This is a genomic window from Rhizobium sp. LjRoot30, from assembly GCF_964253915.1.
Taxonomy (GTDB): domain Bacteria; phylum Pseudomonadota; class Alphaproteobacteria; order Rhizobiales; family Rhizobiaceae; genus Metarhizobium.
Map to the genome: position 1 here is coordinate 169,400 of NZ_CAXUSG020000007.1, position 55,900 is coordinate 225,299.

General features: G+C 62.2%; 53 protein-coding genes and 1 tRNA gene (2 of these 54 cut by a window edge). 20 read left to right on the forward strand and 34 right to left on the reverse strand.

The genetic code is table 11. The annotated features are described in order from the left end of the window. From ACSQ3I_RS15955 to ACSQ3I_RS15975, 5 genes are all read right to left on the reverse strand, one after another. Positions 1-796, reverse strand: the 5' portion of a protein-coding gene (locus tag ACSQ3I_RS15955; RefSeq protein WP_436000493.1) for an FAD-containing oxidoreductase. It extends 566 nt beyond the left edge of the window; the window shows 796 of its 1,362 coding nt (coding positions 1-796); it begins with the start codon at positions 794-796; the stop codon falls past the left edge of the window. Beyond that, on the reverse strand, positions 793-1,254 hold the full coding sequence (locus tag ACSQ3I_RS15960; protein WP_436000494.1) for a DUF4126 family protein: 462 nt from the start codon (positions 1,252-1,254) through the stop codon (positions 793-795). Before ACSQ3I_RS15960 ends, ACSQ3I_RS15955 begins: the two co-directional genes overlap by 4 nt. Before the next feature lie 104 nt (positions 1,255-1,358). Beyond that, positions 1,359-2,189: an alpha/beta fold hydrolase gene (locus ACSQ3I_RS15965; RefSeq protein ID WP_436000712.1), complete on the reverse strand. Its 831-nt coding sequence runs from the start codon at positions 2,187-2,189 to the stop codon at positions 1,359-1,361. A 286-nt stretch (positions 2,190-2,475) separates the two neighbouring features. Further along, the gene (locus tag ACSQ3I_RS15970) at positions 2,476-3,402 is read right to left on the reverse strand and encodes an MBL fold metallo-hydrolase (RefSeq protein WP_436000714.1); all 927 of its coding nucleotides are present in this window, start codon (positions 3,400-3,402) and stop codon (positions 2,476-2,478) included. A 111-nt stretch (positions 3,403-3,513) separates the two neighbouring features. Continuing rightward, positions 3,514-6,273 carry an ATP-binding protein gene (locus ACSQ3I_RS15975; protein ID WP_436000495.1) on the reverse strand — a complete coding sequence of 920 codons (2,760 nt, stop codon included), beginning with the start codon at positions 6,271-6,273 and terminating at the stop codon, positions 3,514-3,516. A gap of 384 nt (positions 6,274-6,657) precedes the next feature. Here ACSQ3I_RS15975 and ACSQ3I_RS15980 point away from each other — a divergent pair, with 384 nt between their 5' ends. The 4 genes from ACSQ3I_RS15980 (at position 6,658) to ACSQ3I_RS15995 (ending at position 12,964) form a co-directional block, all read left to right on the forward strand. Next, complete coding sequence (locus ACSQ3I_RS15980) at positions 6,658-7,617, forward strand: sugar phosphate isomerase/epimerase family protein (RefSeq protein WP_436000497.1); 960 nt, start codon at positions 6,658-6,660, stop codon at positions 7,615-7,617. Between the two features lie 117 nt (positions 7,618-7,734). Further along, the gene (locus tag ACSQ3I_RS15985; RefSeq protein WP_436000499.1) at positions 7,735-10,506 is read left to right on the forward strand and encodes a winged helix-turn-helix domain-containing protein; all 2,772 of its coding nucleotides are present in this window, start codon (positions 7,735-7,737) and stop codon (positions 10,504-10,506) included. Between the two features lie 84 nt (positions 10,507-10,590). Next, the gene (locus tag ACSQ3I_RS15990; protein WP_436000500.1) at positions 10,591-11,043 is read left to right on the forward strand and encodes a hypothetical protein; all 453 of its coding nucleotides are present in this window, start codon (positions 10,591-10,593) and stop codon (positions 11,041-11,043) included. A 205-nt stretch (positions 11,044-11,248) separates the two neighbouring features. Beyond that, positions 11,249-12,964, forward strand: coding sequence for a sensor domain-containing diguanylate cyclase (locus tag ACSQ3I_RS15995; protein ID WP_436000502.1), 1,716 nt, complete (start codon positions 11,249-11,251; stop codon positions 12,962-12,964). Positions 12,965-13,135: 171 nt separating this feature from the next. On the opposite strand, the gene ACSQ3I_RS16000 is transcribed toward ACSQ3I_RS15995, so the two are convergent. The 4 genes from ACSQ3I_RS16000 to ACSQ3I_RS16015 all read right to left on the reverse strand — a co-directional run bounded on the left by ACSQ3I_RS16000 (position 13,136) and on the right by ACSQ3I_RS16015 (position 16,176). After that, a tRNA-Lys gene (locus ACSQ3I_RS16000) sits at positions 13,136-13,211 on the reverse strand. 128 nt (positions 13,212-13,339) lie between these two features. After that, positions 13,340-14,257 carry a PhzF family phenazine biosynthesis protein gene (locus ACSQ3I_RS16005; protein ID WP_436000716.1) on the reverse strand — a complete coding sequence of 306 codons (918 nt, stop codon included), beginning with the start codon at positions 14,255-14,257 and terminating at the stop codon, positions 13,340-13,342. A 51-nt stretch (positions 14,258-14,308) separates the two neighbouring features. Continuing rightward, entirely contained in the window at positions 14,309-15,070 is a 762-nt protein-coding gene (locus ACSQ3I_RS16010; protein WP_436000503.1) for an NUDIX hydrolase, read from the reverse strand. After that, entirely contained in the window at positions 15,070-16,176 is a 1,107-nt protein-coding gene (locus ACSQ3I_RS16015) for an endonuclease/exonuclease/phosphatase family protein (protein ID WP_436000504.1), read from the reverse strand. Before ACSQ3I_RS16015 ends, ACSQ3I_RS16010 begins: the two co-directional genes overlap by 1 nt. Positions 16,177-16,416: 240 nt before the next feature. Here ACSQ3I_RS16015 and ACSQ3I_RS16020 point away from each other — a divergent pair, with 240 nt between their 5' ends. Beyond that, positions 16,417-16,791: a DUF4189 domain-containing protein gene (locus ACSQ3I_RS16020; RefSeq protein ID WP_436000505.1), complete on the forward strand. Its 375-nt coding sequence runs from the start codon at positions 16,417-16,419 to the stop codon at positions 16,789-16,791. A gap of 66 nt (positions 16,792-16,857) precedes the next feature. Here ACSQ3I_RS16020 and ACSQ3I_RS16025 read toward each other — a convergent pair whose 3' ends face one another. Genes ACSQ3I_RS16025 through ACSQ3I_RS16035 form a run of 3 tightly spaced genes read right to left on the reverse strand, consistent with a single transcriptional unit; the run spans position 16,858 to position 20,553 of the window. Further along, positions 16,858-17,886 (reverse strand): ABC transporter ATP-binding protein, encoded by a 1,029-nt coding sequence (locus ACSQ3I_RS16025; protein ID WP_436000506.1) that lies wholly within the window; start codon positions 17,884-17,886, stop codon positions 16,858-16,860. Beyond that, entirely contained in the window at positions 17,874-19,565 is a 1,692-nt protein-coding gene (locus ACSQ3I_RS16030) for an ABC transporter permease (RefSeq protein ID WP_436000507.1), read from the reverse strand. Before ACSQ3I_RS16030 ends, ACSQ3I_RS16025 begins: the two co-directional genes overlap by 13 nt. A 7-nt stretch (positions 19,566-19,572) precedes the next feature. After that, positions 19,573-20,553 carry an ABC transporter substrate-binding protein gene (locus ACSQ3I_RS16035; RefSeq protein WP_436000509.1) on the reverse strand — a complete coding sequence of 327 codons (981 nt, stop codon included), beginning with the start codon at positions 20,551-20,553 and terminating at the stop codon, positions 19,573-19,575. Between ACSQ3I_RS16035 and ACSQ3I_RS16040 the strand changes: the two genes are divergently transcribed. Both ACSQ3I_RS16040 and ACSQ3I_RS16045 read left to right on the forward strand, forming a co-directional pair. Beyond that, a complete protein-coding gene (locus ACSQ3I_RS16040) occupies positions 20,552-20,716 on the forward strand; it encodes a hypothetical protein (RefSeq protein ID WP_436000510.1) in 165 nt (54 codons plus the stop codon). The genes ACSQ3I_RS16035 and ACSQ3I_RS16040 overlap by 2 nt on opposite strands. A gap of 65 nt (positions 20,717-20,781) precedes the next feature. After that, the gene (locus ACSQ3I_RS16045; RefSeq protein WP_436000511.1) at positions 20,782-22,683 is read left to right on the forward strand and encodes a CASTOR/POLLUX-related putative ion channel; all 1,902 of its coding nucleotides are present in this window, start codon (positions 20,782-20,784) and stop codon (positions 22,681-22,683) included. Between the two features lie 66 nt (positions 22,684-22,749). Here the strand turns inward: ACSQ3I_RS16045 and ACSQ3I_RS16050 are convergent, their stop codons facing one another. The 3 genes from ACSQ3I_RS16050 to ACSQ3I_RS16060 form a co-directional block, all read right to left on the reverse strand. Next, the gene (locus ACSQ3I_RS16050) at positions 22,750-23,973 is read right to left on the reverse strand and encodes a PLP-dependent aminotransferase family protein (protein WP_436000513.1); all 1,224 of its coding nucleotides are present in this window, start codon (positions 23,971-23,973) and stop codon (positions 22,750-22,752) included. A 235-nt stretch (positions 23,974-24,208) separates the two neighbouring features. Further along, positions 24,209-25,228, reverse strand: a complete 1,020-nt coding sequence (gene ilvC, locus ACSQ3I_RS16055) for a ketol-acid reductoisomerase (RefSeq protein WP_436000514.1) — start codon at positions 25,226-25,228, stop codon at positions 24,209-24,211. A 52-nt stretch (positions 25,229-25,280) separates the two neighbouring features. Continuing rightward, positions 25,281-25,934, reverse strand: coding sequence for a TetR/AcrR family transcriptional regulator C-terminal domain-containing protein (locus tag ACSQ3I_RS16060; protein ID WP_436000516.1), 654 nt, complete (start codon positions 25,932-25,934; stop codon positions 25,281-25,283). A gap of 485 nt (positions 25,935-26,419) precedes the next feature. On the opposite strand from ACSQ3I_RS16060, the gene ACSQ3I_RS16065 reads away from it, so the two are divergent. From ACSQ3I_RS16065 to ACSQ3I_RS16085, 5 genes are all read left to right on the forward strand, one after another. After that, positions 26,420-28,690 (forward strand): methyl-accepting chemotaxis protein, encoded by a 2,271-nt coding sequence (locus tag ACSQ3I_RS16065; protein WP_436000518.1) that lies wholly within the window; start codon positions 26,420-26,422, stop codon positions 28,688-28,690. A gap of 396 nt (positions 28,691-29,086) precedes the next feature. Then, a complete protein-coding gene (locus tag ACSQ3I_RS16070; RefSeq protein WP_436000519.1) occupies positions 29,087-29,530 on the forward strand; it encodes a hypothetical protein in 444 nt (147 codons plus the stop codon). 12 nt (positions 29,531-29,542) lie between these two features. After that, positions 29,543-29,857, forward strand: coding sequence for a hypothetical protein (locus ACSQ3I_RS16075; RefSeq protein ID WP_436000520.1), 315 nt, complete (start codon positions 29,543-29,545; stop codon positions 29,855-29,857). Positions 29,858-29,868: 11 nt separating this feature from the next. Beyond that, the gene (locus ACSQ3I_RS16080; RefSeq protein ID WP_436000718.1) at positions 29,869-30,231 is read left to right on the forward strand and encodes a DUF4087 domain-containing protein; all 363 of its coding nucleotides are present in this window, start codon (positions 29,869-29,871) and stop codon (positions 30,229-30,231) included. Positions 30,232-30,415: 184 nt separating this feature from the next. Then, complete coding sequence (locus ACSQ3I_RS16085; RefSeq protein ID WP_436000522.1) at positions 30,416-31,456, forward strand: NAD(P)-dependent alcohol dehydrogenase; 1,041 nt, start codon at positions 30,416-30,418, stop codon at positions 31,454-31,456. Between the two features lie 57 nt (positions 31,457-31,513). On the opposite strand, the gene ACSQ3I_RS16090 is transcribed toward ACSQ3I_RS16085, so the two are convergent. Beyond that, complete coding sequence (locus ACSQ3I_RS16090; RefSeq protein ID WP_436000523.1) at positions 31,514-32,380, reverse strand: LysR family transcriptional regulator; 867 nt, start codon at positions 32,378-32,380, stop codon at positions 31,514-31,516. A gap of 106 nt (positions 32,381-32,486) precedes the next feature. On the opposite strand from ACSQ3I_RS16090, the gene ACSQ3I_RS16095 reads away from it, so the two are divergent. Both ACSQ3I_RS16095 and ACSQ3I_RS16100 read left to right on the forward strand, forming a co-directional pair. Further along, positions 32,487-32,708, forward strand: a complete 222-nt coding sequence (locus ACSQ3I_RS16095; RefSeq protein ID WP_436000524.1) for a hypothetical protein — start codon at positions 32,487-32,489, stop codon at positions 32,706-32,708. Between the two features lie 66 nt (positions 32,709-32,774). Further along, a complete protein-coding gene (locus ACSQ3I_RS16100) occupies positions 32,775-33,689 on the forward strand; it encodes a bifunctional helix-turn-helix transcriptional regulator/GNAT family N-acetyltransferase (RefSeq protein WP_436000525.1) in 915 nt (304 codons plus the stop codon). Here the strand turns inward: ACSQ3I_RS16100 and ACSQ3I_RS16105 are convergent. Further along, entirely contained in the window at positions 33,686-34,921 is a 1,236-nt protein-coding gene (locus tag ACSQ3I_RS16105; RefSeq protein ID WP_436000527.1) for an FAD-dependent oxidoreductase, read from the reverse strand. The two genes, ACSQ3I_RS16100 and ACSQ3I_RS16105, sit on opposite strands and share 4 nt — an antisense overlap. 15 nt (positions 34,922-34,936) lie before the next feature. Further along, positions 34,937-35,356 carry a winged helix-turn-helix transcriptional regulator gene (locus ACSQ3I_RS16110; protein WP_436000528.1) on the reverse strand — a complete coding sequence of 140 codons (420 nt, stop codon included), beginning with the start codon at positions 35,354-35,356 and terminating at the stop codon, positions 34,937-34,939. 141 nt (positions 35,357-35,497) lie between these two features. Between ACSQ3I_RS16110 and ACSQ3I_RS16115 the strand changes: the two genes are divergently transcribed. After that, positions 35,498-36,385, forward strand: a complete 888-nt coding sequence (locus ACSQ3I_RS16115) for an SDR family oxidoreductase (RefSeq protein WP_436000529.1) — start codon at positions 35,498-35,500, stop codon at positions 36,383-36,385. Between the two features lie 3 nt (positions 36,386-36,388). Here ACSQ3I_RS16115 and ACSQ3I_RS16120 read toward each other — a convergent pair whose 3' ends face one another. Next, a complete protein-coding gene (locus tag ACSQ3I_RS16120) occupies positions 36,389-37,141 on the reverse strand; it encodes a pyridoxine 5'-phosphate synthase (protein ID WP_436000530.1) in 753 nt (250 codons plus the stop codon). A gap of 257 nt (positions 37,142-37,398) precedes the next feature. Here ACSQ3I_RS16120 and ACSQ3I_RS16125 point away from each other — a divergent pair, with 257 nt between their 5' ends. Next, positions 37,399-38,574: a hypothetical protein gene (locus ACSQ3I_RS16125; RefSeq protein ID WP_436000531.1), complete on the forward strand. Its 1,176-nt coding sequence runs from the start codon at positions 37,399-37,401 to the stop codon at positions 38,572-38,574. Positions 38,575-38,978: 404 nt separating this feature from the next. Then, entirely contained in the window at positions 38,979-39,671 is a 693-nt protein-coding gene (locus tag ACSQ3I_RS16130) for a MerR family transcriptional regulator (protein ID WP_436000533.1), read from the forward strand. A 12-nt stretch (positions 39,672-39,683) separates the two neighbouring features. Here the strand turns inward: ACSQ3I_RS16130 and ACSQ3I_RS16135 are convergent, their stop codons facing one another. The 3 genes from ACSQ3I_RS16135 to ACSQ3I_RS16145 form a co-directional block, all read right to left on the reverse strand. Continuing rightward, on the reverse strand, positions 39,684-40,811 hold the full coding sequence (locus ACSQ3I_RS16135; protein ID WP_436000534.1) for an ATP-dependent DNA helicase: 1,128 nt from the start codon (positions 40,809-40,811) through the stop codon (positions 39,684-39,686). 85 nt (positions 40,812-40,896) lie between these two features. Then, a complete protein-coding gene (locus ACSQ3I_RS16140; protein ID WP_436000535.1) occupies positions 40,897-42,186 on the reverse strand; it encodes an NAD(P)/FAD-dependent oxidoreductase in 1,290 nt (429 codons plus the stop codon). Between the two features lie 34 nt (positions 42,187-42,220). Further along, a complete protein-coding gene (locus tag ACSQ3I_RS16145; protein WP_436000537.1) occupies positions 42,221-43,570 on the reverse strand; it encodes a glutamine synthetase family protein in 1,350 nt (449 codons plus the stop codon). Positions 43,571-43,734: 164 nt separating this feature from the next. Here ACSQ3I_RS16145 and ACSQ3I_RS16150 point away from each other — a divergent pair, with 164 nt between their 5' ends. From ACSQ3I_RS16150 to ACSQ3I_RS16160, 3 genes are all read left to right on the forward strand, one after another. Further along, positions 43,735-44,163 (forward strand): hypothetical protein, encoded by a 429-nt coding sequence (locus tag ACSQ3I_RS16150; protein WP_436000538.1) that lies wholly within the window; start codon positions 43,735-43,737, stop codon positions 44,161-44,163. 78 nt (positions 44,164-44,241) lie between these two features. Next, a complete protein-coding gene (locus ACSQ3I_RS16155; RefSeq protein WP_436000540.1) occupies positions 44,242-45,129 on the forward strand; it encodes a polysaccharide deacetylase family protein in 888 nt (295 codons plus the stop codon). Positions 45,130-45,157: 28 nt separating this feature from the next. After that, positions 45,158-46,210 carry a C45 family autoproteolytic acyltransferase/hydolase gene (locus tag ACSQ3I_RS16160; protein WP_436000542.1) on the forward strand — a complete coding sequence of 351 codons (1,053 nt, stop codon included), beginning with the start codon at positions 45,158-45,160 and terminating at the stop codon, positions 46,208-46,210. 30 nt (positions 46,211-46,240) lie between these two features. Here ACSQ3I_RS16160 and ACSQ3I_RS16165 read toward each other — a convergent pair whose 3' ends face one another. From ACSQ3I_RS16165 to nthA, 12 genes are all read right to left on the reverse strand, one after another. Beyond that, positions 46,241-47,149: a helix-turn-helix transcriptional regulator gene (locus ACSQ3I_RS16165; protein ID WP_436000544.1), complete on the reverse strand. Its 909-nt coding sequence runs from the start codon at positions 47,147-47,149 to the stop codon at positions 46,241-46,243. After that, entirely contained in the window at positions 47,146-47,925 is a 780-nt protein-coding gene (locus tag ACSQ3I_RS16170) for an ABC transporter permease (RefSeq protein ID WP_436000545.1), read from the reverse strand. Before ACSQ3I_RS16170 ends, ACSQ3I_RS16165 begins: the two co-directional genes overlap by 4 nt. Beyond that, entirely contained in the window at positions 47,922-48,779 is an 858-nt protein-coding gene (locus tag ACSQ3I_RS16175; protein WP_436000547.1) for an ABC transporter permease, read from the reverse strand. The genes ACSQ3I_RS16170 and ACSQ3I_RS16175 overlap by 4 nt, the downstream gene beginning before the upstream one ends. Further along, on the reverse strand, positions 48,776-49,870 hold the full coding sequence (locus tag ACSQ3I_RS16180; RefSeq protein ID WP_436000549.1) for an ABC transporter ATP-binding protein: 1,095 nt from the start codon (positions 49,868-49,870) through the stop codon (positions 48,776-48,778). The genes ACSQ3I_RS16175 and ACSQ3I_RS16180 overlap by 4 nt, the downstream gene beginning before the upstream one ends. A 10-nt stretch (positions 49,871-49,880) precedes the next feature. Then, positions 49,881-51,011: an ABC transporter substrate-binding protein gene (locus ACSQ3I_RS16185; protein WP_436000551.1), complete on the reverse strand. Its 1,131-nt coding sequence runs from the start codon at positions 51,009-51,011 to the stop codon at positions 49,881-49,883. Positions 51,012-51,054: 43 nt separating this feature from the next. Then, on the reverse strand, positions 51,055-51,843 hold the full coding sequence (locus ACSQ3I_RS16190) for a glucose 1-dehydrogenase (protein ID WP_436000553.1): 789 nt from the start codon (positions 51,841-51,843) through the stop codon (positions 51,055-51,057). 95 nt (positions 51,844-51,938) lie between these two features. Continuing rightward, positions 51,939-52,931, reverse strand: coding sequence for a PDR/VanB family oxidoreductase (locus ACSQ3I_RS16195; protein ID WP_436000555.1), 993 nt, complete (start codon positions 52,929-52,931; stop codon positions 51,939-51,941). Next, a complete protein-coding gene (locus ACSQ3I_RS16200; protein WP_436000556.1) occupies positions 52,931-53,968 on the reverse strand; it encodes a Rieske 2Fe-2S domain-containing protein in 1,038 nt (345 codons plus the stop codon). Before ACSQ3I_RS16200 ends, ACSQ3I_RS16195 begins: the two co-directional genes overlap by 1 nt. Positions 53,969-54,108: 140 nt before the next feature. After that, positions 54,109-54,585, reverse strand: a complete 477-nt coding sequence (locus ACSQ3I_RS16205) for an Lrp/AsnC family transcriptional regulator (protein ID WP_436000558.1) — start codon at positions 54,583-54,585, stop codon at positions 54,109-54,111. A gap of 136 nt (positions 54,586-54,721) precedes the next feature. Beyond that, complete coding sequence (locus ACSQ3I_RS16210; RefSeq protein ID WP_436000560.1) at positions 54,722-55,105, reverse strand: nitrile hydratase accessory protein; 384 nt, start codon at positions 55,103-55,105, stop codon at positions 54,722-54,724. After that, entirely contained in the window at positions 55,092-55,751 is a 660-nt protein-coding gene (gene nthB / locus ACSQ3I_RS16215) for a nitrile hydratase subunit beta (protein WP_436000561.1), read from the reverse strand. Before nthB ends, ACSQ3I_RS16210 begins: the two co-directional genes overlap by 14 nt. After that, on the reverse strand, positions 55,748-55,900 hold the 3' portion of the coding sequence (gene nthA / locus ACSQ3I_RS16220; RefSeq protein ID WP_436000563.1) for a nitrile hydratase subunit alpha. The gene runs 492 nt beyond the window's last position; only the last 153 of its 645 coding nucleotides appear in the window; the start codon falls outside the window, past its right edge; its stop codon occupies positions 55,748-55,750. Before nthA ends, nthB begins: the two co-directional genes overlap by 4 nt.

Genomic DNA, 55,900 nt, shown 5'->3' on the forward strand with positions numbered 1-55,900 from the left:
TTGGCTGACGTCCGACGGCGACGAGGACGTGGCTGCCGTGAACGCGCTCCCGATCCGTCTCTACAACGATGTCCGCGCCATCCCTGCCGACGGTTGCCAGCGTCTGGCCACGCAGAACCGTGATGCCGTCCCGGGTCAGGATATCGGCGATCGCCTCGGAAATGTCGGTGTCTTCGCGGGAGGCCAGGTGCTGTCCGCGCTCGATGACGGTGACCTCGGCACCGAAGCGTCGATACATCTGGGCGAACTCCAGCCCGATGTAGCTGCCGCCAAGCACGATCAGGTGTTTCGGCAGTTCTTCCAGGGCAATGATCGAAGTGCTCGTCAAATAAGGCACGTCGACGAGGCCGGGCACATCGGGAATATGTGGCCGTGCGCCGACATTGATGAAAATCTGCGGCGCCGTGTATTGCTCACCATCGACCGTCACGGTCTTGGCGGCCACGAACCTGGCCTGGCCATGAATCACATCCATCGTCTCGAGGCTGTCGAACCAGGATGCGAGACCGTTTCTCGCATCGAGGGTCACCTTTCTCGCCCGGGCCGCCACGACGGCCATGTCGACGGTCGGCGGTTCGCCGAGCTTCACCCCATATTCCGCCGCGCGCCGCGTTACCTCGGCGGTCTTGGCGCACGCCACAAGGGCCTTCGTCGGCATGCACCCGGCATTGACACAGGTGCCGCCCAGAAACTTGCGTTCGATCAGGGCCACCTTGCGCCCCATCGCGGCCATGCGAGCGGCGAGAAACGGCCCGGCCTGCCCGGCTCCGATGAAAATCGCGTCATAGTCCCTCATGACACGGCCGCCACGATGACCAGTGCGAGCGCGATGGCGACCACGTCTTCGATGAGGGCCGCAGGCAAGTCACGGCCGAAGCGGCCGGCGAGATAGGCACGGCCGGCAGCACCACCGAAGGTGCCGATCACCGCACCGATGATACCCGCGATCAATCCGACAACAAGGGTCCCGCCCGCGGACGCGATCGTCGCGCCGCTGAGCGCGCCCATGATGATCCGCGCGCCGAACTGGACCGGCACCTTGCGCGAAGGCGTGCTGGGAAGCTGGTCGGTGACAAGCTCGACCACGGCAAGGATCGTGAAGATCACCACTGCCCAGATCGATCCCATGAAGGAGAGGCTGCTCTGGGAGATGTCGAACCATCCGAGATAAGCGCCCCAGGCAACGGCGGCGGGGGCCGTCATGGCACGCAAACCCGCGACGATGCCGATGAGAATAGCAAGAAGGATAAGCATTGGAGTTCCCCTGAAAATTGATGATATGAAGAAATATGCCGCGGATGCCTGATCGGCAAAAGGAGCGCGGGATACCCGCGGCATGCCTGGAACGCCCGGAGGCGTCAACTCTGGAAGAAGGCCAGCAGGTCGGCGTTGATCACGTCCGGATTGATCGTGCACATGCCGTGACCCAGACCCGGATAGGTCTTGAGCGTGCCGTTTTTCAAAAGTTTGGCGGAAAGCGGCGCGGAATCGGCATAAGGCACGATCTGGTCGTCGTCGCCATGCATCACGAGAACCGGAAGGTCGATCGCCTTGAGGTCTTCGGTGAAGTCGGTTTCCGAGAAGGCCTTGATGCAGTCATAGTGCGCCTTGGCGCCGCCCATCATGCCCTGCCGCCACCAATTCTGGATGATGCCTTCGGAGACCTGAGCGCCGGGACGGTTGAAGCCGTAGAACGGGCCGGAGGGGACGTCACGGTAGAACTGGGCGCGGTTGGCGATAAGCGCGGCACGGAAACCGTCGAACACCTCGAGCGGCAGGCCGCCGGGGTTCTTCTCGGACTTCACCATGATCGGCGGCACCGCCCCGATGATGACGGCTTTCGACACGCGTCCCTTCTTCGAGCGGGCGACGTAGTGAACGACCTCGCCGCCGCCGGTCGAGTGACCGACATGGATGGCGTTCTTCAGGTCGAGTTTTTCGGCCAACTCGGCCACATCGGCCGCGTAGGTGTCCATTTCGTTGCCGGTGTCGGTCTGGGTCGAGCGGCCGTGGCCCCGGCGGTCGTGAGCGATGACACGAAACCCTCTCTCGAGGAAGAACATCATCTGGTTGTCCCAGTCATCGGCCGAGAGCGGCCAGCCGTGATGGAAGACGATGGCTTGCGCATCTTTCGGACCCCAGTCCTTGTAGAAGATTTCGGTGCCGTCGGTGGTGGTTACAAAGCCCATGGTGATATTCCCCTGTTCGGTTTCAACTGGTTGCGTGGCGGCGGAAGCCCACTTCGGAAGGGACGCGACGGCGACTGTCGCACCTCCTGCGAGGAGGAAATCACGCCGGGTGGCGCTTAGATGCATTGCGGTGGCGATGGCGTTCATGTCCGTCTCCGTGGAAGCGAGGATGCCTCTGTTTCGACGAGACGGACGGTGCTCCGGTCTTGCGTGTGAATCGAGTAAAGCGTCGTAAATTGATGATAAGCAAAAAATTCGCGTGTCCCGGCGGCGGCCTGCCCGCAGCCTATCCGGCGACAAAACGATAGGCGTCGCCTGTCCGTTCGGCGTAACCGACACCGGGATAGGTCCAGTGATAGCCCAGCAACTTCAGCTTCTCGGTCGCAGCCCGATCGAGCAGTATTCTGCGATGCTTGAGGGCCAGTTCCCCATCGGTGTCGAAGCCGAAATGCCATTGCGGGTGTGCAAAGAAGATCACATCGTTCGTGCAAGCGTCGCCGGTGATCAACAGGTTATCCCGCCCGGCGAGTTCGACGGAGATATGCCCGGGCGTGTGTCCGGGCGTGTCGACGACCGACATGCCGGGCACGATCTCGTCGCCCGCCCTCACCTGCGTGAGCTGGCCCTCGACGGCGAAGAGATCCCGTTGCGCGCCCTTGGCGAAGCCATGAAGGGCCGCGGGCCTGCGGGTTTCGAAATCCTTGTCGGTCCAGAAATCCCATTCGGCCTGGCTGACATAATATTGCGCATTCGGATAAAGAAGCTTGCCCTCCGCTGTGACGGTTGCGCCGGAGTGGTCGGGATGAACATGGGTAAAGACGATCTTGGTGATCGATTCCGGCGTCACGCCCGCCGCCTTCAGGTTCCCGGCCAGCCTGCCTGCGCTGTCCTGAAAGTTCGCGCCGGCACCATTGTCGATCAGGATCAAATCTTTGCCGTAACGGATGAGCGGGACATTGGCCTGGACAGGCGCCCCGCTCATATCCCCTCCAAGGGCTGCCAGGATCGGCTTGCGCTCCTCCACCGAGGCATCAGGAAGCAGGACGTCGGCGGGAAGGGTGAGGAAGCCGTCGCTTAAAACAGTGACGTCGAAATTGCCGTGCTCGAACCGATGGAGGTTGGCGGCCCAGCCTGGCCGAGCCATCACAGCGGCAGCGGCTGCCGTCGTCACCAAGAAGTCGCGTCTCGTGATGCATGCTGATTTCGAAAACATGTGTCGTCCTCCGACGGTTGTTGTCAGCAGGAATCTCGCTCGCGACAGATTGAGTGGCGAGTAAATGCTTGTGAATCGGTGCGAACGGCTCTGTTCGCACACAGACAAAACCTACTGCAGGCCGGTGCTGTGATGGACGTTTGCCCCTTCTGCAGCTTCGATGACAGTTTCCGGGGTCACGTCCTCCTCATCATCATACCCCGCAAGCTCGCGGGAAAGATCGGCCGAAATTCTGCGTTCCCACGCGACCGCTTTGTCGCCACGGGCAAGTTCCAATCCCGCTTCGAAGAAGTGATTGGCCGCGGAAAGCGCGTTGCCCCCTCCCTCCTGCAGGATCAGCCGGGCTTTGACCCGAAGGAGATCGGCACGGCACCACCGTTCGCCGGAACTCTGGCCGTCCAGCAATGCCGCGTCGATGACCTGGTGCGCCTCGGTAAAGCGGTTCAGGCTGCCGAGCGCCTGGGCTTCCAGCGACTGAAACGCGGACTTGAAGAGCGTAAACCCGGCCTTCTCCAGAACCGTCATGCTCGCACAAAGTTCGCTCAGGCACGCGTCCGCTCGCCCCTCGCGGAACGCCAGGTCGGCGCCAAAGCAGCGCGCGTAGGCGCTCCAGACATCCAGCGAAAGCGATTTTGTGTGCTCTCCGAGCAGGACGATGTATTTTTCGGCCAGATCGACCCTGCCCTCCAGAAGCGCGATCGGGCACGCGGCCTCGGCCAGCACATTGGTCAGCGACAGCTCATGGCCAATCGACATCGTGTATTCGACGGTCTCCTCGACCAGCCGCAGGGCGCGCTCGGCATCCCCGAGAACCCAATGGCATCTTGCGAGGATGATCCTGGCCGTGGCCTTCTGGTCGAACTGAAACCGCGTGGTGGGCGGCAGCGCCTCGTATTCCTCGATCATCTGCTCGAGAAGGTCGCACGCCTCGGCATGCCGGCCAAGCCAGTGCAGGGTCGCACCCATGATCCGCTTGCCGACCACCGCGTCGACGGCCTCACGCGATGCCGCGGCGCGCGCCTGGAACATTTGCGCCAGTTCAAGCCCCAGCAGCGGCTGAGCACGATTTATGGCATCGACCCAGAGGGCCCAGACGGCGCGAAGCTGATAATCGATATCACCGAGTTGTTCCGCGATACGCAGAGCCGTGGTCCAGGCATCGATGCCTTTCTGCGGCCCTTCAGTCGACCTCATCTGCGGCCAGCCGAGAGCGGCGTAAAGTTTCATCCGGCTTCGTTCGTCGAGGTCGGGATGGTTGTCGAGATAGGCGATCGCCCTGGTGACGAAGACGAAACATTCGTCGAGCAGCGAGAACCGGAAGAACAAGGGCAATGCGGCAACCGTCAATCGCACGCCCGCCAGGGCATTGCCGCCGGGATCGAAAGCCCAACCGAGCGCAAGGCGCAGGCTTGGCACGTGCTGCGAAAAATCCTCCGGCCACTCCTCCAGGGCCGTCGAGTATAATGTCTGTTCGTTCTCTTCCAGCAAGCGGGTCAGGAACCTGGCCAGGCGTTCAACGACGGTCGCGGTCCCGCCGCTTTCCGTCAGTTTCTCGAACGCGTAGAAGCGCGTGGTATCGAGCAACCGAAACCGGGTCCCTTCGGACCCCGGCTCGATCACCATGAGCGACTTGCTGACAAGATTGTCGATGAGGTCGTCGGGGTCAAAGCCGGCAAGCACCGCGACGGCAGCCGGCATGGAAAACCACCCCCTGAAGATGGAAAGCTGCTGGAGTGCGCTCTGCTCCTCGATCGACAGAACCATGTAGCTCCAGTCGAGCGTGGCTCTCAGCGTCTGGTGTCGCAGCAGGGCGGTTCGCCGGCCCCGCGTCAGGACACGGAACCGGTCGCTCAGGGATGCCGCAACCGCCTTGGCCGACATCCTGTCCATGCGCGCCGCTGCAAGTTCGATCGCGAGCGCGATGCCGTCCAGTTGGCGGCAGATATCGCCGACATGATACGCATCCTCGTCGGTCAACTCGTAACCGCCCCGCACCGCTGCGGCGCGTTCGACAAACAGCTGGACGGCTGCGGACCGTGAGGCTTCCAGGACCGATGCATTCTCCGCGGGAAGCTCAAGCGGTTCGAGGCGGTGGACCCACTCGCCGTACGCTCTCAGAGGTTCCCGGCTCGTGGCAACGAAACGGGCCGTGGTGGTGGCAGAGAGAATTGCCTCGACGAAAATCGCGGCCTCGTCGACCACGTGTTCGCAGCTGTCGAGAACAAGGATGATGTCGCGCCCTTCAAGCGCCGACGCGACTTCAGCGTGGATGTCGTCGGTTCTCGACAGGATGTCCAGCTTCGACGCCACTTCGGTCGAGATCAGTTCGCCCGTAGCGAGTTCGGCAAGATCCACCCAGATGATCTCGGCGGCGGCTTGATCCGTCACGGCGCGAGCCAGGGTCGACTTTCCGATCCCCCCGGGACCGACGATCGTCAGCAACCGCGCTTTCGCCATCTGATCCAGGAGCGTGTCGACCGCCCGCTCGCGACCATAGATGCCGGACAAACGTCTCGCTTGAGGATTTCGGGCGGCGGGCTTGCCCGGCGGCTCCGATAGACGCACGACCGACCCGATGAACGTGTAGCCCCGGCCCGGGACATTCGCGATGTAACGCGACTCCGACTTGGTGTCGCCGAGCGCCTTCCGCAACGCCGAGATATGAACCCTCAGATTGGTGTCATCGACATAGGTGTCTGGCCAGGCGTGCTTGACGATTTCCGCGTTCGTCAGGAGTTGGCCGGCGCGGGAAACCAGGAAGAGAAGGATTTCGACGGCACGACTGCCCAGCACGACGGGTTCACCGTCGCGGGTCACGGTTTTCGGTGCCACCTTCAACTCGAAGGGGCCGAATCTGAATCCCTCTTCCACCGTCTGTCTCCGTCGAGCGGAGGCAAGGTAGCACCGCGGTCAGATCAGTCGAATAAATCTTTGAAAAGAATTGCAGCCATCGCCCGTTCCTCTGCTCGGGAATGGCCAAGCGATCAGGAAGCCATTCGCTGGCGATATTTCGGCGCGCACATGAAGCAAAAAGACAGATACAGGCGCAGGTCTCGATGGGAAGCGCCTCAATTTACAGAGATTTGCAGAAATTTTCAGCCATTGACTTGGGGCTGCATGTTTTGAACTGCTTAATCAAGCAGACATGCGTCAAACGATTTTCACTGGGGATATCGGCATGGAGGGTGGCGCGAAAGCCTATCAGGGCATCGGCCTGGCGGCGGCTCTTCCTCATTCATCCCTGGGAGGAGAAGAATGAAGATCGGCGTGGTTTCCGACAGCCTTGCCAAGCTTCCCTTGGGGGAAATGCTGGATCAGGTCGTCCAACTCGGAATGTCCGGTGTCGAAGTGAACACGGGCGGGTGGTCGACGGCGCCGCATTTCGACCTGGACGCCATGCTTGCGAGCGCCCAGACCCGGCGGGAGTTCCGGCAGGAATTCCAAAGCAGGGGCCTCGAAATCGTTGCGCTGAACGCCAACGGAAACCCATTGCACCCCACCGACGCTACGCAGGCGGACTGCCTTCACGACACCATTCGTGTCGCGGGAGAACTGGGGGTCAGGACCGTCTGCACGATGTCCGGACTACCCGCCGGCGGCCCTGGCGACCGGCTGCCAAACTGGGTCGTGGTGAGTTGGCCGCCTGAAGTTCAGGAGACATTGAACTACCAGTGGAACGATGTCCTCTTTCCTTTCTGGCGTGACACGGTGAGCCTGGCGCGACAATGCGGCGTCGAGCAGATCGCACTCGAGCTGTGCGGACATCAATGCGTCTACAATGTCCCCACCCTCATGATGTTGCGGAGCGAGGTCGGCCCGACCGTCGGTGCCAATCTCGACCCGTCGCACCTCTTCTGGATGGGCGCCGACCCCCTCGCCTCGATCGCCGCTCTCAAGGATGCGATCCAGCATGTCCACATCAAGGACACGCTCCTGAACCAACGTGTCCAGCCAACGATGGGACTTCTCGACAATGGCGCGATCGCGGATGTGGCGGGTCGAAGCTGGAGCTACGTCACACCCGGATTCGGTCATACCGAAGGCTGGTGGCGGTCGTTCGTCTACGAATTGCGAATGGTCGGTTATGACGGCTGGCTGTCCGTGGAGCACGAAGACTTCCTGGTCGCCAATGTCGAAGGCCTGCGCACCACGATGGACATGTTCAGAAAATTCCTGCCCGTCGCACCATCGGATTTTTCACTTCAACAAATCTGATCTCTTGGTCGAAAGCACAATAGGCAGCTCTTCTTGAGTTGAGTAAGTTTCGCTGCGGATTGTTGGCAGCGGGTCTGATCCATGCTCTACGGTGTGGGCCGGCCGGGGAGACGATGCTTGGAAGAGGAGTTCCAATTTGGTCCGTACGTTCTGCGGACGAGCAAGCGTGCCGTTCTGCTGAACGGCCAGCCGATCCCGCTTGGCAGCCGCGCCATGGACATCCTCATCTATCTCGTCCGAAACGCCGGCCAACTCCAGACCAACGCCGCCATCATCAAGAACTCCTGGCCGGATACCTATGTCGACGAGGCCAACCTTCGCGTCCACATCTCGGCGCTTCGCCGTGCGCTGGGCGATACGAGGCGCGAGCCGCAATACATCGCCAACATTCCGGGGCGCGGTTATTCGTTCATCGGGCCGCTCTCCACGAGCATTGCAGACGCGGCGACCACTGCCGAACTCGGCATCGACAAGACGCTCCCTCCTCCGGGCCTGGTCGACCGGGACGAGGTGATTGCCTCGCTGGTCGATAACCTGTCCTCGACCCGATTGCTGACGATCACCGGACCCGGCGGCATCGGCAAGACGGCGATCGCCCGGTCGGTCGTGGATCGTTTTGGCCAGAAAATGGTCTGGATCGATCTTGCCGAAGTCGAGCGCGGAGAGGCATTGGCGCCGCTCGTGGCCGCAAGGATGGAAATCGCCCTCAAGAGCGAAGGTCTGGCGGAGGCAATCTCGACCCGTCTCAATGACCGCAACCTCCTCCTCATCCTCGATGGCTGCGAGCATGTCGTCGCGCATGCGGCGGCATTCGCGGAGAAAGTGTTGCTGTCGCCCGGCCCGGCCCGCATCCTCGCGACCAGCCGCGAGCCGTTGCGGGCGCGTGGCGAGCGTGTCCACAGGGTCGTCCCTCTCGATCTGCCCACCGCTGACGCAGCCGATGAACAGGAAAATATCGTGGCGCAGGCGCTGAAATCGCCGGCCGTCCGTCTGTTCGTCGAGCGTGCGGATGCTTGTCTTGGCGGCTACCAGCTGTCCGAGGGTGATACGCCATCCGTCGTCGAAATCTGCAGCCGGCTCGACGGCATCCCTCTGGCGATCGAACTCGCCGCCGCGAGACTGGAAACGATGGGCGTCGAGGCGCTTGCCATTTCACTCAAGGACGGTTTCAAGGTGCTGTCCCGTGGGACCAGGACGGCATTGCCGCGGCATCGGACATTGCGCGCCACGCTCGACTGGAGCTACGACCTCCTGCCGGTCAAGGAACAGCAGGCAATTCAAGAGCTTTCCCTCTTGCGCGGTTGGTTCACGATGGAAACCGCCGCCCACATCACCATGACGACGGACACGGAAACTGTCTTGGACGACCTCGTTTCGAAGTCACTTGTCGTCGCCGATCCCAGAGGCCGGAGGACGCAGTTCCGTCTGCTCGACACGACCAGGCTGCATGCCTGCTCCAAACTGTCGGAGAGTGGCCGCGAACCCGAGGTCTTGCTGTCCGCCGCTCAGTCGCTCACACATCTCCTCGAGGCCGCCGAGGACGAAATGTTTTCCCAGCCCCTTGAGGAATGGTCGCAGGATTATGCCCAACATCTGCCGTCCATACGCCTTGCGGCGGAATGGGCGTTCTCGGCAAGCGGTCATGCCGATACTGCGGCCAGGCTCGTCGTCGCGGCCCTGCCGCTGTTCTTCCGCCTGACGCTGATGGAGGAATCGACGTTCTGGGTCACCCGGGCGATCGCGGTCGACGTCGCGCCGGAGGGCGATGCGCGAAGCCGGATGAAGCTTTATGCGGCGCTGGGTTGGCCAGCGATGCGATCGATATCCCGGCCCGACAAAGGGGTCGAAGCCTGGACCAAGGTTTTGAAGATCGCCGAGGACGCTGGCGACAACGATTTTCAATTGCGCGCGGTATGGGCGCTGTGGGTCGACGCGATTACCAGCGGCGAGCCGAAAAAGGCGATGGTGTTCGCCGAACGCTTCACGTCTCTCGCCCAGAGGTCTGCCGACCCCATGGACGTCGTCGTGGGCAAACGACTGGTGGCGACCACGCTCCATTGGCTCGGCCGCCACCTGGAAGCACGCGACCTGCTTTTGACGATGCTCGCCGATATCGAGCATGTGCCGGCGACCACCGCCTCTGGCCGCTATCATCTGGATCAAGGCGTGACCGCGCGTATCACGCTGGCGCGATGCCACTGGATACTCGGCGATCGTGAACTCGCCTTTACCGTCATCGAAACGGCGGTCAACCAGGCACTGGCCATCAAGCATGAAGTCTCGCTGACGCACGTTCTCGCCGAGGCGGGGTGCCCTCTTGCCCTGCTCGACGGCCGGCTCGATCTCGCCAAGGAATACGCCTCCCTGTTGATGGACCACACCGCATCGCTGTCGCTCGATCTGTGGCAGACCTATGCGCGTTGCTTCGAAGCCGAGGTCGCGATCGCGGAAGGCCGCGCCTCGGTAGGGGTGCCGCAACTCTGCGCCGAACTGACGACGCTGCAGCGTGCGGGGTTCACGAACTTCCGCTCCGGCTTCATCATCGCGGAAGCAAAGGGTCTGGCCCAGTTGGGACGTCATCCAGACGCGTTGACGCTGCTCGACGACGCCATCGCCTCCTGCCGCAGCTCCGGCGAGCGATGGTGCCTGCCGGAACTCCTGCGGGTGAAAGGAAGCCTGGTGCTCGACGATGCCGGGCCTGGTGCCGAAGCTGCCGCTGCCGAATGTTTCCGGGCGGCGCTCGACGCGGCCCGAGCGGACGGGGCGCTGGAATGGGAACGTCGGGTGATGTCCGAGATCGGCAGACATGCGGCGATGCAGCCTGAGTTTGCCGGAATCAAATCCGCGACCGACGTTTTGTCCGCCGCGCGGCCTTCATCATTCCATTAGCTCGACATTTACAACGATTCACAACATGCAACTGGTGATCGGTCATCTGCCATCATAAACCCTTGTTGAAAGGGGTACATTGCGATGACGGACACCGTTCCATCCCGGGTTCTACTGCTATTACCCGACGAAGATGTTTCCGTCGTCTCAGCCGGTTCTCCGCTCAGGTTGGCCAGCCTCTATTACGAACTCAAGGATGCCGGGCTGGAAATCGTACTCGCATCGAGGTCCGGCGGCTTCTCAGCCGTCGTCGGCGACATGCGCCGCCTGCTGGACAACGCTGTCGTCGCCAGGCTCATGGCCGATGCCTTCGCACGAGACGAACTGTCCGAATCCATTCCCCTCGGGCGGGTCTACACAGAGGATTTCGACACCTTGATCCTGTTTGCCGAAGGCGCGGAACTGGCCCATCCCGAAATCGCCCAGGCGATCTCAGAATTCCTCGATGGCGGCAAAGCGGTGATCGCCTCGGAGACCATCAATCCCGCCGAAGGCGTCGTGCCACGCATACATGCGATGCTCTCGAAAGCCCGATAAGGCCACCATTCGTTCGCAGCCCTGCTCCAACCGAAATCCCTGCCTCGATTGACGGGGCGTTCCCGATGGCAGTCTCCGCGATCGGAGAGACAGGCGTTTTGGGGCGGCCCATTCCTGCATGGCACGACGTCCGTGCCCCAGGCCGGTCGCGGGCACCCCTTTGGCGATTAACGGCATCAAAAGCTTTTGGCCCTAATCTGGAGCCATGACTTCGAGTGGATTCCAAAAAGGATTTCTGGCGGTCTTTCTGCTTCTCGTGATGCTGGCGCACTTCGGTGCCGGATCGGCCAACGCAGCTGATTCCGGCAATATTCGCAGTTCCTGCTGGGCATCCGGCAGCCTGTCGGAAGACGTGGCGACAATTGCAGGCACGGCCGGGCGATGGTCCTGCTCCGACCGGAATTACTCCATTGATGCCGAGCGGGTGCTGCTGCGCTTCGATGTCGGCCCGGGCGAACCTCTCCCCCGATACCTCCTTTCCAGGCGAAGCGCACTCGAGACGCTGCATCTGCTGGCGATCGACCAGGATGACGCCGTTCGCGAAATTTCCGTCGCAGCCGAAGCCTTGCCCAGCGCCATGGTTGGCGGGTATTTCAAAGCCACCCTGCCGGAAATAACACGCGCGACCCGGCAGATTATCGTCGCCATCGATCTGCCAAGCCACCGGATGACGCTGGAGAGAGCATATCTGGCGCAGGCAGATGCAGGCAGCGGCGGCATGCGTTTCCTGCTGATCCTGGCGGGACTTTCGGGCATGCTCGTAATGCCTTTGATCTTCAATGTTGCGTTCTACCGTATCCTGCGGGAACCCTTCGTTCTCTGGCACTCGGCGCTCACGCTCTCCCTGCTGGTCACCATCCTGGTTTCATCCGGACTGTCGGTGGTGCTGTTCGATCCGCCGGCGATGACGCTCAACTGGATAACGGCCATTGTCTTCGGGATGACCGTCGCGTCTGGAATGATGTTCACCTACAGCTTCATCGAGCCCGGGTTGATGCATCCTGTTCTGCGACGGCTGCTGCCCTATTGCGCAGCGTGGGCCCTGTTCCTGAGCATTTTTCATGCGGCATTCCCGTTTGTTGCGCGGCCCAGGCAATCTAGCGCATACACGGCCGCATTTGCGCCCATCCTGGCCGTCTTCCTGATGGCGAACATCGATGCCTTGCGCCGCGGAAGCCGCGCTGCGCGGTTCCAGGCCATCGGATACGCGCCAATGGTCCTGGTCGGCTTGATTCGTTTCGTCACGGGGGTGATCCCTTGGTTCGACAGCACGGACGCCATGCTCCTGTTCTATGCCGGCTGCGTGTGTGAAGTCTTCTTCACGACGCTCGGCCTGGCGGAACGTTTTGTAACGATGAGGCACGAGCGAGACCATGCCCGGACCGTCGCCAACGTGCTTGAGAAACTCTCGGAAACCGACCCGCTGACGGGGCTGCTCAATCGGCGCGCCATCGAGGGGCAGTTCAAGCAGCTTCGCGCCGATGGTTTCACCACGCTGGCGATCATCGACCTTGATCATTTCAAGACCATCAATGATGTGTACGGCCATGCAGCCGGCGATGCGGTCCTCAAGGCAGTGGCCGATGCGCTCGAGCCAAGCCCCGATGTCAGCGCCTACCGCCTCGGCGGTGAAGAATTCGTGCTTTTCCTGCGCGGCGACAATGTTGGACACGAAGCCGAGCGCCGACGGCAGGCGATCCCCGCACTTGTCGCTAGTGCGGTTACAGGCCTGCAACGGCCCGTAACGGCCAGCATGGGTATGACGGATTGCATTGCCGAAGAAGGTTTTGCCGAAATCTATGAGCGGGCCGACAAGCTGCTCTACGAAGCCAAGAGCGCGGGCCGAAACCGAACCCGCAGCACGACAAGGGCAACGCCGGCGCCGAGGGCCGCCCCGAACAAAGGGGCAATGATCGCATAGGGCAATTCCAGCAAAAGCGTGGAGCGGTTTTGCTGGCGAACGCAGTAAACCAAAGCCTCAAAAGCTCGGGCACAACATTCGATCATATCATTCGTGATAAGATTGTGATCATTGTAAAAGGATATCAGCGATCCTCTTGCAGTCACTCCCCTGATGGTAAGGGGAAGATGATGGTGGGTGATGTAGGGCTCGAACCTACGACCCGCTGATTAAGAGTCAGCTGCTCTACCAACTGAGCTAATCACCCGTCCGTCCGCCCCGTTCCGGTGGCGTGATGCGGCGTATAAACAGGATCTGGAGGATTGTCCAGCGGCCTGACAAAAAAACTTCGCAAATTGCCGAAAAAAATTGGGAAGACCAAAAAGACAAGGAAAATCAGAGATCGAGAACGCCGGCAGCAACGCGCACCGCCTGCCCGCCAATGCGTGCCGCTGCGATCTCCTGCGCTTCGACGTCGATATGCAGATGAATGAAGGACGGGCGCCCCATCTCGACGCCCTGCTCGATCACCATGGCATGATGGCCGTCCGGCAGTGCGTCGAAATGGTGGATGGGACCGGACAATGCCGCCACTGCCGAGCCTGTTGCAGGGTCCTCGGGGATGCCCATATCGGGAGAAAACATGCGTGCGTGGAACTTCGCGCCATGGTTCACCCCGCCGCGGCAATAGACATAGGCGGAGGCCAGCCGGCCTTCGACGAAGGGCACGGTGCGCTCCCAGAGATTGGCGTCGAATTCCAGCCGCTGCGCCGCGCTGAGATCGTGAACCGGGATCATCAGGAAGGGAACGCCGGCGCTCCAGACGGACGGCACGTGATTTTCGAAACCGATCTCCGTCGACTTCAGGCTCAGCGCATCGGCGAGCGCCTGACGGTCGAGTTTTGCCGCGATCTTCGCCGATCTGCGCGGCAGGTCGAATTCCGCAAAGCTGGCCTCGCCCGGTTTCAAGCGCACGGCGCAACGCACCGGGCCGACTTTTTCGTCCAGCACGGACACCAGGTCCAGAGCACCGGCCCGACCGGAATGTACCCTCTCGGCAAGAGCGATCGCAGCCCCCACCGTCGGGTGCCCGGCAAAGGGCAGTTCGCGTGTCGGCGTAAAGATGCGGATCGTCGCGGCATGGCCGGGATTGGCCGGCGCCAGACAGAAAACCGTTTCGGAGAGATTCATCTCGGCGGCGATCGCCTGCATGCTTGCGTCACTCAAGCCATCGGCATCGAAGACAACGGCGAGTGGATTGCCGGCCAGCCTGACATCCGTGAAAACATCATAGATGCTGTAGTCGTGCGCCATGCCGCTCTCCTTTGAATCATTCATCGGCGGTCGCCCAACCTGCCCCAGCCATCAGCTTGGCGCAACAGGCTTTTCGTCCGGCAGACCCTCGTCGAAAAACAGCCGCAGAATCGGCAGCATCATGCCGTTATAGGCATGCGCACCGGGATCGGCGGAACGGATCGCCACGGCACCGTCGATTTCCTTTTCTTCATCGACCAGCATATGCGCGGCGATACGCTCCAGCATCTCCTCGGCTGAAAGGTCGAAGCGGAAAAAGCGGAAGATGGTGATCCGCCGATTGCGGTGCAGGGCGTGATATCCGGACATAGGCTCGGCGGCGGCAAGGTCGAGACCTGTCTCCTCCAGAACCTCGCGTCGCATGTTGCCGGCGATATCGCAGCGGCCGTCGACGATATCGTTGCCGTCAAGCGAACCTGCGGCGCAATAGACCTGTCCGGGATTGGCCGTATGGCCTCCCATGCGGATGGCGATCACCGCGCCGTCGCGCGACACAGGGATGGCCCAGGCGAAGAGGTGGACGCTGCCCGGCTGCGGCCGTTTGCGCCACCACATGAAAGTGGAAAACGGCACCATGTGCCCCTGCCCCCGCAGCCCCTCTTCCCCCAGTGCCATGCGGGAGAAGAACACCATCGAGCCGTCGTAGAGTGCCGGGTTGGCAGCGACTTCCTCCTGCCAGTTGCGGGCAGCGGCATCTTTTTCGGCGGCATGAAACGGATGCTCATCGGCCACCACCACAAGCTCGGCATCGGCAACAGGGAAGATAGCGTCTTCCGGCGGCCAGCCGAGCGGATAGTCCGCGCATGCCGGCATCAGACGAGGTCCAGCGTCATGACCACCGGACAATGATCCGACGCCTTGGGGCGGTCCCAGCCGGTGCGCGGATACCGCTCCACCTCCTGCCCCGGCGGAAACACCGTGCGGAACGGCTGGCCGCCGCGAATGACCTGCGGCACCTGGCCGGCATTGCTGGCCGCCAGCGATGGGGAAAGCCAGATGTAGTCGAGCTGGCAGAGATGCTGCTCCTGCGGCCCGCGCGCATGATAGAGCGTCCAGCGATCCATGACGTCGCGGCGACGCATGACATTTTCGGCAAAGCCGTCATGGCTGAAGACATCGAGGGCGCTTTCCGCCTCGTCGTGATGGACGAAGCGATATCCGGTGCGGCGGGTACCGATCACCTCGATGCGCTCCTGGTAATCGTTCATGTCGCCGCAGATGACGAAGCGCTTGTTCGCCGTATGCCCCTTGCCGAAGCGTCGCTCGATGATGTGGCGCACCGCAAGCGCCTCCGCCCTGCGCACAGGCATGGTTGAATCCCGCCCGTCCAGCCCGTCGCGGCTGGGACCCATCGACTTGAAATGCACGACATAGAGGGTCAGCGGCTGACCGCCGATGCGCAGGTCCACCTCCAGGCAATCCCGCTTGAAGATCTTGTCGCTCGGGTTCTCCGCCGGAAAAGGCCCGAGTTCCGGCGGCAGGTCGAGAAAGGTCATCATCGCATGGCTCTGGATGTCGACGAGCTCGATCTTCTGTCCGTCAATCGTTTCCTCGCGCATCAGCACCGCGACGTCGATGCCGCGGCTGTCGTTTCCCTGCACCAGGTATTTCTGGCGATAACCGTTGCCGACCATGCGGAACAGATAGCCGTATTCGAAGGCCTGCAGGGCGCTCATATTGTCCACCTCCTGCAGGCAGATGATGTCGGCATCGGCCTCAGATATGGCCAACGCGCTGAGCTGCCTGGTGTCGTCGGTCGAGGCAATCGCCCTTGCCTCCTCCAGCCGCCGATATTGTTCCTCACCATCGACCTCGAACAGTTTCAGCACGCGATCCTGCCGCAGCTGGTTGCGAAAACCGGTAAAATCGAACCGGGTCATGAGATTTTCGATGTTGAACGTGGCAAGGCGAAGCGACATGAATCAATTCCGGTTGAAGCTCAGGCAGTCTAGCGGCAGGTGACAGGCCGGGAAAGGCCGACGGCCGGTCGAAAGAGAGGAGGCGCAGCCTCCCAAAAATAGTCGCCCGCCAGGGTTTTCCCACCGATTATTTTCATTTCTCCGGACGTATTTCAGACATATCGTGACAGGTGTCGGGGGACGCTGCCTGCCGCGACACTCTCAACCAACATTCCCCTCCCGGCTGATCAAGGATCCACCATGAAGATCGGACTTCGCACCCTCACCCTCCTCATGACGATGGCAGTCGCCGCCACCTCCGTCCCGGAGCTGGCTTTCGCGGAAAGCTACGGCGCCATCGCCTATTCGCGCCGCACCGGCGCCCTTGGCTGGTCCTATGACCACCCCTCGCGCCGCAGCGCGGAACGCGCCGCGATGGGCAATTGCGGACGCGGCGATTGCAAGGTCCTGTGGTTCCGCGATGCATGCGGCGCCGTAGCTGCCGGCCCGGATGGCTGGGGTTCCGGCTGGGGCACGAACCGCCGCCGCGCCGAGCGCGAAGCTGTCAACAGCTGCTCGCAATATTCCTATGATTGCGAAGTCATCCGCTGGCAGTGCTCGGGCGCCCGTCCCTGATCGACAGGTTTTACGGGTCAGCCATCGGCGTATCCGGGCGGCAGTTGCCGTCCGGCTTGACATCGTTCAGGCAAGGCACCAGGCCGACAGGATGGCAACCGACAGCTTGTCGCCAACCGAAACTCTGACGGCACTGAACGCCCGCAGGATCTGGCCGTCCGGCAACGCCAGCCGCAAGGCATAACGCTCGCCTTCGTAAATAGCCGACACGACACGGCAGGCGATGCCATCAGCGTCGATTGCCACATGCTGCGGACGAACGAGGATATCCGCGGAAGCGCCTGCGGCACCATCCTGGAACAGGGGCCGGATGGCCGGCCAGTCGAGCAGACGGGGCATTCCCTCGGTCAGCGGAAGCCGCAGGATGGCGCCCTGCCCGATCAGGGCGCCTGCCATCCGCCCTTCGGGTCTCGCATAGATTTCTTCCGGTGGCGCCAGTTGCACCAGCCGGCCCTCCGACATCACCGCGACCTCGGTCGCAAGCGCCATCGCCTCGCTCTGGTCATGGGTGACGTAAATCATCGTGGCGCCGGAGCGATTGTGGAAATCGCGGAACGTTTCTTCCATTTCCTGCTTCAGGTGGCGGTCGAGATTGGCGAGCGGCTCGTCCAGCAGCACCACATCCGGCGATGTCACCAGGCATCGCGCCAGCGCCACCCGCTGCCGCTGACCGCCCGAAAGTGCCGCCGGCTGCCGGTCGGCATGGTCTCGCAGCCGCACGGCATCCAGCGCATCGGCGACGGCCTTGCGCCCGCGCTCGCCGGAAATGCCGCGCACCTTCAGGGGATATCCGACGTTTTCGGCAACCGTCATATGCGGCCACAGGGCATAGGATTGGAACACCATCGCCATGTTGCGCCGCTCCGGCGGCACCATGGAGGCCGCGTCGGCCAGCAGCCGGTCGCCAAGCAGAATGGAACCGTCGCTCGGTTGCTCGAAGCCGGCGATCATGCGCAGCACCGTGGTCTTGCCGCAGCCGGACGGCCCAAGCAAGGCGAGGAAGCCGCCGGCCCGCACGTCGAGCGACAATGCCAAGACGGCGGGACGACCGCCGCCAAAATCCTTGCCGACATGGTTGAGGATCAGCTTCGCCACGGCAGCACCCCTTTCGGCAGGCGTTTTGCGAAAAATTCGAGCGCCAGCATCATCGCCACCACCATGACCACCACCAATACGGACAACGCCGAAGCCAGGTCGGAACCGCCGCTGTCGTCGAGATTGTAGATCACCACGCCGAGCGTCTGCGTGCCGGCCGTCCATAGAAGGGCCGAGACGGTCAATTCGTTGCAGGCGATCAGGAAGACCAGGATGACGGAAGCACCGGCCGCCGGCGCCACCAGCGGCACGACGATATCGACAAGCCGCCGGTAAAAGCCGGCGCCGGCCAGTCGTGCTGCCTCCTCCAGCGCCGGATCGAGCTGATGAAAGGCGCTGACCACCGGCTTCAGGCTGACGGCGAAGAAGCTGGAGAAATAGGCGATCAGGATGATCCAGATCGTGCCGTACAGCGTGACGTTCAGCAGCGGCAGAGGGCCGGCGAAAACCAGGATGAAGGCGACCGCAAGCACGATGCCGGGCAAGGCGTAGGGGATTTCCACCAGCGCCGTCAGTACCCGCGCCAGCACGCCGCGGCGCGACGCCAGTTGATAACCGACAAGCAGCGTCAGCAGAAGCAGACCGAATGCGGTCGTCGCCGACAGGAAGAGCGAATTGGCGAAGGCGGTACGTGTCGCCGACTGGCGGAACAGCACTTCCTCGAAAGCATGGAACGACATGGTCGAAAAGGTCAACGGCACGCCATAGGCCGGCACCAGCGCGCCGGCGAGCAGCGCCAGGAACGGCGCCACGAGCACGAAGAACAAAAGCAGCCATAACAGCGGGGCGACCAGCAGCCTGAGGCCTCCGAGCCGGAATGTGGCGATGGCGCCGGCAAGACCGATGACCCGATAATCCCGCCCCCGCAGCGCCCGCTCCTGGACGGCGAGGCCCACCACCGAGATCACTGCGATGGCGGTCGACAATAGCGCCACCTCTCCAAAGGTCCGGCTACTGAAAGCGGAAAACTTCGAAAAGATCAGCGTCGGCAGCGTATAAATCGAAGCCGGTATGCCGAGAATGGCGGGAATACCAAAATTGCCGACACAGGACACGAAGGCGATGGCCGCCCCTGCGATCAGGCCCGGCATCGACAGCGGCAGAACGATATCGCGAAACACCTGCAGCCCGGAGGCGCCGGAAAGTCTTGCCGCCTCTATGCCGTCCCGCGGCAGGGCCATCAGTCCGGCCCGCAGGGCAAGGTAGACGAGCGGCGCATGCTGCACACCAAACAGCAGCGCAATGCCGCCGACCGAATAAAGCGGCTGCGGCGATCCGAGCGGCGGGGCGATGTGCAGCGCCTTTAGCAGCGGGCTGGAGGGGCCGGACATCTGCACCCAGGCCAGCGCCGTCACCTGCGGCGGGATCATCATCGGCAGGACAAAGAGGAAGCCGAGGATCGATCGCCCCCTAAGGTCGGTCAGCGTCAGCAGGAAAGCGAAGGTGGCGCCAAGCATCACGGAGATCGCCGTGCCGAAAAGCGCCGTCTCCAGCGTATAGCGCACCGACGACCAGAGGGCGGGATCGGCCAGAAGCCCGCCCAGGTCACCGCGCAACAGGGCGACAAAACCGGCGAAGGCAAGGCGCGACAGCGGCAGGACGCTCAGGAAAGCAACGGCAAGGACAACGAAAGGAAGCAGCCAGCGGGGCTGGCTGCTTTCCGAAGCGGATCGGGTCATCTCGGTGTTAGTTCGAGCCGTAGATGCCGGAGAAAGTCTTCAGGTCCTCGTCGGTGTTCTTCAGCGCCTCGGCGGCGTTGATCGGCAGCACCTTGATGCTGTCACGCGCCGGGAAACCTTCCGGCAGCGCCGTGCCGTTGCGGGCCGGGATGTAGCCGAGCTTGACGAAACCTTCCTGGCCCTTCTCGGACAGGACGTAATCGACGAATTTCTGAGCCGCCTCGGCGTTCTTGGCGGAGGCCAGAATGCCGACCGGCTCGGTCACAGCCGAAACGCCTTCCTTCGGGAAAACGAACTCGACGGGCGCGCCCTTGGCCTTTTCGCGGATCGGCATGTAATCGACGACCATGCCGTAAGCCTTCTCGCCCGAAGCGACCGACTTCAGCACGGCACCGTTGCCGCCGGCGGCGATTGCGCCGTTGCCGGCGAGGTTCTTGTAGAGGTCCCAGCCGAGGCCTTCGACGCCGGTCAGCGTCTGGGCGTGGATCAGGGCAGCACCCGAGGTCAGCGGGCTCGGCATCGTTACAAGGCCCTTGGCTTCCGGCTTGGTCAGGTCGAGCCAGCTTTCCGGCTTCATGCCGGCCGCCGTGTTGTAGACGATGCCGGTGGTGATCAGCTTGGTGGAGTAATAATAGCCGTCGGCATCGTAGAGGGCGGCGTCGTAATTGGCGGCTTCCGGCGACTTGTAGGCCAGCAGCTGGCCGGCCTGCTTCATGCGCTCCAGCGTCACGGTGTCGGCGATCAAGAGCACGTCGGCGACCGGGTTGCCGGCCTCGATTTCAGCCATCAGCTTAGCCATGATCTTCGGCGTGCCGTCGCGCACCCAGTCGACCTTGATATCCGGATTGACAGCCATGAAGCCGTCGACGGTCGCCTGTGCGTCCTCGTTGGGCTGGCTGGTGTAGAGCACCAGATTGGCGGCGTTGGCCGAAAAGGCCATCATGCCGAAGGCAGCGGCGGCGGTCAGGGCGGAAAGCAAGGTCTTCATGGCGGCGATCCTGTTTTTTGCAAGAAGAGAGGCCGCTAAACCACGGGCAGTTTACATCCATGTGACAGACATCACTGAACAGGCCCGCCCGGCGAGCGACAACATCGCCGAATTGGCGCATTCCATGACTTTTTCGGGTTTCGATCAGGCGCCAACTCGCTAATCTCGTTGCCAAATTCCGGTCGATCTGCGATTCGGACATCAAAGAAACATTGATTTGGACTACTCATGAGCAAGACTACGGGTTGGGGCGCGCGGCTGCGCTACGAGTTCGACAAGAGCATGGCCGCCGGCGCCATCGCGCTGATCGGATGGCTGGCGCTGATATCGCTTGTCGTCATCATCTTCGCCGGCGCCTTTCTGGCGATCACGCAGATCGCCCCGGAGGGCGGTTCACCCGTCAGCTTCATCGAAGGTGCCTGGGAATCGCTGATGCGCACCATGGATGCGGGCACCATGGGCGGCGATGCCGGCTGGGGGTTCCGCGGCGTCTCGCTGGTGGTCACCATCGCCGGCATTTTCGTCTTCTCCGCCCTGATCGGCGTGCTCAGCGCCGGCATCGAGGACAAGCTCAGCGAGTTGCGCAAGGGCCGCTCGCTGGTTCTGGAAAAGGACCAGACGATCATCCTCAACTGGTCGCCGTCCATCTTCGATGTCATCTCCGAACTCGTCATCGCCAACCAGAGCAGAAAGCACCCGCGCATCGTCATCATGGCCCACAAGGATAAGGTGGAGATGGAGGACGAGATCGCCGACAAGATCGACGATCTCAAGAACACCAAGATCATCTGCCGCAGCGGCGACCCGACCGATCTTTACGACCTTTCCATCGTCAATCCGCAGACCTCGCGCTCGATCATCGTGCTGTCGCCGGAAGGTGACGATGCGGATTCGCAGGTGATCAAGTCGGTGCTGGCCCTCGTCAACGATCCGAAGCGACGTGAAAAACCCTACCAGATCGCCGCCGAAATCCGTGAGTCGCGCAATGCCGAAGTCGCCCGCATGGTCGGCGGCAAGGAGTTGCAGCTGGTGCTCGCCGACAATCTCATTTCGCGCATCGTCGTGCATTCCAGCCGCCAGTCGGGCTTGAGTGCCGTCTATTCCGAACTGCTCGATTTCGACGGCTGCGAGATCTATACGATCGACCAGCCCGCCATCGTCGGCAAACCGTTCGGCGCCGCCGCGATGACCTACGAGAAATGCACGCTGATCGGCCTTTGCGATGCCGAGGGCGCCGTGCATCTCAATCCGCCCCCGAGCCGCATTATCGTTGCCGGCGAGAAGGCGATCATCATTGCCGAAGACGACGCAGCGATCAAATCGACCGCCATGGAACTGCGCATCGAAAAGCAGGCCGTCCTGCCGGCCGTCAAGCGCACCCCCGGTCCGGAACGGACGCTGCTGCTCGGCTGGAACCGGCGCGGGCCGATCATCTCCACGGAACTCTCGCGCTATGTGGCGCCGGGATCGCTGCTGACGATTGCCGCCGATACGCCGGAGCTCGAAGCCGATATCGCCGCCCTGAACGACATCAGCGGCAACCTCACCATCAACTACCGGATCATCGACACCGGAAGCCGTGCGGCGCTCGACGCCCTCGATATCCCGCAATACGACCATGTGCTGGTTCTCGGCTACAGCGACCACATGGCGCCGCAGACGGCCGACACTCGGACGCTGGTCACGCTGCTCACCATCCGCCGCATCGCCGAGAAGGCGGGCCGCCACATCAGCGTCGTCAGCGAGATGACCGATGTCCGCAACCGCGAACTGGCGGAAGTCACCCGCGCCGATGATTTCGTCGTCAGCAACAAGCTGGTCAGCCTGATGCTCGCCCAGGCCTCGGAAAACGATACTATGGCGGCGATCTTCGATGAATTGCTGGATGAGGAAGGCTCGGAAATCTACATGCGGCCGATTTCGGACTATGTCGCCATCGACGCGCCGCGCGATTTCTACACTGTCAGCTACTCCGCCCTGCGGCGCGGCGAAATCGCCCTCGGCTACCGCCGCCAGCGCCTGGAAGACGAGGATTCCCGCAATCTCGGCGGCGTGGTGGTGAACCCGCCCAAGGGCGAAAAAGTCTCGTTCCTGGAAACGGACCGCGTTATCGTCCTCGCACGGGACTGATTGTCACAGCGGTCAAATGTTTACGGCGGCGGTCGCATGGACCGCCGCCGTTTCTTTTTGCAGCAATCAGGCTGCCGCGATTTCGGAAGCGACGAGGCTGCCGAGGCGCTTGATGCCTTCGTCGATCATTTCGTCATTGGCGCAGGAGAAGCTGACGCGCAGCGTGTTGGCGCCCGAGCCGTCGGCAAAGAAGGCCTGGCCGGGCACGAAGGCAACCTTCGCCGTCTCCAGAGACTTTGCCAGCAGCTTGGCGCCGTCCATGCCCTTCGGCAACGTCACCCAGACGAACATGCCACCTTCCGGTTTGGTCCACTCCACACCGGCGGGCATATATTTCTGCAGGGCGGCCAGCATGCTGTTGCGGCGCTGGCTGTAGGCGGCCTTGATCTTGGCGACCTGGGCATCGAAGCCATTCTCGGCGACATGGGCGATGGCCATCTGGTTGATGGTCGAGGAATGCAGGTCGGCCGCCTGCTTCATCAGCACCAGCTTGCGGATGACCTGGGCGTTGCCGACGATGAAGCCGACACGCAGGCCCGGCGCCAGCGTCTTGGAGAAGCTGCCGCAATAGATCGTGCGGGTATCCTCGATACTGCCCTTCCGGGCGATTTCCAGCGCCAGGATCGGCGGCACCGGCTCGCCATCGTAACGCAGCGACTGGTAGGCGGCATCCTCGATGACGGCGATGTCGAGTTCCTCGGCCAACACCAGCACCTTTTCGCGATCTTCGCGGTTGACGGTCTCGCCGGTGGGGTTGGCGAAGTCGGCGGAGAGATAGGCGAACTTCACCTTGCCGCCGTTCTGTTCAGCCGTGGTGCGGTAGGAATCCGGCGTGCGGTTGCCGCCCGGCGTCAGCTGGTCGTAGGACGGCTCGTAAGCGTTGAAGGCCTGCAAGGCACCGAGATAGGTCGGCCAGGTGACGAGCGCGGTATCCTTCGGCGACAGAAAGAGCTTGCCGAGATAATCAAGGCCCTGCTGCGATCCGGAAACGATGAAGACGTTGTCGAGCCCGGCCGGAATACCGAGCTTCGCCAATTCCTTGATCAGCCATTCGCGCAGCGGCTTGTAACCTTCGCTGACGGAATATTGCAGGGCGGAATTGACGGCCGTGCTGTCGAAGATCTCGGCATAGGCCTGCTTGAAATCCTTGTCGGGAAACAAGGCGGGGTCAGGGATGCCGCCAGCGAACGAAATGATGTCCGGACGGTCCAGAAGTTTCAGAAGTTCGCGGATTTCGGAAGCGCGCATGCGCAGCGAGCGCGTGGCGAAAATGTTGTCCCAATTCAGCATGGGGGTTTCCTCAGTTTGTTCTTGTATGGACAAGAGAAACACGCCGCCCAATTTATGTCAACAATACTGACCTATTTTCTTGTCACCATGACAAGTGCCGGAAACCGCTGCCTGGGCGAAACATCGGTCGGCGTTTATAATCGACGTTTTCACACCAATCCGGCGGAAAAACGAAGCCTTACGAGAAAGGCCGGAGCTTTCGCCCCGGCCCGATGTTCACCTTTCGGCGACGATCTTAGTTGACGGCCTTGTCGACCAGCTTGTTCTTGCCGATCCACGGCATCATGCCGCGCAGCTTGGCACCGACTTCTTCGATCTGGTGCGAGTCGTTGTTGCGGCGGATGCCCTTGAAGCGAGCGCCACCGGCCTTCCATTCCTGCATCCACTCGGAGGTGAACTTGCCGGTCTGGATGTCCTTGAGGACGCGCTTCATTTCGGCCTTGGTCTCGGCAGTGATGATGCGGGGACCGGAGACGTATTCGCCCCACTCGGCCGTGTTGGAGATCGAGTAGTTCATGTTGGCGATGCCGCCTTCATAGATCAGGTCGACGATCAGCTTCACTTCGTGCAGGCACTCGAAATAGGCCATCTCCGGCGCATAACCGCCTTCGACGAGGGTTTCGAAGCCGGCGCGGATCAGCTCGACGAGACCGCCGCAGAGAACGACCTGTTCGCCGAAGAGGTCGGTTTCGCACTCCTCCTTGAAGTTGGTTTCGATGATGCCCGAACGGCCGCCACCAACGCCGCAGGCGTAGGACAGGGCGAGTTCAAGGGCGTTGCCCGAAGCGTTCTGGTGAACGGCAACGAGGCAAGGAACGCCGCCGCCCTTCTGGTATTCGCCGCGAACCGTGTGGCCCGGGCCTTTCGGCGCGATCATGACGACGTCGAGCGAAGCCTTCGGCTCGATGAGGCCGAAATGGACGTTGAGGCCGTGGGCGAAAGCGATTGCAGCGCCATCACGGATGTTGCCGGCGATGTCGGCCTTGTAGATGTCGGCCTGGAGTTCGTCCGGAGTTGCCATCATCAGGAGGTCGCCCCACTTGGCGGCTTCGGCAACGGTCATGACCTTGAAGCCGTCGGCTTCGGCCTTCTTGACGGTCGGCGAGCCGGCCTTGAGGGCGATCACGACGTTGGTGGCGCCCGAATCCTTGAGGTTCAGCGCGTGGGCGCGGCCCTGGGAGCCGTAGCCGACGATAACGACGTTCTTCGACTTGATGAGGTTGAGATCGGCATCACGATCGTAATAGACGCGCATTTGAATGTCCTTCCCTTGTGCTTGTCTGTTGTACCTGTGTTTCGAGACGGTCTCAGGCCGCTGTCAGGCCGGCTTCCGCCAAAGTCTTTGCTGTGCCGTGGAGCTTGAGGAAAGCGCGCACCGCCTTCTCCGCCCGCTGGCTGAAATCTGTTTCGGGATGATCGCCGAGCAACATGCGCACATGCAGATCGGAAACGATCAGGCCGTAGAGCGTGCGATACGCCTCTTCGCCATCGTCGAAGGCCAGCAGACCGGCCCGCCGCCCGGCATCGATGAGCGCCCGCGCCCGGCGATCGATCTGCCGGCGGCCATGCTCCATCAACAGCCGGCCGAGCTTCGATCCGTCGCGGCTCGCCTGCCCCACCGCCAGGCGGTTGAGAGCCAGGGAAACGTCACCCGACAGGACGTCGAGCAGATCCTTGGCGAAGACTTCCAGATGATCCTGCAGGCTCGGCACCGTCAGGCGCTCGCCGTCCCGCTCGAAGGTGCGGACCTTGCTGGCCTGGAAGGCGATCATCGCCGACAACAGGCCGTCGCGGTCGCCGAACCATTTGTAGAGGCTTTCCTTCGAGCAGTTCGCCGCCCGTGCCACGCCGGCCGTCGTCAACGCCTTCTCGCCGCCATCGACGAGCAGCCGCAACGCCTGGCTCAGAACGGCGTTCTGACGCGGCGAAAACTCCGGTGCTGTCGCGCTGTCGGCCTGCAAGGCGCCTCTCCTCGATAAGTACCGTACGGTACGGTTCGCGGCTGTTATGCTACAGCAACGCGGCTTGGTCAAGCGGCAAATATGCGAATTCGACAGGTCGTTCTCCGAGACCCTGCGCCCCTCCCTCACTTACGGCCAAGGTGATTCGCGAAGAGGCTGCGAAAGGGGGGCGTCCCGTCGCCCTGTTCTCCTTCGCCTTCCGGATCGCCGGGCGCCTGAACCGCAAGAAATCTCTGCTTGAAACCGGCGCATGCCGGTCACGATGCAACCTCTGGCGATAGATTTGATTTTACTCATCTTATCAATGAACGCACGCCATGGCTTCATGCCGGAGAGTGGACAGCACCTGCGTCGATGGCTTCCGACCCGTCAGCATCCATCAGCGGATGCATAAGACAATAAATATATATCAACTTTTGCTTGCGAGCCTAAGAGCGATCCAGGGCGTCGGGGTGGCGCCTGCTTTTTTTACCGGGGCCGCGTTCATGCGCATCACAGATATATCCATTTCCAAGCGGCTCTGGGCCGCAGTCCTTCTTCCTCTTGCGGCGGTCGCCGGCCTGCTCTACCTGCAGATTGCAGAGATGTGGCAGACCTATCGCCACATGCAGGCGGTCGAGGTTACCAGCACCAATGTCGAACGCCTCGGGACGATCGTTCACCGGTTGCAGATCGAGCGCGGCCTCAGCGCCGGCTTCATCGGCTCTAAGGGAAAAGCAGGCCAGGCGGAATTGACCGCAGCCCGCCTCGAAACGGACAAGGTCCTTCCCGAATTCAAGGATATCGCCCTTTCGCTGGCGGACCAGACCACCGCAGGTCTTTCCGAGAGGATCAATTCGGTTGGCGCGAACCTCGCAGAGATCGCCGGTTTCCGTGCATCGGTCGACCAGTTGTCGGCATCCGGCAAGGACAGTTTCCAATTCTATACCGGCACAATCGGCGGGCTCGCCACCCTCTCGCATTCGCTGACGATGGACGGCATCGGGTCCGACATCGCCGCCCGGCTGATCGGCTACAACCAGCTGCTTCAGGCCAAGGAACTGGCCGGACAGGAGCGCGCCATCGGCAACGGTTTCATCACGGCCGGCAAGGTCGATGAGGCTCGTTTTATCGGGTTCGCGCAATCCGGCGGCGCACAGTCCGCGCTGCTCGATTCCTATCTTTCGATGCAAGCTCCGGCCGACCGACAGAAATTCGCGACGGTGCTGGATGGTGCGGCGCTGCAGGAATTGGGCGCCATGCGTTTGGCCATTATCGGCAATGGCCAGGCCAGCCAGCTCTCCGGCCTGGAAAGCGCCGTCTGGTTTGCCACGGCAACCCGCCGGATCGAGTCGATGAAGACGCTCGAAAACGAAACGCTTGCGGGCATCGGCAAATCGGCCGCCGAACAGGCCGCATCCGCGCTTCGCTCGCTGACCGTACTCGCCGCCGCTTTTGCGGTCATCGCCGCAACCATTCTCGTCTTCTGCGCAATGATGGCCATGAGCATCATCAAACCACTGAAGGATATGGTCGGCGCGATGGGCAGGCTTGCCGCGGGAGATCTGGACGCTTCCGGCGTAAACGATGAACGTCGTGACGAAATCGGCGCGATGGCGAAAGCCGTCGAGGTGTTTCGTCAGGCTGCAAACCAGAACCGCAAGCTGGAGCAGGAGGCGGAATCGAACCGCCGCCGCATGGAGCAGGAGCGGATCGAAATGCAGCAGCGGGCCGAGGCGGAAGCCGAGGCACGGCTCAACCAGGCGACCGGCGCGCTGGCGGCAAACCTGCGCCGCCTTGCCAGCGGAGACATGCTGTGCGAGGTCCATGACGCCTTCGCTCCGCAGTTCGAAGATCTTCGCCATGACTTCAACGCCTCGGTCCGCCAGCTCCGCGAAGCGCTGCTCAGCGTCGGCGGATCAGTCTCGACGGTGACGGGTGGATCGAAAGAGATTTCCGACGCTTCGAACGATCTTTCCAAGCGCACCGAACAGCAGGCCGCCTCGCTGGAAGAAACCGCAGCGGCACTTGAGGAGATTACCTCCAACGTTCATGCCACCTCGAAACGCGCCAGCGAGGCGCGCGACGCCGTGCGCGATGTCCGCTCCCGCGCCGATCATTCGGGCCAGGTGGTGCGCAATGCGGTTGTCGCCATGGGCCGGATCGAGACATCCTCGAACCAGATCAACCAGATCATCAGCGTCATCGACGAGATCGCCTTCCAGACCAACCTGCTGGCGCTGAATGCCGGCGTCGAGGCGGCTCGTGCAGGCGAAGCCGGCAAGGGGTTTGCCGTCGTCGCCCAGGAGGTGCGCGAACTGGCGCAGCGCTCCGCCAAGGCAGCGAAAGAAATCAAGGCGCTGATCACCAGCGCTGCCGCGGCCGTCACCGACGGCGTCAAGCTGGTGAACGACACAGGTGCCGGCCTTGGTGAAATCGAGCGACTGGTGGTTTCGGTCACGAGCTACATGGATGCGATCGCCACCGCGGCCCAGGAACAGTCGGCCGGGCTTTCCCAGGTCAACACCGCTGTCAACCACATGGACCAGGCAACCCAGCAAAACGCCGCCATGGTCGAAGAAATGAGCGCAGCCGGTGTGAGCCTGGCACAGGAAAGCACCAAACTTGCGGATCTGCTCTCGAATTTCCGGCTCGCCGACGAGAGCAGGCAGCTGCGCGCCACCGCCGCCAGCATGCGCGCGGCAAACCGCACGGCTTTCTCGGCAGGAGCCACCCACGGCAATGCCGCAGTGGCCGCCGATTGGCAGGAATTCTGATTCAGTCTTGACGGCGGCGCTTGTCGAAAAAGGACAAGCGCCGCCCGCCCTGCCGCAATGACGATCGGTACCAACACCCTTGGCCGTCATCCTTGCCCTGACCCAAAGCCCGCCTGATTTCTTCGGCGCAGCATTGGAAATCCGAGGCCGATTTCGCCAATCTCTTTTCAGACGTGACTTTTGCTTAAGTTCGCCTCCCATCTCGATTTTCGGGGGTGAGAAAAATTTTTGACTTGAGCCCGCTACCACGAAGAAAAACGTGCGCCGGAACGTCTTTAACAAGACCCAAAAATGAACAGCGCTTCGAAGGAACAGTATCGGCTTTGTTCCCTCACGCCGGATCGGTAACAGGTCTATAAGTCTTCCTCTATTCCGCTTTATCGTCTCGGAGGTTTTATGAGACAGTTCGTCGCCGCGGCCCTGATTGCAGTTGCCGCCGCCTTCTCCAGCCTGCCCGCGCATGCCGACCAGGATACCGATGTCTTCAACCGGATCGAGCAGTTGCACGGCAATGCCCAGGCCTTCGAGGAGGCATTCTACCGTCTGACGCAAGCGCTGAACAACGACGATGCGGCGGAACTGGCCGGTATCAGCAATTTCCCGCTGCGGGTTCAGGCCAACGGCGAAAGCTATGACGTCCTGGAAGCGCAGGACCTGATCGACAATTACGGCTCGCTGATCATGCAGGAAACGAAGGATGCCGTCGCCAACCAGCGTTACGGTGATCTCTTCGTCAACAGCGAAGGGGTCATGGTCGGCAATGCCGTCTGGCTGAGCGCCGTCTGCGACAACAATTCCTGCAGCCAAAGCCATTGGGCGGTCATCGCCATCAACAATTGACAGGGGACCATCATGAAGCGGATTTCGAAACTTTTGGCCGGCCTGCTCGTCTTGTCTGCAAGCGGCATCGCGCCGGCCAAGGCAACCGTTCTTCCCTCCTACGCCGGTTCGTGGGATTGCGGCGTCGGCGTCTTCACCTTCACCCGCAACACCTATGACGCCGGCGAAGGCCCGCTGACGGCGCAAAGGGTCGATGTCGAGGACGGCAGCTATCACTTCATCTTCGAGGACGGCTACAGCTTCTGGGTCTCCGTCAACGGCCGCGAGATGCAATGGCTTTCGGACGCCTCGGGCGATTCCTTCACCTGCTCACGCGTAACGAACTGAAAGTGACGACGATGAAAATGCTCAAGACCCTTCTGGCCGCCGCCGTCATCATCGGTGCCGCCGCCCCTGCCCTGGCCGAAAACCGTTGCGGCTGGATCCAGAATCCGACGCCTGGCAACTGGTCACTGTCCGACGGCGACGGAACATGGGTGATCATGTCGCAAGGCGCCGGCGACGAACCGCCCGGCATGGAAAACATCCCCGACATTTCCGAACGCCAATACGTGCGCACCAACGGCAACTACGGCTATGCCTGCGCTTGCATGGAAGTCGACACCAACTGGGATGAAGGCCGGATCACCGAGATCTACTCGTTCCGCCAGCTGTCGCTCAGCAAGTGCAACAACGATTCGGCACTCTCTTCGCCCGAGTGAGATTTTCGGGCGATCCACAAACAACTTCGTGATCAAAACGGCTCTGTCTTTTTTGCGCTTCCCGTCGTAAAAGGAGGGCGCCTCCGGTTTAGCCCTTCCCATGCTGACCGGCAAATCCGGCACCTGCCTTCTACGGCGCGGATCGCGCCGAATACATCAAGACATTTCATCACGGAGACTGACCATGCCTATCGCCAAGGGATATGCAGCAACCGACGCGTCCAAACCGTTGACGCCATTCACCTTCGACCGTCGCGAACCCAATGAGGACGACGTCGTCATTTCCATCCAGTATTGCGGCGTCTGCCACTCCGACATCCACCAGGCCCGCAACGAGTGGGGCAATTCGGTGTTCCCGATGGTGCCGGGCCATGAAGTCGCCGGCACCGTCAGCGCCGTCGGCGCCAAGGTGACGAAATTCAAGGTCGGCGACCGCGTCGGCGTCGGCTGCTTCGTCGATTCCTGCACGACATGCGCCACGCGCGATCTCGACTACGAACACTACATGCCCGGCCTGGTCGGCACCTACAACGCCTTCGAAGCCGACGGCACGACGCCGACCCATGGCGGTTATTCCGACTCGATCGTCGTCAAGGAAGGCTATGTGCTGAGCTTCCCCGACAACATCCCGCTGGACGCGGGCGCCCCACTTCTGTGCGCCGGAATCACGCTCTATTCGCCGCTGCGCCATTGGAACGCCGGCCCGGGCAAGAAGGTGGCGATCGTCGGCATGGGCGGCCTCGGCCACATGGGCGTCAAGCTCGCCTCCGCCATGGGTGCGGATGTCACCGTGCTCAGCCAGTCCCTCTCCAAGAAGGACGACGGCCTGAAGTTCGGTGCCAAGCAGTATTACGCCACCAGCGACGCCGAAACCTTCACGAAACTCGCAGGCAGCTTCGACCTGATCATCAACACGGTGGGCACGGCGATCGACTGGAACGCCTATCTCGGCCTGCTCAAGTTCGATGGTTCGATGGTCGTCGTCGGCGCGCCGGAACATGCCGTGCCGGTGCACGCCTTCTCGCTGATCCCCGGCCGCCGCAGCCTCTCCGGCTCGATGATCGGCTCGATCAAGGAAACCCAGGAAATGCTGGATTTCTGCGGCGAGCATGGCATCACCGCCGAGATCGAAACGATCAACATCCAGGATATCAACGAAGCCTTCGACCGCGTCGTCAAGAGCGACGTTCGCTATCGCTTCGTGATCGACATCGCCTCGCTCTGAGGATCGATAACATGCTGCGGGGGCGGACCATCTTCCGGTTCGCCCCGGCAAACTCTCCTATGACGCCCGCGGCGCCGCCAGCCGGAACGCGTCGCGAATGGCATTGGCCATGCCGTCGACCACTCCGTCGCTGCCGCGGGCGCCGACCAGCAGCACGACGTTGGAAAAATCGATGATCGGGTAGCCGTCAGCCGCCGTCAGTTCCCGGCAGGCTTCCGGAATGCCGCTGCGTGACAGCGGCGCGATCGCCAGCCCCGATGTCGCTGCCGCCACCAGCCCGGTATGATTATCGCTGACATAAGCGATGCGATAGGGTTCGCTGCGCTCATCGAGACCGGACACTGCGGTGCTGCGGAACCAGCCATTGGTGGCGAACATCGCGACGGGCAACGGGCTGCGCCGGTGTGTTTCATGGATCATCGACGTGACCCAGACCGTCGGATCGGTCATCAGCACCTCATGATGCGTATTGCTCGCCTGTTCGAAGACGACGGCGATGTCCAGTTCCCCCTTGGCCAAAGCTGCTGCGTTGGCGCGCGAACTGCCGTATTGTACCGTCACCTCGACATCCGGATGCATCATGTCGAAGCGGCCGAGCACCTTCGGCAGGATCGAATGACCATATTCTTCGGGAATGCCGATGCGCACGACGCCATGCAACTGCGGCGCCTTCATCGAGGCCGCCGCCTCGTCCAGCAAAGTCATGACGCGCCGGGCATAACCGAGCAGCTGCCGGCCCTTGGCCGTCAGCGTCACGCCACGCGAACCGCGCTCGAACAACATGTCGCCGATCGTCTCCTCCAGCTTCTTGATCTGGATGCTGACCGCCGATTGCGTCCGCCCGGAAAGATCGGCGGCACGGGTAAAGTTGCCGGTCTCGGCCACGGCAACGAAGGTGCGCAGCATATCGCTCTCAAGTCGCATCGAATACGATCTCATCATTAAAAAATATCATGACAGGCATATTTTCTATTCGTTTGTCGAATGTCAACTGTCCTTGCATACTGCGCTCTCCGCAAGGGAGGAAGAGATGTCGCAATCGCTCAAGAAAACCGGATTTCTGCAGATGCTGAAGGCGTTGCCGGCAAGCTTGTTTCGCAACCACGCGGAGACCGAACGCAACAAGGCCCTGGATGAGCTGTTTGCCCGCAACGACCCGCATCTCCTCGATGATATCGGATTGTCGGCAAGCAACAGCAATCAGCCGCAGCTGCAAGCGGAAAGGCAACGACAGAGGCCTTGGCAACTCTGATCGCAATTTATTTGACTCAGTCAAATAAATAATGGACAAAGTCTCCATTATTATGGAGACGTTGTGATGACGGAAACAACCCTTGATGCGGTGCGTGCCTTCAACCGGTTTTACACCCGCTCGCTCGGCGTTCTGGGAAAAGCCTATCTCGGCAAGCCCTACACGCTCACCGAAGCGCGCATCCTTTACGAGCTTGGCGCCCATGACGGGCTGGCCGCAGCCGACCTGACCCGCGACCTGCATCTCGACCCGGCCTATCTCAGCCGCATTCTCAAGCGGTTTCGCGAGGCAGGGTTGATTGAAAGCCGGCCGCATCCCGACGACCTGCGCAGCCAGCTGCTGTCCGTCACCGATGAGGGCCGGGCCGAACACGAGGATCTGGCGCAGCGGTCGCGGGCGCAGATCGCCGAGCAGTTCGAAACCGTTTCGCCGCAGGATCGGGAATCGATCGTTGCCGCGATGGAAAAGATCCGCCGCCTGCTCGATCCGGATGCCAGGCCGGCCCCCGTCGTCCTGAGAGGCAACCAGCCGGGAGATATCGGCTGGGTCGTGCAGTCACAGGCGGAATTCTACACCCGCGAATATGGATGGAACGACCAGTTCGAAGCCCTGGTGGCCGAGGTCGCCGGCGCGTTCCTCAAGAATTTCAATCCCGCCAGCGAACGGTGCTGGATAGCAGAACGGAATGGCCAGAAGATCGGCTCGATCTTCATCGCCAATGGCGGCGACGGCATTGCTAAGCTGCGCCTGCTCTACGTCGATCCTTCCGCCCGCGGTCTCGGCCTTGGCCGCATGCTGGTCGAGGAATGCATCCGCTTCTCACGCCAGGCCGGCTACCGGCAAATTTCATTGTGGACGAACGACAACCTGACGGCCGCCCGAAACATCTACCTGAAAGCCGGCTTCCGTCTCGTCGCGGAAGAACGCCACCGCATGTTCGGCCCCGAACTCAACGGCCAGACCTGGGTGCTGGACCTTTAACCGATTTCCGACGGCCAGCGACATTCCCGCAAGCCGGCGGCCTCGAACGGATCGACCAGCGTGCCGGAGACAATCGAGGCCAGCAGCCGCGGCGCCGGCGGCACGCGGGCAATGGTCGCAACCAGCCGGTCGCGCAACCAGGCAAGCGCAGCAGAATCCGACTGGTAGAAAGGCGTGAACATCAAGGACAACATCTGGAAGAGACGCACATGCGTACGCCTTGCTGCGCCATACGCCGCCAGCGCCTGTCCGAGATCGTCGTGCCGCTCCAGTGCGTGGGCGAGAGCGGCAACGTCGAGCAGGGCCATGTTCGCCCCCTGCCCCAATTGCGGGCTGGTGGAATGAAAGCTGTCGCCGACAAAGACGAGTCGGCCGCTGTGGGGCGTCGCCATGGTGCGGTGCATGTAGCGGGCAAGCGTCAGCTGGTCCCAATCCTGCACCTGATCGAGCAGCGGCGCACAGGCCGGCCAATAGCCGAGAACATCGGCCTTCCAGCGGTCGAGCCCCCGCCGGCGAACATCATCGGCGTCGCCGACCTTGACGCTCCAGAAGAAGGCCGCGCGCGCCGGACTGACAGCCGAAAGACGCCCCACCGGCAGAACGCCGATCATTACCCGCGCCTGATCGTAACGTTGCGTCAGCGCATGCGTGTCGAAATGCCCTTCATCATGCTCGACCGTCGTCCAGAAGGCGCCGTAGGCGAGATCACGCACTTTTGGGGCCACTGCGGAACTGGCAGCGAGCGCCGAACGCGCACCGCTGGCATCGATGACAAGATCATAAGGACCGCGCTCGTCGCCGCCGGCACAGGATAGGAAGATGCCCCCGTCAAGCTCCCTGGCACCGATGACGTTGCAGCCGGTGGCCACCGGCAGCTGCAGCGCGGCGACCGCATCGTGCAGCACAGTGAACAGCGCCGCCCGGTGTACGGCCAGACCGTAACGCCCGCCCGGCCCGGCATCGTAACGGACGTCGAGCACCGCGCGTCCACTGGTGGCATCTGCGCCGTAGAGCCGGTCGATGCGGTTGCCGGCGGCATGGATCGCCGCCCCCAGACCCAGCGTGTCGAGCACCGTCAATCCGGTCGGCTGCAGCATCAGACCGGAACCCACGGGCGCCGGTGCGTCAAAACGCTCGATCAGTTCGATCCTGTGCCCGGCGCGCGACAGGAAAAGCGCTGCCGCAAGGCCTGCAGGCCCGGCACCGACAATGGCAACATGACATGGTTTCATCGCTGAACTTTTGGATCAGAGGCCGGACGCGTCGAAGCGGGTGCGGGCATGGCGCACCGCCTCATGATTGGCCTCCGCCCAGTTCAGAAGCTTTGCCAGCGGCTCGTAAAGCGAATAGCCGAGATCGGTCAGGCGATATTCGACACTCGGCGGCTTGGTGGGAAACACCTCGCGCTCGATGTAGCCGTCGCGCTGCAACTCCCGCAGCGTCTGCGTCAGCATGCGCTGCGAAATATCCGGGATCATCCGCCGCAATTCGCCGAAGCGATAGGGTTTTGTCGCCAGAGCCTCGATCAGCAGCGTCGACCATTTGCCGCTGATCTGGTTCAGCATGTCGCGCACCGGGCAATTGGAAAAATCCAGCTTCGACATGTCGATCTGCCGCTCCGGCTTGCCGGCATTGTTCGGCTTGAGACTGAAGATGGAAGCGCCCATGATGGTTCCCTTTTAGTAACGTATGGCGAAAAAGCTGCCTTCTTTACAGCCGCCTGTCAATTCCTATTCTAGTGTTAGTCTCTTTTCGAGACCATAACGCAGCGGCCGCCGAACTGCCGGCCCGTCGAACAGGATTAGACCATGAGTGAGACCATTCTCGTTACCGGTGCAGCTGGCCAGCTTGGACAGCGCGTGCTCCATCATCTGACGGAAACCTATCGTGTTGCCCCGGCCAGCATCGTCGCCGCCAGCCGCGACCCGCAGAAGCTCGCCGCCTTCGCCGCCAAGGGCATTGCCACCCGCAAGGTCGATTTCGACGACACCGCCAGCCTTTCGGCGGCATTCACCGGCATCGACCGCCTGCTGCTGATCTCCACAGACGAACTGGCCACACCCGGCAAACGCCTCGTCCAGCACAAGGCAGCCGTCGATGCCGCTGTCGCCGCCGGCGTCAAGCACATTGCCTACACCTCGATGCCTTCACCGGACGATTCGCTGGTGAGCTTTGCCGGCGACCATGCCGGAACCGAACAGGCGATCAAGGCCAGCGGCCTTGTCTACACGATCCTGCGCGATGCCTGGTATCACGACAACTACCTGCATTCGATGCCGCACAATCTCCAGACCGGCACCTGGTACAGCGCCTCGGGCGAAGGTCGTATCGCCACGATCTCCCGTGACGATTGCGCCAAGGCGATCGCCGCCGCACTGGCATCGGGCAAGACCGAAAGCGCGACCTACACGCTGACCGGCACGAAATCACTGACCGACAAGGAAATCGCCGCAACGGCCGCAGACGTCACCGGCAAGTCGCTCGCCGTCGTCACCGTGACGGACGAGCAGCTGCTGCAGGGCCTGCAGGGTGCCGGCCTGCCGGACTTCTTCGCCAAGGTGCTGGTCACTGCCGACGCCAACACGCGCGCCGGCAAGTTCGACATCGTCACCGACGATTTCAAGCGCCTCACTGGCAGCGAACCGCAGTCGCTCCGCGACTTCTTCGCCGCCAACAAGGCTGCCTTGGCCGGCTGATCGTCAGATCGTTTCGCCACAGGCACGGCGGAAGCGACGCACCGTTTCCGCCATGCCGTATTCCAGCGCATCGGCCGTCAGCGCATGGCCGATCGACACTTCGGCAAGGGCGGGTATCCGCACGGCAAGTGCCGGCAGGTTGCCGACCGTCAGGTCGTGGCCGGCATTGACGCCGAGTCCGACGGCCAACGCTGCGTCAGCCGTCTCACCCAGCTTTTCCAGGATCGCCGTCGCCCGCACCGGATCGTCGTAGCAGCCGCCATAGGGGCCGGTGTAAAGCTCGATCCGGTCGGCGCCAAGCTCGCGGGCGATCTTTACCGCCTCGGCATCGCCGTCACCATCGGCAAACAGCGAAACGCGGCATCCCTTCTTCTTCAGCCGGCCAACCACCGTTTCCAGGAAAGACCGGTGCTTGCGGAAATCCCAGCCATGGTCAGAGGTTGCCTGCGACGGATCGTCGGGCACCAGTGTCACCTGCTCCGGTTCGGCCGCTTCGCAGAGCGCCAGGAATTCGTCGGTCGGATACCCCTCGATGTTGAACTCAGCCTGCGGAAACTCGTCGTCAATCAGCGCGCGGATGACCGGCAGGTCCGAAAAGCGGATATGGCGCTGGTCCGGGCGCGGATGCACCGTCAAGCCGTAGGCGCCGGCCTGAAGCGCGATCCGCCCCAGGGCCTCGAGATTCGGCCAGGGCAGATCACGGCGATTGCGAAGCATGGCGATGGCGTTGATATTGACGGAAAGCTTGGCGGGCATGGATCTCTTCCGGATAAAGGGACGAATTTCATCCTTCTATGCCAAGCGCCGCCATAATACCAACGCCTTTGCCGTATGAATATATTCGTGAAATTGATAGGCTTTCCGGCAATGCACAAACCCGACAGATCGTCGCATAAGCGGCAACGGGCGTTCATGCCGGTTGCGCTTGGCCGGCAAACCGGTGTAATTCTCTCGTACTTTGGGTGACACGAGAGTCACTCTCAGGGCCGTAGGGAGGCCTTCTGCAAGACAAGATGACACATTCCCGAATTATTGACGGCGAACTGGTCAGATCCAGCCTGAGCAAAATCCTTGAAAGCGAGACGTTTTCCCGCTCGGAACGGCTGCGGACTTTTCTCGATTATGTGGTCAAGAAAGAACAGGAAGGCCTGGGTCATCAGCTGAAAGGCTACACGATCGGCGTCGATGTCTTTGCCCGCACGGAATCCTTCGATCCGGGTGGCGATCCGCTGGTGCGCGTCCAGGCCGGCAAGCTGCGCAAGTTGCTGCAGCAATATTATGCAGGCGAAGGGGCCGAAGACGCCATCCGTATCCAGGTTCCGGTCGGCGGCTACGTCCCGATCTATGAATGGCAGGATCGCCAGGACGACCGTCCCGAAACAACGATCGGGGTCGACGACGCCACTTCCGGCCATGCCTTTATCGCGGCGGCCGAGATTGGGCAGAATGCCTCAGGCCCCGGCATGTGGGGACGATATCGTCTCGCTTCTGCAGGATTGCTGGCCGTCACTGTTTTGAACATCACCGCGCTTGGCCTGCATGCCACCAGTCGCTATCTGGTGCCGAAGGAAGCGACAGCGATCAGCAGCCCAGCGGGTTATTACCGCGAGGCATCCGCCCTGCCTCGCATCACCGTCGCCAACAATCATTCGGCATCGCCGGTCTCGGCCCCGCTTGCCGACGCATTGCGCCACGCCACCATCCAGCTCGCATCGGTGGAACTGGTCAGCAGCTTCAGCCAGGCGGACGCCCTCGTTCGACAGGACGAACAGCTGGACTTCATCCTGTCGATCAGCCCCGCCGACGATCAGGGCGGCGTTATGCTGTCATTGCACCACAAACCGAGCGGCGAACTGGTGCATTCGGAGACGGTGGCGGAAAAGAGCCTGCATTCGGTCAGCGAGCGGGCCTTTGCGGCAAGCTCGTTTGCAAGCCATAGCCTCGCCGTCAACAGCTCGGTCTATGCCTATGCCGACCAGAACGCCTCGTCCAGCCGCCTGATGCAGTGCCTCAAGGCCACCCAGGACTATCGCCTCGAAAAATCCCGCCAGACCTTCCAGGCCGCCTGGGGATGCCAGTCCGAACTGGTGCCGACCGAGCATCCGGAACGCTTCATCAGCGAACTGGAAACCCTCACCTCGATGGCCAGGGAACGCGAAGCCGGAAGACTGCCGCTCACCGGCGCCTGATCGCCAGAATACGCGCCGCCTTCCACAAGAGGCGGCGGCACATTTTACATTTGCTACTGTATCATTCCGTGACATGCCGGTTCACCGCGTATTTTCGGCCATCCTGTTTTAGGATGCAATTTACAATCTAAACAACTGAATTAACGTGGAAATTCGCCTTCTTCCGGCGGTTTCGCGCCACTCGCCTATGGTGAATAACAATCCGTTAAATCTTGGACTTACAATTCGGACAATAAACTCTACCGTAAGTCACACGTAAAATTGACTTGCCTTGAAGGATGTCCGGAAGAGTTCACGCGTTTCGCATTGCAAAACAGCAGTCGATCAAATCCTCCTTCTGCGTCTGAAGTACAATTTTTCAGCGTTGTGTTTGAAATACCGTCATGACCATGGAAGGAGTGTTCATGTCTGAAACTACGGGGCGCTTGCGCAGCCTGGAACCATCGAAAAAGGGGGGCGGTGGTCAATACCGTTTCTTGCCGGATGTCGATCTGCCGCGCAATCTTCCGCCGGGAACCGTGGCCATCGCCGAGATGGCGAATGCCTTCGGTGTCACCCATCGCACCCTGCATTTCTATGAAGAGAAAGGCCTGATCACCGCCAGCCGTATCGGGCCGATGCGGGTTTACGATCACCAGGACGTGCTGCAGATGTCGGTGATCAACATCTGCCGCGAAATAGGCATGCCGATTTCCGTCATCCAGGAACTGATGGAAGAGCTGCAGCAGGCGGACACGCAGGAAGAAGCCGACAGGATTTTTCGCGAGGCCCTGTCGATCCGCAAGCGGGAATTGATCTCCGGCCTGTCCACGGTGCACCGCCAGATGCAGCAGGTGTCGGTCCTGCTTGACCGCCAGCCGGTCGATCCAACCATGGCCACCAACGACAATCGCGAGATATCGCTGTTTTCCGCCGACGAGCAGACGTGCCTGCAGCTGATGGCCGAGGGGTACACCCCCCATCGCCTTGCCCGCGCCTTCGATACGACCGTCGAGGCGATTGCCACGATGGAGAGCGACATCATCCAGAAGCTCAATGCCAACAACCGCTTCCAGGCGATTGCCAAGGCCGTGCTTCTCGGGATTGTCCACTCCTGAGGGAGATGAACGTCAGCGCACGATGGTCAGCGTCTCGGCTGCACGCGTGACGGCGGTGTAGAGCCAGCGCTCCCGCGTATCGCGAAAAGCCCAGCTTTCGTCGAAGAGCACCACGTCGTTCCACTGCGAGCCCTGCGCCTTGTGGACCGTCAGCGCATAACCGTAATCGAACTCGTCGTAACGCTTGCGTGTCGTCCACGGGATCTCGCCCTCGACATCCTCGAAAGCGGCCTTCAACAGCTTGATCTTCGCCGCACCGCGATCCATGTCGTCGTCTTCGGGACGGATCATCAGGTTGATACCCGGCTTGACGGTTTCCTTGGACGAACTCATCACCTGCCAGAGCGAACCGTTGAGCAGGCCTTTGGCGGGGTCGTTGCGCAGGCAGACCAGCTTGTCGCCGGATTGCGGATAGTCCGCCGTAAACCCCTTCAACTCCCGCAGACGCTGGTTGTAGCGCCGCCGCGTCTTGTTGGTCCCAACCAGCACCTGGTCGGCTTCCAGCACCAGGGACTGCGTCACCTCGTTCTTCGAGATCACCTTCGCCGTGCCGTAATCGCCGTAGAGGATTTCCTTGCCCTCGCGCACATGCATGGCGAGCTGGATGATCGGATTGTCACGCGCCTGACGGTGGATTTCCGTCAGCAGATAGTCCGGCTCCTGCTCGGTAAAATACCCGCCGCCAGAGACCGGCGGCAACTGACCGGGATCGCCGAGGACGAGGATCGGCGTGCCGAAACTCATGAGGTCGCGGCCGAGCTGTTCATCCACCATCGAGCATTCATCGATGACGATCAGCGCCGCCTTGGCGACCGGGCTCTGGCGATTGATGGAAAACATCGGCGCGATGGAGGTCTTGCCGGTTTCTTCGTTCTCCACCTCTTCTTCGCCGCGCGGGCGATAGATCAGCGAATGGATCGTCTTGGCATTGCTGGCACCACGCGAACGCAGCACCTGCGCCGCCTTGCCGGTGAAGGCGGCAAACAACACTTCACCGTCGACATGCTCGGCAAAATAGCGCGCCAGCGTCGTCTTGCCGGTGCCGGCGTAACCGAACAGCCGGAAGACCGGTTGCCGGCCTTCCTTCAGCCAGCGCGCGACAGCCTTCAGGGCCTCGTCTTGTTGCGGAGCAAATTGCATGGCGGCGACTTGGCAGGATTCGGCAACGATAGGCAAGCCGGAAAAGCCGATGACGACGATAGTCCCCGGCCTTGTTGCGAACGGATCAGCGCAGCTTTTCTCTCTGCTGAAAATACCACATGCCGATGGCGAGCGCCTGGTTGCCAAGGAATCGGCCGACGGGCAGGCGCCAGTGGCGGGCGCTGGCGAAGATATCGAGTTCGCGGGGATTGCCCGTCAGCGCCGACGCCATGATTTCGCCGACGATGTGGGACGTGGCAACGCCGTGGCCGGAATAACCCTGGGCATAGAAGACATTATCGCTGACGCGGCCAAGCTGGGGAATGCGGTTGATGGTGATACCGTCCTGTCCCTGCCAGGCGAAATCGATGCCGATGCCTTTGAGTTGCGGGAAGGTCTTTTCGATCGCCGGACGCATCGCTTCGGCGACATTTGCGCTTTCCCGCCCGGTATAATTGGTACCGCTGCCGAACAGCAGGCGCTTGTCGGCGGTCAGGCGATAATAGTCGAGCACGAAGCGGGTGTCATAGACGGCGAGGTCCTGCGGATTGAGCGCATGCGCGACCTCCTCCGGCAACGGCGCGGTGGTGGCGATGCCGAGCGTGGCGGGGAAGAGCAGCCCAGCCAGTTTTCCGCGCGCCAACCGGTGCGTGGCATTGCCAGCGATGAGCACCTTGTCGGCACGCACGCTGCCGCCGTCGGTGACGAGTTCGACACGCCTGCCGTAGCGAATCTCGTTCACGCGGCTGTCGTCGAAGATTTTTGCCCCAAGGCCGCGGGCGGCATTCGCCTCTCCGAGGCAAAGGTTGAGCGAATGGACATGCATGTTGCGGCGATTGATCAGGCCGGCGGCGTAGATATCGGTGCCGACGACATCGCGCACCGCCTTGCCGTAGACCATCTCCACCTCGCCGCCCATGCCATGTGCCACGGCGGCCGCATACATCGTTTCGAGTTCCGGGATATGCGATGTCTTGAACGCCGCATGCATATGGCCGAATTTCAGGTCGCAGCGGATGGCATATGTCTCGACGCGGCGCCGGATGATGTCGTGGCCGCGCCAGCGCAGGTTCCAGACGAATTCATCCGCGCCCTTCCCCAGCACCCGGCGGAACTGCTTGAGCATCGCCTGGTCGCCGGAAAGCGAACCGGTGATCTGGCCTCCATTGCGGCTGGTGGCGCCCCAACCGATGCGGTTGGCTTCGAGCAGCACAACCGAGACCCCTTTTTCCGCAAGCTCCACCGCCGTCGAAACGCCCGTGAACCCGCCGCCGACGATGGCGACATCGACGTCGAGGCTGCCGTCAAGCCGCTTGAAAGGCTCGACCGGATTGGCAGTCGCCGCGTAATAGGATTTGCAGTAGTTTTCGGCCATGGCGGCCCTCCTCGGCATGGGTGATGCGAACGGTTCAGACGCTGACACGATACGTCGAGATTTCAAAGTCCGTCACCTGCGCGGCAAAGACATCCTGCTCTTGCTGCTTGCAGGCGGCAAAGCAGGAAACGAATTCCGGATGAAGAATCCGGCGCACGCTTTCGGCCGCTGAAAAACGCTCCAGCGCCTGCCGCCAGTCCTTGGCGATTCGCGGCAGTTCCAGCGCATGGGAATTGGTCCCAACCGGCGCTGGCGGCGTGAGTTTTCGGGTGATGCCGTCGAGCGCGCCACCGAGAATCGCGGAAAAGACGAGAAAGGGATTGGCATCGGCGCCAGCGACACGATGCTCGATGCGCCGCGCGGCGTGCGGGCCTGCCGGGATGCGCAGTGCCGCCGTGCGGTTCTCATAGCCCCAACCGACCGTCGTCGGCGCAAGCCCGCCGGGCGCAAGGCGGCGGTAGGAATTGAGATGCGGCGCAAACACCAGCGTCATATCGGCCATGCTTTCCAGCAAACCGCCGACGGCAGACAACATGAGATCAGAACCGTGCGCAGTGCCGTCGTCGAAGACGTTGCGTCCTGCCTCGTCGAGCATGGAGAAATGCACATGCAGGCCATTGCCGGCGTAGTCGGGATAGGGCTTGGCCATGAAACAGGCGAGATAGCCGTGGCGGCGCGCGACATTGCGGATGATGTGCTTGAAATAAAGCGTATCCTCGGCCGCCTTCAGCGCGTCCGGCTGGTGCATGAGGTTGAATTCGAACTGCCGGGGCGCCCCCTCGGCGATTGCCGCATCCACATCGATGCCACAGGCGGCCGCAACCTTGTAAACCTCGTCCAGAAACGGTCCGACCTCGGCCAGTTCTTCGAGCGAATAGATATTGTCGATATCCTTCGGCGGGCTGCCCGGTCCGCCGGATGCCGGCGACGGCCGGTCCTGGCGGGGATCGATGAGATAGAATTCGACCTCCGCCGCAACCACCGGCGTCAGGCCGATCGCCCGGTAGCGGGCCAGGATTTCGGCCAGCAGGTGCCGGCCATCGGCAAAATACGGCTGGCCGTCCTCCTTGCTCATCCACATCGGCAGAACGGGACCCTCGAAACCAAGATCGACAGGACCGCGGCCGGTCGGCGTGCAGACCCCGTCGAGATCGCCGCGCTCCAGCGTCAACTGCGTGCCGGCCACATCCGTGCCCCAGATATCCACCCCGATGGAAGAGAGCGGCATGCGGATGCCGTCCTTCTGCAACTTGCCCATCTTGCCGGCCGCGACGCGCTTGCCGCGCAGGATACCGTTCATGTCGGTGATGGCCGCGTAGGCATGCCCTTCCACTGTTCCGGGATCGACTGTGCCGGCAGGGACAATACGGGGTTCTGCGTTCATTTTCGGCGACTCCATGGGCTATGCCCGACCGGCCAGCGGGCGGTCGTCAGGTGCTTCAACCCTTACAGCGCACCGGATTTGCCGCGATATACCCCCGCAAGGTTAGTGTGGCGATGCGCCGAAGCTGCCAATCTGTCATCATTGCCTTTCTAGAGGAGACAGAGATGTCGGAAAAAGACGTAGCAGGGGTACGCGCGGCAATCGATGCATGGCTGGACGGCTGGACCTTCAGCCCCAGCAACCCATGGAGCATCGAGAAGTTCGCACGCGTCCTCGACAAGGACGCCATGGTGATCGACGACTACGGCGGCGAGCTTTCGCTGCTTTACGGCCACAACGACTACCTCACCATCTGGGGCGAGATGGTCAAACAATACATGGTCGAATGGGCGATCAAGGCGGAAGAGGAATCGGTCCAGATCTGGGTCGACGGCAACATCGCCTGCGCCTCGTTCATCCTGCGCGGCGGCGGCATGCTCGCCGGCGGTCCGGCAAAGCTGCGTCAGTGGTGCACCTTCCCGATGGAGAAGCGTGACGGCAAGTGGATCATCCTCAAGGAACACATCACCACCGACCCGGAATATTCCACCTGAGCGACGGGCCCGGGCGCGCCGGCATCCTGCCGCGCGCCCATTTTTTTTGTGTTCGCGAGATAACGGAAAGAGCCGACAATGACCCTCAGCTGTGCCCTGACCTTCGATTTCGACGCCATGTCCGTGTGGCTCGGTTCCTACAAGGCCCGCAACCCATCCATGGTGTCGCGCGGCGAGTTCGGCGCGATTGCCGTGCCACGCATCCTCGACCTCCTGAGGAAACACGCTTTGCCCGGCACCTTCTGCATTCCCGGCCACACGGCGCTCGCCTATCCGGATCTCGTCAAGCGCATCCGCGACGAGGGCCACGAGATCACCCATCATGGCTGGGTGCATGAGAACCCGGCGGATTTCGACGAGGCCGGCGAGCGGCAGAACATCGAAAAGGGGCTGGAGGCGCTGCACAAGGCGGCCGGCGTGCGGCCGAAGGGCTACCGCTCGCCCTCCTGGGATTTTTCCGAACGCACCATCCGCATCCTGCTCGATTACGGTTTCACCTATGATTCCAGCCTGATGGGTTCGGATTTCATTCCCTACTACGCCCGCATCGACGATCGTTACGACGACAAGACCCCCTATCATTTCGGCCCGAATGTCGATCTGGTGGAGCTGCCGGTCGCCTGGGTCATGGACGATTTCCCGCATTTCGAATTTGTCGACAAGGACACCTACGGCCTGTCGGCGCCGACCAAGGTCGAGGAAGTCTGGACCGACGAATTCACCTATGCGCGGGAAAACCTGCCGGGCGCGCTGTTCAGCGTTACCATGCATCCCCAGGTCATCGGCCGCGGCCATCGCCTGATGATGCTGGAGCGGCTGATCGGCACGATGAAGCAGTACGACGACGTGACGTTCACCACCATGGGTGCCTATGCCGACCAGTGGCGGGCCGCCAACCCGCTCGACCGCTGGATCACCTCCGGCGCAGTCCAGGCCCAATCGGCCTGCGGACGCGACACGCTTTAATTCCGATACACCGATCAGGACAGAACCGATGACGACGGTATTTCGATCGACCGCGCTCGACGCGCATCAGCGCGGCCGCGAGTTCGGCACGACATTCGCAAGCAGGGTCCGCGCCAACGTGGAGACTTACCACGCCATGTTCGACCGCCTTTCGGCAGGCACATTCGACGTGGCGGAGGCCGGCCGCGCTGCCCTCGCCGCAACCACAGCCTTCGCGCCACCACTGGCCGAAGAAATGCACGGCATCGCCGAGGGCGCCGGCCTATCCCCCGAGCTGATCGGCGCGCTCAATGCCCGCACCGAAGTCCTGGCGACGATCCGGGCGAAGACGCGCGGCGAATGCTCCGCCGTCATCCACCTCCCCGCGGATCTCGACGCGCCGGTGGCCGTGCAGACCTGGGACTGGTACGCGATCTTTCGCGACAGCTGGCTGGTCTGGGAGATTCCGCTCGCCGACGGCACTATGACCAAGACGATGACCGAATACGGCATCGTCGGCAAATCCGGCCTCAACAGCCGCGGCCTCGGCCTGCTGTTCACCATCCTCCATCACAGCGCGGACGGCGGGCGGATCGGTGTTCCCGTGCATGTCGCGGCCCGCTGGGCGCTCGACAGCGCCGCCAACATTTTTCGCGCCGGCCAGTTGCTGGCGCAGGCCGACGTCTCGGCTTCCAGCTCGCTCAACCTGACCGCCTATGAGAACGGCATCGGTAAGGCGATGTCCGTGGAGCTGCATCCGGGCGGGCCAAGCTTCGTGCTGCCGGATAGGGATGGCTTCCTCATCCACACCAACCATTTCCTCGCCCCCGGCCCCGCCGTGCACGACACCGAACCCAGAGCCTATCCCGACACGCTGCTGCGCCATGACCTCCTGCGGCGCCAGCTCGGCACCTTCGCCAGGCCGACGGCCACGGACGTGCTCGGGGTGATGAAACGCCACGTCGGTGGCGAAGGCGCTGTCTGCTGCCATCCGGAACCCGGCGAAGACCCGGCCACGGCCTACAAGACCCTCTCCACGGTGATCCTTGACCTGAAGGCCAGGGAAATGACGGTTCTCGACGGCGGCCCGAGCGAGCATTAAAACCGTGACGCGATTGCCGGCGAGCGAGGCTCAGCCGGCAATCGTCGCGACGGCATTGCCGTTTTCCAGAATGTGATTGATGAACAGCAGGAAGAGTTCGGCCTGCGAGGAGATCCGTACCTTGGCGTAGAGGTTGCGGCGATGGACCTTGACCGTCTCCGTGCTGATGTTGAGCGTCAGACCGATCGAGGTATTGGAATGGCCGCGCAGCACCATCGCCGCAATCTCGGCCTCGCGGCCCGTCACATGGTAGGCGGCAAGCCAGCGGGTCGTGATCAGCGCGCCGCCTGCGCTGTCCGTATGCGGCACGTCCTGCGGCGCCTGCCGCCAGAGGTCGATCGCCTGGCGGGCGTGACGCAACAGAAAGGATTGCAGCAATGGCTCGATCCCACGCACGCACGCCACGTCTTCAGCGGTATAGGGCTCGGACTGCGCACGCCGGCCGAGCGAGAGATGCAGCGTACGCTTGTCGTCGATCGGGAAAAGCAGGCCGATCTCATCGATCATCTGCACCTTGCGGTAATAGGTCTGGTAGAATTCGCTCTCGTTGAAGCTGTCAGGGGCGATGTCGTCGAGCAGGTGGGTGCCGCCGCGCCGGTCGTCGAGGCTCACCCGATAGAAGGGATCGAGCACATAGGCGCCCTGGCAGTAGAGCATCTGGAAATAGTTGGGCTGCTGCGGCGACCACTGGTGCAGGATCAGAGGCGGCGCATCGCAGGAGAAGACCAGTGCGACGCAATTGTCGATCCGGACCGCCGCATTGATGAAGTCGCGCAGGGCGGCAAAGAAACGGTCGGTTTCCAGTGCATCGACCACATGGGCCAGCAACAGCGGATCGATGCCACCCGGCTCCGCCGACGGCCGGCATTTCGGCCGGCCGAGTTCGACCACGGTTGCGGTTTCGAGGCGCAGGCCGGTGGAGCAAGCCGAATTGTTCATCCCCGATACCCCGTCAGCTTCAGTGCCGCTGCCGAGCAGCCCACGGTGAAGAGCAGGATCAGCGTGCCGAGCGCATTGATGGACGGATCAAGTCCGGTGCGCAGCATGCCCCAGACGAGGGTTGGCAAGGTATTGCCGCCACCAATCAGGAAGAAGGTGATGACAAAATCGTCGAGGGAAAGCGCCATGGCGATCAGCGCCGCGCCGAAAAGCGTCGGACGGATCAGCGGGAACGTCACCGTGAAGAAGGTCACGAGCGGCGACGCCCCGAGGTCGCGGGCGCTGTCGATCACCGCATAGTCGAAATCCCTGAGCCGCGCCGTCACGATCAGGATGACGAACGGCATGGTGAAGGTGAGATGCGCGAGGATCACCGTGACGAGGCTGAGCTTGATGCCGAGAACCGAGAACAAGGACAGCAGCGCCAGAGCCAGCACCAGCGGCGGCAGCATCATCGGCAGGCCGAACAGAAAGAAGGCGGCGGCGGATAACGTCGGCCGCAGCCGCGCGATCACCATGGCCGCACAGGTGCCGATGACGGTGGAGAAGAGGCCGACCGATCCGGTGATGATCGCGCTGTTTTCCAGCGCGCTCCAGAAGTCGTCGCGGGCAAGAAGCGCATCGTACCAGCCGAGCGTCACGCCCGGCAGCGGAAACGTCATCAGGCTCGACGAACCAAAGGAGAAGAGCACGACGAGGACGAGCGGCGACACCATGAAGATCAGGCAGAAAACCCCGATCGTGTTGTTGGCCAGGCGGCCGAAGGAAGCGTTCATTTCGACCTCAGCACGGCTTTGAGAAGGAACCAGACGGCAGCAATCACGGCAACCGAGACGGTGATGACGAGGTAGGTCATGGCGGCGCCGAGCGGCACGTTCATGCGCAGGCCGAACTGGCTCTCGATGAAATTGCCCATCATCATCGTCTGCGTGCCGCCGACCATGCGCGGCGTGACGTAATCGCCGGCGGTCACGAGGAAACAGAGAGCGAAGGCGGTAACCAGCGCCGGCACGCAACGCGGCAGCACGGCGTCACGCACGGCGCCCCACGGGCTTGCGCCCAGATCGCGCGCCGCCTCGATGGTCTTCATCTCGATCGAACGCAGCGCACCGTAGAGCGGCAGGATGGCGAAGGGCAGCAGATAGCTGATCAGCACCAGCACGACAGCAAAGGGGCTGTAGAGCAGCGCCTCGATCGGCTCGCGGACGGCGCCCAGCCCCACCAGCGTGTTGTTGACGATGCCGTCGCGGCCGAGGATCGTGCGCCAGGCATAAATCTTGACGAGATAGCCGCCGAACAGGGTCAGCAGCGTCGCCCCCAGCAGGAAGCCGCTGAAGCGCGGCCCGCGTGTCCAGATCAGATGCGCGACGAAAAACGCCAGCACCGTGGTGATCGTCGCGATCAGGAAGCTGATCGCCATGGTGAAAGCGATCGGCACGGCATAGTCGCCCAGCACCTTGAGATAGTTGCCGAGATTGACGGTCGGCACGATCTTGAAGAGCGAGACCTTGAAGAACGAGACGATGAAGAAATAGACCATCGGCCCGATGAAAAGACCGACCAGCACGGCGACGGCCGGCAACAGCAGGACGCTGTTGCGCGCCGGGGAAATCGTGGCGCCGCCGCTCATTGCGTCACCACCCACTGGTCGCCGGCCATCCAGCCGATCTCGACCGCATCGCCGGGCGAAAGCTCGCCCGAGGGGCGACAGGCAAGGAAGGTCTCGCCATTCGTCAGGCGGACAGTGTATTGCACCTGCGCGCCGAGGAAGACGCGCTGCAGCACGGTTCCGGTGAAACGATGGTCACAACCGGCTGCGGCCGGGCCGAGCCGAACCTTTTCCGGGCGCACGCCTACCAGTACGGTACCGTCAGCGCCCGGATCGTCGAAGCTGAACGCGCTTTCGATGCTGACGCGGGCGAGCTTGCGTTCGGCCTTCAGGAAATTCGCCTCGCCGACGAAGGTCGAGACGAAATGGGTTTTCGGGCGAAGATAGACATCTTCCGCCGTGCCGACCTGCTCGACCCTGCCGCGGGACATGACGACGATCTTGGTCGCCAGCGACATGGCTTCCGCCTGGTCATGGGTGACGAAGACGAAGGTACCCCCGATCTCGCTGTGAAGGCGGCGCAGTTCCTCCTGCATCGCCTGGCGCAGTTTTAGGTCGAGCGCGGCGAAAGGCTCGTCGAGCAACAGCACTTTTGGCCGCATGATCAGCGCCCGGGCGAGCGCGATGCGTTGCTGCTGGCCGCCGGAGAGCTCCGGCGGCAGCTTGTCGGCAAAAGGCTCCATCTGCACCAGCGCCAGCATGTCGGCGACGCGCGCATCGACCTCGGCCTTCGGCTTGCCGGCGATGCGCAGGCCGTAACCGACATTCTGCCGGATGGTCATGTGCGGAAAGAGGCCGTAGCCCTGGAACACCATGTTGGTGGGCCGCTTTTCCGGCGGATGCCGCGTCACATCGGTACCGCCGATGACGATCCTGCCTTCAGACGGTTCGATGAACCCGCCGAGCATTTTCAGAAGCGTGGTCTTGCCGCAGCCCGAGGGGCCGAGAATGGCGAGGAATTCCCCCTCGCCGAACTCGAGATCGAGCGGATAGACCGCCTGGTAGATGCCGTAGTTCTTGGCAAGACCCCGCAAACTGACGAGAGGCGGCCTAAAACTATCCGCCGAAACGGAAACGGGCGGGAGAGCCGGATGCGTTGTTATGGCGTTCACCGGCTCCACCTCACGCTCTCTGATAGCTCTCGAAGGCGGCGAGCACATCGTCCCAGGTCACGAATTCGCCCTCGGCTTCGAGCGGGAACATGCCCGGCAGGAACTTGTCGGCGAAATAGGCATCGAGATTGTCGAAATGGTAGATGCCGGAGACCGTCTGATCGCTGACGGCCTTCATCGCCTCGCCGTTGACGATGCCGAGAATGTTGGCTTCGGCGAAGGCCTTCTGGTTTTCGGTGGACAGGCCCCAATTGATCAGTTCGTGATCGAGCGCGCTGTTCGGCGCGTCCTTGCCGATATTGACCGTGTCGAAATAGGCAAACGTGCCTTCCTTGGGCGTGGCGATCTTCAGCGTGACGCCCTTGTCGCCCGCCCACTTGATCATCGGCTCCCAGCCCATGCCCATGACGATCTCCTTGCGGCTGAACATGTCGGATATTTCACCGAGGCTCGAAGGAATTGTCCGGGAATTCTGCTTGACCTTCACCATGAGGTCAACGGTGGCCTGAAGCTGGGCGGCCGTCATGCGGCTCGGGTCATCCAGACCGTTCGCCACCTTCGACCAGGTGACGATCATGCTCATCACATCCGGATATCCGACGACCTTGCCCTTGTATTCCGGCTTCAGGAGATCGAGCCAGCTCTTTGGTTCTTCAACGAGATCCGGATTGTAGAGCAGCGGGATCGAGCTGAAGGTGAACGGCACGCCATACAGCTTGCCATCGACGCGCAGGAACGTGTCGAAAGCCTTCACCCGCGGATGCATGAGCGCAAGGTTCGGCACCTTGCTTTCGTCGATGGCTTCGAGCAATTCGCTCTGGCCGCAGAAGCCGACATACTGGTAGATCAGCGTGGTGAGGTCGATCGAGCCGATGCCGCCGCCACGCAGCTTGGTGATGATGTCTTCGATGGCGGAGATATAGGTGGCCTGCATGCCCGCCCCGGCCTTGTCGAGGATCTCCTTCGATTTGAAGGCGAGATCGTAACCCTCCCAGCCGAGGAAAGCGACGTCGCTGGCCGCGGCAGCAGGCCTGATGCCGAAGCCGGCAATGGCGCTCAGGCCGGCTGCACCCATCATGAAGTGGCGACGGCTGATCGAGAGCGAGGTTCGGGCGCTGTTCTTGTCCTGCATGTTCTGCATTGTCATTCCCCTTTTTGTGTCGTTTTGGCTTTATTCTCTGCGCTCAGCGGATGATGTGCCCGCCGTCGATCACCAGTTCGGATCCGGTCATGTAGGGACTGCGGTCGGAGGCGAGATAGACGACCGCCCAGCCAATATCGTCCGGGCTGCCGATACCGAGCGGCGCAAGGCGCTGCCACTCGTCCCTGACCGACGCCGTGTCGGGGTCGCCGCGCTTCGCCGCCACATCGACGATCTCCCGCTCGAGCATGGGCGTATCGATGCAGCCGGGGTGGATGGAATTGACGCGGATGCGCGTGCCCCGCTGGGCGCAATCGAGCGCTGCCGCCTTCGTGAAATGTGATACCGCGGCCTTGGAGGCGCAATAGGCGGTATTGTACCCGTCGGCGATATTGGCGAAATTGGAGGCGATGTTGACGATCGAGCCCCTGCCATGGGCCTGCATCGCCTTCACGGCGGCTCGCGTGCCAAGAAAGACGGATTCGACATTGACCTGGAAGACGTGGCGGAAATCCGCAAGCGAGGTCTCGACGAGGCCGCGCGTTAGCTGGATGCCGGCACAATTGGCCAGCACATCGAGACGGCCCTCCCCGGCAAGAACCGTCTCGATCACCCGGTCCCAATCGGCTTCGCTGCGCACATCGTGCGGCAGCGCTTTTGCCGTACCGCCGATTTCGCCCGCCGTGGCTGCGGCCGCCTCGGCATTGATGTCGGTGAGATAGACAATCGCCCCTTCGGCGGCGAGCAATCGCGCCGCGGCCTGGCCGATCCCGCTGCCGGCGCCCGTCACGACGGCAACCTTTCCTTCAACCCATCCGCGCCCGTTGCTCATTTTTTCGTCACTTCAAAGTTAGGGTGAAAACCTATGCATAGTGTTGTCCCTCAACCGGCGCGGAGCCATACCCCCCGCGGGTTAGTTGACAGCTGTCATATGTCCAGCGTCAGCGTGGGCGTCAGCGCCCGCGAGACGCAGGGCATCATCACCTTGCCTGCCTGCCGCTCCTGTTCTGTCAGCAGCGCATCGCGGTGATCGGGCAGGCCATCCAGCACCCGGCACTCGCAGGTGCCGCAAAATCCCTGCTCGCAGGAGCAAGGGTGATCGTGCCCCGCCTGCCGCAGGGCTTCGAGAATGCTACACCCGACAGGCACATCGACATGACCGCCGCTGCGGCCGAGGATGACGCGGAAGCTGCCGTCGTCAGGCAGCACCGCAGCAGCGGCAGGCGCAAAGCGCTCGATATGCAACCGCGCGCCAAGTTTCTCATCGGCAAAGCGGGCCTCCAGCGCATCCAGCAGTCCTTTCGGACCGCAGGCATAGACCTCAGCCCCGCCGCGGGCAGCCGCAACGGCCTCGTCGAGATCGATCCGGGCCGAAGCCTCGTCGAGCCTCAGGCCGACACGCTGCTCGTCAAAACGGCCAAGGCGGTCGAGGAAGGACAGACGGTTGCGCGAGCGGGCGCCATAAACGAGCCGCCAGTCCGCACCGTTCTTCTGCGCCTGCTCCACCATCGGCAGGATCGGCGTGATGCCGATACCGCCGGCAATGAAGAAATAACGCGGCGCAGCCAGAAGCGGGAAGGCATTACGCGGCCCGGCAATCGACACCGTCTGGCCAACCCGCAGACCGTCATGCACCTCCCGCGAACCGCCACGGCCATCCGCCTGGCGCAGCACCGCGATCCGGTAGGACGCCCGCTCCGCGGGATCGCCGCAGAGCGAATACTGCCTGACGAGGCCGGACGGCAGACAGAGGTCGATATGCGCCCCCGGCGCCCAGGCCGGCAGCGCTCCGCCGCCCGCCGCCCTGAGAACGAAAGAAACCACATCCTCCGCCTCCAGTTTCGCCTCGACGATCCGGGCGTCGAAACGGCCGTCGGCAGCCGGCCCGTCCATCTCGGCTCGTGCAAGCGCCGCGCCCATCAGCCGGCCTGCTCCACCAGGGCCGTACCCACGAATTCGTTGAAGGCGCGCCGATAGTTGAGCGTGAAGAGATCGGCCGGCACGGAGTGCTCGACATAGGTCCCGTCCCAATCGACCTCGCGCGGCTCGAGCGCGCCGGCAATCGGCAGATCCTCGCGATAGACCATTTCCTCGATACGCAGGCATTCCTCGATATCGGCGCCGGAATAGCTGCGCTCGTTGGCAACGCCCCAGAAGATCATCACATGGTCGTAAGCCATCGGCGACGGGAAACCTGCAACGATGCGCTTGCCGTATTTCGCATAGTCGTAGGTGATGGTCGCAAGGCCGGGCGCAGTGCAGTGGTAATACATCTCGCAGTCGCCATCATTCGCCCAGTCGCCATTGCCGGCATTCAGGGAACGCTGCATCCAGATATCGAGACCTTCACGCTTCACCATCAGCGGCTCGACGATATGCGGCGACGGCCCCATCGAGACCTCGTGGACGAAGGGAAAATGCGCGACGTCGCGAAAATTCTCGATTGCGACCGCCACTCCGGTTTCCGAGTCGAGCGGTGGACCGGCGAGCCATTCGAGATCCAACCCCGCCCAGGCATCGAGCTCGTACATCGGCATGGCCGGCTGCTCGAGCACGGTCCAGACATGGCCCCATTTCTCGATGACCGGATAGGTCGCGATCGTCGCGCGACCCGGGATCTTCGACTGGTTGTCGAGCGAGGGAATGTGCGCGCACTTGCCGTCGGACCCGAACTGCCAGCCGTGATAAGGACAGGCGATCCCCTCGCCATGCACCTTGCCCTGGGAAAAATCGCCGCCCCGATGCGGACAGCGCCGCGACTGCACGACCGGCTTGCCGGACGCGGTGCGATAGACCACCAGGCGCTCGCCGAGAAGCACGGCCGGCTGCGGCGTATCAAGGTCGGTCGAGCGGGCGACTGCCCACCACTGGCGACGCATGGCGCGCTCGGCGGCCTCGCGCTTGGGACCGCTCAACGGCGGCAGTTCATTCCAAGGTTGGCGCAGCGTCTGAAGCATGAAGATCTCCGTCGTTTTTCGACGGCGCTCCCCAGGCCGTCAACACTGCGCATACAGTGCCGACAATAATTGCGCATTTCAATAAATGATAAGCATCAAATTTTATATTTGCGCAGAATTACATGAGAATTTCTGCGCATCTAAATTTCCTCCACGATTTCAACGGGAAGCGCGAAACGGATCTTGTGAACGTCGACCTCGTTGAGGATTTTTACCGTTCCCACACCCTGCATAGCCGCGATTTTCTGGCGCAATGCCCAAAGGGCCACCTGGTCTGCGCAGACCACCTGTGCGCAGATGTCGGTGTCGCCAAGCGTCGTCGAGAGATACGAGACTTCCGTCCACTCGCTGAGCCGCTGCACCACGTCGTTGTGGCACCCGGGATCGACGCTGAAGAACAGCAGCGCCATGTGCGACGGACCCAGCTTGGTCGGGTCGGCAAAGGCGACAATCTGCAGGATTCCTTCGTCCTGCAAGCGTTTCAGCCGCAGCCGCACCGTGGCTTCGGCCATGCCGATGTTGCGCGCAACTTCGCGCAGCGAACGCCGCCCGTCGATTTGCAGTTCGCGGATGATGTTGCGATCGAGATCGTCGATCTTGTTCGAATGCGTGATCATGAGGCTCCATCAGGATAGAGTGGATGCCTGCCTATACACCGCTGCGGGCATGTTGACGAGGACGGCCCGCGAATTCTTGCGCAAACCATCACTCCTGAACGGATTTTCTGCGCAAACAAAAAGTCTGTGCGGGACGCTACGCGCCCACCCGACGTTCGGGATCGTTGGCAAGCTCGATCGGCTGTCCATGCGGCGTTGCCTCCGCCGCGCGCTGCCAGCTTGCCTGCAGCGAAGCGATATCGGCCTCACGCATCAGGCCCAGCCGGACGAGCAGTGCGGAAAGTGCTTCCACCCAGCATTCGAAATAATCGCTGCCATCCTCGGCTCGCCCCGGGCGATGGACTTCCGTGGTCAGCGCCTCCGCCCACTCGCTCCACGCAAACAGGCCGCGCTCGTGCAGATGCACGGTCAGCGCAAAAGCCTCCGCCATCCACGGTTCGGGAAACACCGGATCGCCCTCCGCCGATTTCGGCAGGCCCGGAGATTGCGCCAGAACGGAGCGCTGCTCACAGGCGTTCAAGATAGCTCTCCCAGGCATCGATCGAGATCGTCAGCGTCGGATCGGCGCCCTCGCCCCAGATCTCCGGGGCATCGAAGACGACAGTGTAGAGCCATTGCGGATTTTCGCCGCGACCATGGGCATTGTCGTCGGGAAACACGAAGGCCCCCTGCACCGCCTCGACGATCCCCTGCTTTGCCCGGGCATAACGCGGCAGTCGAGTGTGGCCGGTCGGGTTGAAGTTGCGGGTCCTGACCCGGTCGCCGACGGCAAAAACCGGTTTTGCCTCGGTCGGCCGCTCGCACGGCCCGCCCCGCGCCAGCGCCGCCGGCACGTTTTCCGCCTGCAGGACACGCTTCGGCGTGGTGCCGACACCTGACATGTGGCCGGAGAAGAGTTCCTCGCGGGTCGCGAAACCGTGGCGCTCCAGCAGCGTATCGATGCCGCGGATCCAGATCTCATAATAGCTGGCCGAAAGATAGTTGGCCGGCGAGATGTTTTCCCGGGCGTGGCGGCTTTCGTCGATGTTCCAATGGCCCATCGCGCCGCAGCACAACGTCAGCCCGAGCGCCCGCTTTTCCCAATCCGCGTGAAAGATCGGCTCGTTGTTTTCCGGCGCGACGGCCCCGAAACCCATCTGGCCGCCAAGATCGTGCGGCCCGTTCATGCCCTTGCCTCCGGTGCGCGCGCCACACCGGTGCCGATCATCGCATCGCGGCTGACGAGATCGGCAAGCGCTTCTTCATCGAGCTGTTCGGTGCCTGCCGGCCGTTCGGGGATGACGAGATAACGCAGTTCCGCCGTCGAATCCCAGAC

What these genes read in the sequence shown, in the direction of transcription:
- ACSQ3I_RS16130 (WP_436000533.1), top strand. Translation starts at nt 38,979, where the DNA reads ATGTCTGAAACTACGGGGCGCTTGCGCAGCCTGGAACCATCGAAAAAG.
- ACSQ3I_RS16020 (WP_436000505.1), top strand. Translation starts at nt 16,417, where the DNA reads ATGAAGATCGGACTTCGCACCCTCACCCTCCTCATGACGATGGCAGTC.
- ACSQ3I_RS15980 (WP_436000497.1), top strand. Translation starts at nt 6,658, where the DNA reads ATGAAGATCGGCGTGGTTTCCGACAGCCTTGCCAAGCTTCCCTTGGGG.
- ACSQ3I_RS16175 (WP_436000547.1), bottom strand. Translation starts at nt 48,779, where the DNA reads ATGAGCGGCGGCGCCACGATTTCCCCGGCGCGCAACAGCGTCCTGCTG.
- ACSQ3I_RS16150 (WP_436000538.1), top strand. Translation starts at nt 43,735, where the DNA reads ATGTCGGAAAAAGACGTAGCAGGGGTACGCGCGGCAATCGATGCATGG.
- ACSQ3I_RS16145 (WP_436000537.1), bottom strand. Translation starts at nt 43,570, where the DNA reads ATGAACGCAGAACCCCGTATTGTCCCTGCCGGCACAGTCGATCCCGGA.
- ilvC (WP_436000514.1), bottom strand. Translation starts at nt 25,228, where the DNA reads ATGCGCGTCTATTACGATCGTGATGCCGATCTCAACCTCATCAAGTCG.
- ACSQ3I_RS16170 (WP_436000545.1), bottom strand. Translation starts at nt 47,925, where the DNA reads ATGAACGCTTCCTTCGGCCGCCTGGCCAACAACACGATCGGGGTTTTC.
- ACSQ3I_RS16095 (WP_436000524.1), top strand. Translation starts at nt 32,487, where the DNA reads ATGTCGCAATCGCTCAAGAAAACCGGATTTCTGCAGATGCTGAAGGCG.
- ACSQ3I_RS16165 (WP_436000544.1), bottom strand. Translation starts at nt 47,149, where the DNA reads ATGAACAATTCGGCTTGCTCCACCGGCCTGCGCCTCGAAACCGCAACC.
- ACSQ3I_RS16195 (WP_436000555.1), bottom strand. Translation starts at nt 52,931, where the DNA reads ATGGGCGCGGCGCTTGCACGAGCCGAGATGGACGGGCCGGCTGCCGAC.
- ACSQ3I_RS15960 (WP_436000494.1), bottom strand. Translation starts at nt 1,254, where the DNA reads ATGCTTATCCTTCTTGCTATTCTCATCGGCATCGTCGCGGGTTTGCGT.
- ACSQ3I_RS16070 (WP_436000519.1), top strand. Translation starts at nt 29,087, where the DNA reads ATGAGACAGTTCGTCGCCGCGGCCCTGATTGCAGTTGCCGCCGCCTTC.
- ACSQ3I_RS15990 (WP_436000500.1), top strand. Translation starts at nt 10,591, where the DNA reads ATGACGGACACCGTTCCATCCCGGGTTCTACTGCTATTACCCGACGAA.
- ACSQ3I_RS16030 (WP_436000507.1), bottom strand. Translation starts at nt 19,565, where the DNA reads ATGACCCGATCCGCTTCGGAAAGCAGCCAGCCCCGCTGGCTGCTTCCT.
- ACSQ3I_RS16085 (WP_436000522.1), top strand. Translation starts at nt 30,416, where the DNA reads ATGCCTATCGCCAAGGGATATGCAGCAACCGACGCGTCCAAACCGTTG.
- ACSQ3I_RS16140 (WP_436000535.1), bottom strand. Translation starts at nt 42,186, where the DNA reads ATGGCCGAAAACTACTGCAAATCCTATTACGCGGCGACTGCCAATCCG.
- ACSQ3I_RS16155 (WP_436000540.1), top strand. Translation starts at nt 44,242, where the DNA reads ATGACCCTCAGCTGTGCCCTGACCTTCGATTTCGACGCCATGTCCGTG.
- ACSQ3I_RS16075 (WP_436000520.1), top strand. Translation starts at nt 29,543, where the DNA reads ATGAAGCGGATTTCGAAACTTTTGGCCGGCCTGCTCGTCTTGTCTGCA.
- ACSQ3I_RS16135 (WP_436000534.1), bottom strand. Translation starts at nt 40,811, where the DNA reads ATGCAATTTGCTCCGCAACAAGACGAGGCCCTGAAGGCTGTCGCGCGC.
- ACSQ3I_RS16115 (WP_436000529.1), top strand. Translation starts at nt 35,498, where the DNA reads ATGAGTGAGACCATTCTCGTTACCGGTGCAGCTGGCCAGCTTGGACAG.
- ACSQ3I_RS16160 (WP_436000542.1), top strand. Translation starts at nt 45,158, where the DNA reads ATGACGACGGTATTTCGATCGACCGCGCTCGACGCGCATCAGCGCGGC.
- ACSQ3I_RS16100 (WP_436000525.1), top strand. Translation starts at nt 32,775, where the DNA reads ATGACGGAAACAACCCTTGATGCGGTGCGTGCCTTCAACCGGTTTTAC.
- ACSQ3I_RS15995 (WP_436000502.1), top strand. Translation starts at nt 11,249, where the DNA reads ATGACTTCGAGTGGATTCCAAAAAGGATTTCTGGCGGTCTTTCTGCTT.
- ACSQ3I_RS16200 (WP_436000556.1), bottom strand. Translation starts at nt 53,968, where the DNA reads ATGCTTCAGACGCTGCGCCAACCTTGGAATGAACTGCCGCCGTTGAGC.
- ACSQ3I_RS16090 (WP_436000523.1), bottom strand. Translation starts at nt 32,380, where the DNA reads ATGCGACTTGAGAGCGATATGCTGCGCACCTTCGTTGCCGTGGCCGAG.
- nthB (WP_436000561.1), bottom strand. Translation starts at nt 55,751, where the DNA reads ATGAACGGGCCGCACGATCTTGGCGGCCAGATGGGTTTCGGGGCCGTC.
- ACSQ3I_RS16110 (WP_436000528.1), bottom strand. Translation starts at nt 35,356, where the DNA reads ATGGGCGCTTCCATCTTCAGTCTCAAGCCGAACAATGCCGGCAAGCCG.
- ACSQ3I_RS16035 (WP_436000509.1), bottom strand. Translation starts at nt 20,553, where the DNA reads ATGAAGACCTTGCTTTCCGCCCTGACCGCCGCCGCTGCCTTCGGCATG.
- ACSQ3I_RS16105 (WP_436000527.1), bottom strand. Translation starts at nt 34,921, where the DNA reads ATGAAACCATGTCATGTTGCCATTGTCGGTGCCGGGCCTGCAGGCCTT.
- ACSQ3I_RS16065 (WP_436000518.1), top strand. Translation starts at nt 26,420, where the DNA reads ATGCGCATCACAGATATATCCATTTCCAAGCGGCTCTGGGCCGCAGTC.
- ACSQ3I_RS16120 (WP_436000530.1), bottom strand. Translation starts at nt 37,141, where the DNA reads ATGCCCGCCAAGCTTTCCGTCAATATCAACGCCATCGCCATGCTTCGC.
- ACSQ3I_RS16045 (WP_436000511.1), top strand. Translation starts at nt 20,782, where the DNA reads ATGAGCAAGACTACGGGTTGGGGCGCGCGGCTGCGCTACGAGTTCGAC.
- ACSQ3I_RS16015 (WP_436000504.1), bottom strand. Translation starts at nt 16,176, where the DNA reads ATGTCGCTTCGCCTTGCCACGTTCAACATCGAAAATCTCATGACCCGG.
- ACSQ3I_RS16190 (WP_436000553.1), bottom strand. Translation starts at nt 51,843, where the DNA reads ATGAGCAACGGGCGCGGATGGGTTGAAGGAAAGGTTGCCGTCGTGACG.
- ACSQ3I_RS15965 (WP_436000712.1), bottom strand. Translation starts at nt 2,189, where the DNA reads ATGGGCTTTGTAACCACCACCGACGGCACCGAAATCTTCTACAAGGAC.
- ACSQ3I_RS16005 (WP_436000716.1), bottom strand. Translation starts at nt 14,257, where the DNA reads ATGGCGCACGACTACAGCATCTATGATGTTTTCACGGATGTCAGGCTG.
- ACSQ3I_RS16040 (WP_436000510.1), top strand. Translation starts at nt 20,552, where the DNA reads ATGGCGGCGATCCTGTTTTTTGCAAGAAGAGAGGCCGCTAAACCACGG.
- ACSQ3I_RS16010 (WP_436000503.1), bottom strand. Translation starts at nt 15,070, where the DNA reads ATGCCGGCATGCGCGGACTATCCGCTCGGCTGGCCGCCGGAAGACGCT.
- ACSQ3I_RS15970 (WP_436000714.1), bottom strand. Translation starts at nt 3,402, where the DNA reads ATGTTTTCGAAATCAGCATGCATCACGAGACGCGACTTCTTGGTGACG.
- ACSQ3I_RS16185 (WP_436000551.1), bottom strand. Translation starts at nt 51,011, where the DNA reads ATGCAGAACATGCAGGACAAGAACAGCGCCCGAACCTCGCTCTCGATC.
- ACSQ3I_RS16205 (WP_436000558.1), bottom strand. Translation starts at nt 54,585, where the DNA reads ATGATCACGCATTCGAACAAGATCGACGATCTCGATCGCAACATCATC.
- ACSQ3I_RS16125 (WP_436000531.1), top strand. Translation starts at nt 37,399, where the DNA reads ATGACACATTCCCGAATTATTGACGGCGAACTGGTCAGATCCAGCCTG.
- ACSQ3I_RS16080 (WP_436000718.1), top strand. Translation starts at nt 29,869, where the DNA reads ATGAAAATGCTCAAGACCCTTCTGGCCGCCGCCGTCATCATCGGTGCC.
- ACSQ3I_RS16050 (WP_436000513.1), bottom strand. Translation starts at nt 23,973, where the DNA reads ATGCTGAATTGGGACAACATTTTCGCCACGCGCTCGCTGCGCATGCGC.